We start from the raw sequence: 57,671 nt of genomic DNA, 5'->3' as shown, positions 1-57,671 counted from the left end.
AATAATTAAAGTGCTATAAGATAGTGTTTTTGTTGCCTGAGTCACAATCTCTTTAATACCTTTTTTACGGCCCCTTGTCTTGGCAAATGGTACTAATTTACCCTCACTATCTAACTTAAGTAATGGTTTAATCTTAGCAACACTTCCAATGATAGCTGCACCTTTTGATAAGCGACCACTACGCATTAAATGGTTGAGATCGTCAACTAAAAAGTATGTGTTTAATTTAGGGAGAAGTGATTCAATTTTTTGTTTCACTTCTTCTAAAGACTTACCTTCTTGTCGCTCTTTAGTTGCTAACATCGCTAAGACACCCTCACCACATGAAGCTGCCATTGTATCCACAATCTCAATTTGAGCATCAGGATATTTGTCTAAGACCATCTCACGCGCAATAGTTGCACTCTGGTAAGTCCCTGATAAATGTGAAGATAGCGCTAAATATAACAAGGCATGGTCATTTTCTGCATAGGTTGAAAAAACTTCTTCAAACTGACCAACGTTAATTTGGCTTGTTGTAGGCTTTGCTCCCTCTTGCATACGCTCCAACAAGAAGTCACTAGTAATTTTTTCGTCTCCGACTGTCTCATAAGTCTTTCCATCAAGTTCAATGGTTAAACCTATAATATCGACATTGTGCTCTTGAGCCCACTTTTCATCTAAATCCGATGTCGAATCCGTTAGTATTTTAAAAGTCATTGTTACCTCAATCTATTATTTTTATTTGATAATCAAAGTAGTTCCAATATTATATCAAAAAAATTGTTGGCTGGCTAATAAAGTGTTAGTTTTTACATACCATCTAAAAAATCCTTGAGTTTTCCTAGTTGTTCATCATTCCACGGCCTTAACTTTGGCGTACTCAAATCGATTTGACTGGACATCTTATCCAAATCTGATTTTACTGTCGCTACACGCTGTTCCAATTCTCTAGCTGAGACACGTAAAGCACCCTGAGAAAATATAGTCCATTGTTCATTTAAATCACTGGTAGCAACGGAGACTAAATTTAACACAGATTGATTAAGTTCTGCCGCTGCTCGTTCAATATAGCTATCCGCAGTTTCGTCCTCCTCAGTAAAGATAACGGATATTTTGTATTGGTCATAACGTTGACGTACACCAGGAACATACTGGGCATCAAATACACAAATAATATCAATGTGTTCGAAATGTGCGTAATGATTTAGCTTTCTAAGTAATACTTCCCTTGCCTCTTCTAAACGATTGCTTTTAAAAAGCTGTCGAGTATCTTTCCAAAAAGCAATCATATTGTAGCCATCAACGAGTAAAATAGAATGTTTTTTCATAGGCGGTTTCTAAATACTTCATACATCAAAATAGCAGCTGCGACACTGGCATTTAAACTCTGAACATGACCATTCATGGGAATTGTAATCATTTCATCTACTTGCTTTTTGATATTATGAGAAATACCTTTTCCTTCATTACCAATAACTAGGGCTAATTTACCTTTGGTATTCCACTTATGCGATGGTGTCCCATTCATATCAGTGCCAAATATCCAGAAGTCCTTATCTTTTAAAGTATCCAAAGTTTGACTGAGATTAGTTACCCTTGCGATAGGAACATGTTCAACAGCTCCTGTAGATGTCTTTGAAACCACCGGGGTCACTCCAACAGAACGATGTTTGGGGATGATAATGCCTGTTACATTGGTTGCATCAGCTGTGCGTAGAATAGAACCTAGGTTATGAGGGTCGGTCAGACCATCAAGGATTAAAATTAGAGGATTTTCTTCATTCTCTGCCTTTGTCATTATCTCTGATAAATCCGCATAGGCAAATTCCGAAACTTTTAGAACGAATCCTTGGTGAACTCCACCATTTGTCATGTCTGATAAGATTTTTTTAGGAGTCCAGGAAATGGATACTTTTTTTTCAGTCGCTAGTGCTTTGACTTTATCAACGTTCTTTCCTCTTAAGTCATCTTGCAAGTATAATTTATTACCAGTATTAGCTCTTAAACTCTCTGTCACAGCATGTAAGCCATAGACAAGGTCACTTGATTCTTCTTTAAATTGTTTATCTTTCATAGTCATATTATATCATGAATGCTATAGCATAAAGCTTTTTATAGCAATATTTTACCAACAAATCCTAATGTCTCTATAAAAAAGAGAGGATATAGCCTCTCTTTTTGTTTATTTTTCAATGGTTTCAATACACCACTGTATTAGAGTTTCCAAGCGCTTTATCTGACCAGTCATATCCAAGTACCCCATAAGAGCCTCAAAACCTGTAGACATACGATAGGTAATAATATCAGCATTTTTAGCTTTTGTATGACTATTCGCATTACGTCCTCGTTTATAAATTAACTGCTCTTCATCAGTTAAAATATTTTCTTCTAACATGGCATTAATTAACAATGCTTGGGCATTAGCAGAAACATATTGGGTTGCTTTCCGATGTAACTGATTAGGTTTGGTAAAACCCTGCATAATTAAATGGCGTCGGATATACAAAGAATAAACTGCATCTCCTTCAAAAGCTAAAGCAATACCATTAATCAAACGAACATCAATCACGAGTCCACCTCACGCCATCCTTAGTATCTAACAATTTAATTCCTTGTTTTGCTAATTCATCTCTAATACGATCAGCAGTTGCAAAATCACGATTAGCTCGTGCTTCTTGACGTTGTTCTATTAAAGATTCAATATCAGCATCAAGAACTTCCTCTTGGAATACAATACCAAAAATTTCTAATAATTCAGCAAGGGTTTCCTTAACTTTTGAAGTATAGTGTCCTGAATTAATCCATTTTGCCATTTCAAAGATAACAGTAATACCGTTTGCTGTATTAAAATCATCATCCATCGCTTCTTGAAATGCTTTCACAAATTGTTCTAATTCTTCATCATTAGCATTCTCTTGGATTGGTAAGTTGAAAGTATTTTTTAAATATTTAAGGTTAACTTCCGCATCATGAACGGCCTTTTCAGTGAAATTCACGGGTTTACGATACTGTTGTGTCGCTAAGAAAAAACGTATTACTTGTCCGTCAACGCTCTTCAACATATCGTGAACAGTAATAAAGTTACCAAGAGATTTAGACATTTTCTCGTTATCAACGTTAACAAAACCATTATGCATCCAGTAATTTGCAAAGGTCTTACCTGTTTTAGCTTCAGATTGTGCAATCTCATTCGTGTGATGTGGAAATTCTAAATCAGCTCCTCCACCATGGATATCAATAGTATCACCAAGGATCTCAGTTGCCATAACAGAACATTCAATATGCCACCCTGGGCGCCCTTTCCCCCAAGGACTTTCCCATGAGACTTCCCCAGATTTAGCTGATTTCCAAAGTGCAAAATCTAAAGGATTCTCTTTAATCTCTCCTTCCCCATCAACACGACCACTTGCACCAATCTCTAAATCTTCCAAAGTTTTATTGGCTAATTTTGCATAATGATGTGATTTACTTACTCTAAAATAAACATCTCCATTAGCTTCATAGGCAAATTCCTTATCAACTAAAACTTTAACAAAATCAATAATCTCATCCATATAGTCAATAACTCGAGGATTTTTTGTAGCAGGTTTGACACCTAATGCAGCAACATCTTCCATAAATGCTGAAATAAACTTATCTGAAAAGGATTTTGTATCCATACCTGCTTCAGCTGCACCTTTTATAATTTTATCATCAACATCAGTAAAGTTAGAAATATAATTGACTTGGTAACCACAATACTCAAAATAACGACGAATAGTATCAAAAGCTACTACACTGCGGGCATTCCCGATGTGTATATAGTTATAAACTGTTGGCCCACAGACGTACATGTTGACTTTACCTTCATTGAGAGGTATAAAATCTTGTAAACTGCGAGTCATAGTGTCGTAAATTTTTATCATGGTTTTTCCTTTTTCTGTTTTTGATAAGCTTTATACAAACGAACAATATACATTAAAGCAAAGGCAGCCCAAATAATTCCTAAGAGAGAGTTACCTTGTGCAAACTTTAAATAGCTTAAACAAGCTCCTGCTAGTATACCTAAAATTGATAATATTTGAGTTGTTACATAATCCTTCACAAATACCTCCTAAAGTTTGGACGAATAATAACTTTCTTCTCGATCATGTTCAATACTTCGGATTTGAAGATCATCCTTTTGACCATGGACACGGACAACTTTAGCTGGAACACCAACTACTGTTACGTCTGCTGGCACATCTGCAAGGACAACTGCTGCAGCACCGACTTTAGCATTTTCTCCAACCTCAATTGGACCGATGATTTGAGAATGTGCTGAAATTAGCGCACCTTTACGTATGGTTGGGTGTCGTTTGCCTTTGTCTTTACCTGTGCCACCCAATGTAACCCCATGGTATAGCATAGCACCTTTCTCTACAATGGCAGTTTCTCCAATGACCAATCCTGAACCGTGGTCAATAAAAACCCCTTCCGAAATCGTCGCTCCGGGATGAATTTCAATTTGTGTCCAGAAACGCCAAAATTGACTGTGCATACGTGCTAACAATTTAAAATTATGATTCCATAAAAAATGAGATAGCCTATGAGCTGCAAGAGCTTTTATTCCTGGATAAGTTAAAATAACTTCTAGAGAACTACGAGCAGCTGGATCTTGTTCTTTGACAATAGCTATACTTTCTTTCCACCACCCCATAGTTTTCCTCAATCGTTTTCTACATCAGACCAATCAACTAAAACTTGTTGTTCATCAAATGGATTGATGGCTACTCCAAAGGTATCATCAATCTCATTTTCTCCATTACGCGGTTTATAAATATCGTCAATCGTCCAGGCTAAAATTACTCCTTGTGCTTTCCTAAAAGCACCACCAAAATCATTATGGTTATACCATTTTTCAAAACTTAAAAGGTTTGAGAATACTGGAACATAACTTTTTCCTTCGGGGGTAGACATTGTAGGGAAAAAACGGTCAAAACTACCTTCTTCACGTGGATGGACAAAGGCAGGTACCAAGTAGGTTTTATCCATGATATCGGCAACAATGTTATCTTCATTTAACAACTGATTCAAGATTGTGGTGTAATTGTTCATAAATTGCACCATATCTTCACAGTAGAAAATAGTCGAGTTCCCAAAATCGCCTTCTTTTTTTAAATTATAGACCAATCCTGCTAAGCCATGTGAAATAGCTTCATCAAGAACGTCTAAACTACGACGACTCTCCCAAAACATATCTCGAGCACTTTCTTGCTCCTCTTTGAAATGATTAAGGTCAGTAATATCCGTAAAAACAGGAACAACTTCTTGACCATCTACTTGAATAGCATAGGGTTCCTTGCTTGCCCAAACCGTAGAGTGGTGCAAGGCATTCACAAGACCTATACTATCTAAAAAATTATCCGGTGCATTGATAAAAGCACGCAATCTAATGTCTAACTCGTTTGTACTTGTCATATTAAGATTCCTTTTTAGGATTGTCAGCTTTTGGAGGACGTGGTAATAATGCTTTCATAGAGGCATCAACTCGCCCTTTATCATCAATTTTGATGACTTTCACATCAACTTCTTCACCAATTTCAAGAACATCAGCTACATTTGCTGTACGTGTCCATGCAATTTCTGAAATATGTACCAATGCATCTGTTTTATCAAAGAGGTTGACAAAGGCACCGAATTTCTCGATACGAACTACTTTAGCATGGTAAACTTCTCCCACTTTTGCTTCACGTACTAAACTTGCAATAATGTCTTTCGTACGATCAATAGCAGCCTGATCACTAGAGAAGATAGATACATTTCCTTCTTCATCAATATCAATCTTAACACCTGTTTCAGCGATGATTTTATCGATAGTTTCGCCGCCTTTACCGATGACAACTTTAATCTTATCAACATCGATTTTTATCATATCAATCTTAGGTGCCGTTGGTGCTAATTGTGGACGTGACTCTGCGATAGCTCCATGAAGGACATCAAGAATTTCAAAGCGTGCTTTTTTAGCTTGCGCAAGAGCTTCTTCCAAAATTTGAGGGGTAATACCTTCAATTTTAATATCCATTTGAAGTGCTGTAATCCCTTCACGTGTACCCGCAACCTTAAAGTCCATATCGCCAAAATGGTCTTCTAATCCTTGAATATCAGTAAGGACTGTGTAGTTTGTTCCATCTGATATGAGTCCCATGGCAATACCAGCAACCGGAGCTTTTATAGGCACACCACCTGCCATAAGAGCAAGCGTTCCAGCACATATAGAAGCCTGAGATGATGAACCGTTTGATTCTAAAACTTCTGCAACTAGTCGGATAGCATACGGAAACTCCTCCAAGCTTGGAAGGACTTGTTCTAATGCACGCTCTCCTAAAGCACCGTGACCAATTTCACGACGCCCTGCAGCTCCATAACGTCCCGTCTCACCAACTGAATATTGTGGGAAGTTATAGTGGTGCATAAAGCGTTTCTTATACTCTGGTGTTAGCCCATCAATGATTTGTGCTTCACCCATAGGTGCTAACGTTAATACTGATAATGCTTGGGTTTGTCCTCGTGTAAAGAGACCTGATCCATGAACTTGTGGTAAAAAATCAATCACTGCATCTAATGGACGAATCTCATCCACACGACGTCCATCAGGACGAACCTTATCTTCTGTAATGAGGCGACGAACTTCTGCATGTTCCATTTGTTCTAAAATTTCAGCAACATCACGCATAATGCGATCATATTCTTCATGTTCAGCGTAACGCGCCTCATATTCACCTATAACTACTTCTTTAACTGCTTCTGTAGCTGCTTCTCTAGCCTTTTTCTCTTCAACTTGTACTGCAGCCTGTAAAGCTATGTTATGAGTAGCAATAATTTCTGCTTGAAGTTCTGGATCAACTTGAAGAAGTTCTACTTCGGCTTTTTCTTTACCAATAGCAGTTACAATCTCTTCTTGAAAGGCGATTAATTCACAGACAGCCTCATGTCCTTTAAGAAGAGCCTCTAGCATGATTTCTTCTGAAAGTTCTTTCGCTCCAGATTCAACCATGTTAATCGCTTCTTTAGTACCTGCAACCGTTAATTCTAACGCAGAAGCCTCTTGTTCTTGTGCTGTCGGATTAATAATAAAATTGCCATCAACATAAGCAACTTGAACTCCAGCAATTGGCCCATTGAAAGGAATATCGGAAATCGATAATGCTAATGATGAACCAAACATAGCAGCCATTGGTGCGCTAGCATTTTCATCAAATGAAAGAACAGTATTGATGACCTGGACTTCGTTACGAAATCCCTCAGCAAACATCGGACGGATTGGTCTATCAATAAGACGTGCTGTTAAGGTAGCATCCGTACTTGGACGCCCTTCACGTTTGTTAAAACCACCCGGAAATTTCCCAGCAGCATACATTTTTTCTTCGTAATTGACTTGAAGTGGGAAAAAATCACCTGTTGACATTTTCTTAGACATAACTGCTGCTGTAAGTACAGTAGAATCTCCATAACGAACGACAACTGATCCATTTGCTTGTTTAGCCACTTGGCCAGTTTCAACAACTAATTTTTTACCAGCAAAAATCATTTCAAAGACTTGTTTTGACATATTATTCTCCATATTTTTTGTTTACGCGTTTCCTACAAAGTTCAATCTAGCTGTTCTAAACTCAACTTTGCATAAAACCACGTATAAGCTTTATTCTAACATAATTCTATAAAATTGAGTAGCGAAAATCCGTGGGGGAAGCTGTATTATCATTCATTAATGTAAACGTAAAAAGTCTGATTATTAATACTAGCAATCAGACCTTGTTACAATGATTAAAATAAATTTCTAGGGTTAATCTTAGCTTGCTTAATAACCCTCTTCATAGGTTAAAACACTTTCTTACTGTTGGCCCCCTCAAAGTACTTACGTTCATAGTACGTTTAAAACAAAAAACACTAGAAAATTTTCTAGCGTTTTTACTTGACTCTGTTGTCTATTAACGACGAAGTCCAAGTGATTGAATCAATTCACGGTAACGGTTAACATCTGTACGACGTAGGTATGCTAATAAGTTACGACGGTGACCAATTTTTTTCATCAATCCACGGTAAGTAGCGTGGTCTTTTTTGTGTTGTTTGATGTGGTCATTAAGGTGGTTGATTTCCCAAGTAAGAACTGCTACTTGAACTTCAACTGATCCTGTATCACCTTCGTGACGTGCATATTGAGCAATGATTTCATTTTTTTTCTCTTTTGAGATTGCCATAATATATTCTCCTTTTATTGCTTCATCCGAGTCTTAGGATTGGCACTCCTAAAACCAAGAAAAAGTTGGTTTGTCTTATAGACCCTCTTATTTTATCAAATTAGAATAAACTTTGTCAAAAGTTTTTAATAGAAATATGGATAACCAACTGTCTCTAAAGGAAAATCCTTCATAGACTAAACGAGACTTTGCATCTTTTTGCCGAAAGACCTTAGCATAAGTAGATGTCATACTAGTTGGCCCACACATAAATATCGTTGGTTGTCCTTCAAAAACAGACTGACTAAAATCAAGTCTTCCTTGGAGGCTACTATTATTTAAGTGAAGTTTAAAATTAGGATTGGCTTTAGCATAGGATTCTAACATATCTTGATAAATCAAATTGTCTTGATTTGAAAATGTATAAAAGAAGTCAACTCTCTTAGTCAAAATACTATTTTCTCTAATAAATGAAATGAAGGGAGTGATGCCGATACCTCCTGCAATCCAAACCTGTTCTTTCTTGTCTTTATCAAATAACATATGACCATAAGCTCTATCTAAGGCTATTTTTGTCCCAACTTTTAGCTGTTTGTAAATGGATTTCGTATAATCTCCTGAAGCTTTAACAGTTAAAAATATCACTCTATCATGACCACCCGATATCGAGAAAGGATGAGCTGCTGATTCAAAGCCGGCTTGATAAATTTTTAAAAAAGTAAATTGTCCATAGTCATATCGATAAGGACGCTTCATTGCTATTTCAATCTCAGTTGTATCATGGTTAAGATGAGTAACCTTTTGAACGTACCCTACACGACGAAAACGCATTCTAGAATATAGGAAAATAATATAAAATCCAGATATAACCCCAATGACAGCATAACCTAATACGATTAAACTGAGTAAAGTATTCCCTAGTATCCTATCTCCTAAAATCAGAAAAGTATGTACCAATCCCAAAATATAGACTAAATAAACAAAGCGATGAATAAAACGCCAAATTTCATACTTTAAAAAATTTCCGAAATAAGCTACAAAAACAATACTTAGAAAAAGATATAATCCCGCACTGCCAATAGTCTTTGCAAACTCACTTCCATGTCCGCCTTGTACAAGACCAATTTTGTGCAATAGAAGCAAAATCATTGAAAATACAGCCATTACCTTGTGGTAAAAATACATATTTTCAATACCTTGAAAGTAACTTTCAAGTATCCTAAATTTGGTTGATAAGAGGAATGTTAGCGATAAACTTGTCAAAGCTAATCCTGGTACAACAAATTCACTTAATCCTGCATTTTGCCATGCTACTAGTGTCACCACTATGCTAGATAAAATTAAAACAATACCTTTCCAAGCTCGCATAACGACCACCCCTTTATTTTTAGTAAGGATAAAATACCACAAGATACTTATACAAAACTTAAAAATTTCAGAAAATAACAAAAAGGCAACTCCAATGTTGCCTTTTTGTTATGATTTATAAATTGATTTGCAATGCTCTACTATATCTTTAACAGCGAGTCCATACTCCTCTAATAAATATTCCATCTGACCTACCTGACCAAATCGCTCATCAATACCCATACGACTAACAGTAGTGTCTTTCTCCATACTAAGCCATTCGCATAATGCACTTCCGATACCGCCAATACGGTTATGATTCTCAATAGTTACAATGGATTGATCTATCAGTAATGGTTTCAGTTCTTCTGGAAGGGGCTTAATTTTAAAAAGGTCGATAACTGAGGCCTCAATCCCTAGTTCTTTGAGGTAGTCGGCTGCTTCTATCGCTCTAGAAACCATAATACCACTTGCTACAAGAGCAATATCTTTTCCCTGGCGTAATTGTATAAAACCTTTTGAAAAATCTTCGCATCCCTCATAAACTGCAGTGGGGGCCTTACGAATAGTTCTAATGTATTTTAGACCATCAATACTTAATGTTTGTTTTAAAATTGCTTCAAACTGAATATCATCACTAACCTCAAAAATAGTCGCCTTTGGAATTAACCTTAGTAGACCTAACTCTTCAAAAGGCATATGAGTTCCGCCATTCATTTCTGCGCTAACTCCTGCATCTGAGCCAATAATCGTAGCTGATAATTGTGAGTAACCTAACGATAAAAATACTTGATCAAAGACACGCCTTGACGCGAAAGGACCAAAAGTATGAAGGTATGGCTTGTAACCTTTAATGGCGAGCCCTGCTGCAAGACCTACCATCTCAGCCTCCATAATACCTAGATTAATATAACGTTTTCCAAATTCTGATGCCAGTACATTTGTTGACATTGAACTCGACAAATCGGCTTCTAAAACGGTAATTTGTTTATTTTCTTGATTAGCTTGAAGGAGGAAATCACGATAGACAAGCCTCATTTCTTTGGTTGAACATCTCATTCTACCACCTCCAAACTTTCTCTCAAGCTTATCACCGCTCGCTCTAACATTGTTTTTTGTTGTAAATCTGGTCGTAAATGATGATTAGAAGCTAACTCCTCCAACTCTTTCACACCTTGTCCCTTGATACTATCTAAAACAATGCATTTTGGTTTGACACTATTTGAATCTTGAAAAGTTTTAATAGCTTTGTCAATTGCCTCAATGTCATCTCCTTTTACACGTACTGCATCAAATCCAAAAGCTTCAAATTTAGCAACAAAGTCTCCAGGATTACAAATATCAGCTGTCAAACCATCTAATTGTTTTTTATTATCATCTACAAAAACAATTAAATGGTGCAGTTGATGATGCGCAGCAAATTGTATAGCCTCCCAACATTGTCCTTCATTTAATTCACCATCACCTACAATAGTATAAGTATAATAGCTTGAATTCTCAATCTTTTGAGCATAAGCAATTCCCGTTGCAATACTAATGCCTTGACCTAATGAGCCTGTCGTTACATCTATACCAGGAGTTAAATTGCGGTCAGGATGCGAAGGTAGTTTGGTACCGTTTGTATTGAGCGAATGAAGGAATGTTTTATCAAAAAAACCTTTTAAATAGAGTGTACTATACAAGGCTGGACCAGCATGTCCTTTTGATAAGACCATATAATTCCGATCACTTTCTTTGAATTTTTCAGGGTTTATATCCATAATATCACCGTACAGAATAGCCAAAGTCTCAACAATTGATAAACTACCCCCATAGTGACCGAATCCTAAATGGTTTAGCGTTTCTAGTGTATTTAAACGAATCTCCGTTGCAAATCGTCTTAGAGATGAATATCTTTCTTCTGGTGATGTCATTATTAACCTTCCTTATGGGTTGATTTTCCAACAAATGAAATGCCAAAAAGTCCAATTAAGATAACTACAATACCAATAACAATAGCTATCGCACCGCCGACATGATTAAGAGCGCCAAGAATGATACCGGTCAAACCAAAATCAGCATCTGAGAATGTTGAACCTTTGAAACCAAGTCCACCTAGTACAGGCATCAAGAAAATCGGCAAGAAACTGATGAGGATACCTTGAACAAATGCACCAATAGTCGCTCCTCTCACACCACCAGAAGCATTACCGATAACACCTGCCGTTGCCCCACAGAAGAAATGAGGAACGACCCCTGGTAAAATGACAGTAGTGCCAGTCACAATCATAACTATCATACTAACCAATCCACCAACAAAACTTGAGATAAAACCAATCAATACTGCATTAGGTGCATAAGGGTAAACAATTGGACAATCCAAGGCTGGTTTTGAATTTGGAACCAATTTTTCTGAGATTCCCTTAAAGGCTGGTACAATTTCACCTAGGATAAGGCGTACACCTGCTAAAATAACGAATACACCTGCTGCAAATTGCCCAGCTAGTTGGAGGGCATAAACAAGACCATTGACACCGTTACTTATTTCTTTTGCAATATAAGCCTCACCAGCAAACACTGCAACGATAAGGTAAATAATTGCCATTGAGATAGTAATACTTACGGTACTGTCACGTAAAAATGATAAACTCTTTGGAAATTTAATATCTTCTGTTGATTTTGATTTATCTCCAACAATTCCACCAATAAATCCACTCAACCAATAGCCTAAAGAACCAAAGTGCCCAAGTGCCACCTTATCATTACCTGTCAGTTGAATCATGTATTTTTGCACAAATGCAGGAGATACGCTCATAATAATCCCTAACGCTAGACTTCCAAAAAGGATGAGCGAGAACGAAGTAAAGCCTGCTACGGCAAAAATAACAGCAATCATACAAGCCATATACAATGTATGATGTCCTGTCAGAAAAATATATTTAAATTTTGTAAAACGAGCAATTAAAATATTAAAAATCATTCCCGCTAACATAATCAAAGCAGTTGCTGAGCCATACTTCGTAAGAGCTACTGCTACAATGGCTTCATTATTAGGAACTACCCCCACCAAATGAAAAGCATGTTCAAACATTTTTCCAAATGGATTCAAGGAATTTTGGACTATCCCTGCACCTCCAGAAACCACTAAGAAGCCAACAAATGTTTTTATTCCACCTTTTACAATATCAGGAACACCTTTTTTCTGCAGTACTAAACCGATAATGGCTATCAAGGCGACTAAAATAGCTGGCGTTCTGGCAATATTAACTAAAAAATCCAATAGACCTTTCATGGCATCAACCTCCTAGATTAAGCCTTTTTCTTGGCAAATACCTGTCACTAATTCTCTCAATTCATCCATATCAATGATACTGTTTAAAATACGAACATCCCCCAGGTGACCAGCTGAATCCTCCAAATCACGACCAACAATCCAAACATCTGCTGCGCTTGGATCTGCTCCACCTAAATCATAATGTTCAACTTCAACATCAGAAACCCCCAAATCCTTCAAAATAGACTCAATATTCATTTGTACCATAAAACTTGAACCTAGACCTGATCCACATGCTGTTCCAATTCTTAACATCTTTAATCCTCCTGTTTTATAATCATTTCAATATCTTGATACCCACGTGAAGCTAACAAAGCTTTAACATTATTATTATCACGAAGTATTGTTGTCAAATGCGATAGAGCTTTCAAATGCGTTTCATTATCAATAGCTGCTATGCATAATAAGAGATAAATTTCCTGTTTGGGGTCATCCAATAAATAAATAGGCTGTTCCAAAACAAGCATTGACATACCGACAGAGTTTACCCCATCTTCTGGTCTGGCATGTGGAATAGCAATACCTTTACCAAGATTGATAAAAGGACCAAACTCTTCGACCTTTTCAATCATAGCTTCTGGGTAACTTTCCGTAATTTTTCCAGAAGCTAACAAGGGTTTTGCCGCTAAACGAATTGCCTCTTTCCAATTCATTTGTTCAGAACTTGTCTGATAAGTTTCCTCTGTTATAAGTTGGTGCAACAAGGGCCTCACATCCTTTCTAAATATATCTTGTTTTACCATTGTCCTCAAAGCCAATTTTAATTCCTCTTCACAATGAACATGAGCGTATTTTTTTATAGTTGCTATTAATTGATCAAGTTGGAAATCGTCAAGGCAAGCTTTGGGAAAATCTGAAATAACCAGTTCTTTGAGCTGTTGTACTTGCTCTGCTGTCATCATCAGCGAAACTAGATAATTAGGTTTTTTTGTTTCTACAAATATAGTAGAAAAGACCATATCGTAAGTTTGATTGTCAATCAGTTTCAGCTGCTCAATTTTAGAGACACGATGAAAATGAATTTGAGGAAATAATCCACGCAATTTTTCCTTAATCACTAAGGATGAACTAACGCCGTTTGGACAGAGTATCAAAGCTTTATAAGACATTGATTGTGTATCACCTGATTGTCTAAGATAGCCTCCAAAGTGAATCACGAAGTAAGAAATTTCACTATCGGGTATTAATCCTACTTGCTCTTCCAAAGGACGTAGTGCCTTTTTAACCAATAGAAATAAATCACTGTAATGCTCTTTAATATTTTGTGTATAACCACTATCGCCAGTTAAACCATATTTCAATCGGAAATAAGCTGGAATAATATGACGCTTCAGACCTTGTAATAACTCTTCTTTATTGGAAAAATTAAGAAGTGAAATAGTTTCCATCTCATCAACGATTGCTTTTGCCAATGCTTCAAAGAAATCATCATCTTTAGTTCCCTCACCTTCAAAACAGCCAGATAAGATCAAGGTAATATAATCTTTTTCTTTCTGATCTAATGGTTTAGATAAGGAAATATCCTGACTTAAATTAGTCACAATAATAGTCGTTAACTCTTTTAATTGTTCAGAAACAATAGGAGAACCCTGCAAAACACGATCTACTGACCTTTGATAACGACACAGTATTAAAATGATAAAATATAAAGATTTCTCAAGCCTATCTTGTATTGGAGAAAGTTGAAAAGATTCATAGAAATATTCTACCGTCTTTTCTAACTTCTCATATGAGAGAGCGAATTTCCAAGAAGACAAGATATAATTCAAAGACCAAAAACCAATGGGAGATTCTAGTAGTTGAGTTATCATCTGAAAAGCAACTTGATGCTTATCCATCTCATCTCCTACTAGACTATATCCCTTTGCTCTTGTATAAGTGAGTGAGATACCTCTTTTTGCTAATTTAGAACGTAGCATCTTGATATCTGATAAAGTAGTATTCTTACTTACTTTCAAAAAATCTTGATAATGCACATTGGAGACAAACTCTCTTCGGCAAAAGCTATAAAGGTAAATCAGACATACCCTTTCTTCCTGAGTTAGGTAAAATTGCTCAGCTTCTAATAAGGAGACAATTTTATCATGCTCTTTTTCATCTCCTAATAACTGATAACGTCCAGCAGAGTGAGCAATAGCTGTTAGGTGATTTTTTGCTAAAAAACTATTGAGATAGTTAATTTGCTCTATGATAACTTTTATTGAAAACTTTGTTTGCACTGTTAACTCATACAAGGAAAGATTTTTCCGAGCTAAAAATACCAACATTATCACAACAGTCTTATTATCAACCATTTGTTTTCCTTTCTATTTTTATTTTATAGTAACCGTTTACATTTTTCTAGGTCATTTGAGCCCAATCTGGCACTACTATCAATTGAATGAATTTGGGCTATTGTTATAGAGTAAAGAAAAAAGAAAGAAATTGCAAAATCTAGAGCAAGATTCCTTCCCACAAGCAGCACTTAAAAAACCTTTACTTAATTGAATAAGTAAAGGTTTTTTAAATGTTATGACACTAAGATAGCTAAAGTTTGATAAGGTTGCAAAGTAACCGTTTCATCAAGAGTAACATCCTTATAATTTGATAGAAGAACTTGTCCTTGGAGATAATTCTCCGGTAATTTTATCTTAACTTTCTCAGCAAAGAAATTATTTAAAACAAGAAGTTTTTCCTTATCAAGATGGCGTTCAAAAGCATATACTTTTTCGTTATCTTTGAAAGCTGCTTTATAATTCCCGTCAGCTATTATTGGCAGTTGTTTACGTAGCCTTATCAACTCTTGATAGAAAGTAAATATCAGCCCTGTTTTCTCCTTTGCGACATTGATTTCTTTATATGATTTTCCTACTTTCAACCATGGAGCGCCTTCAGAAAAACCTGCATTCGTACTATCATCCCATTGCATTGGTACTCGAGAATTGTCTCGAGATTTCGCTCGAATAATGCTAAATGCCTCTTCTTGTGACTTGCCTTCATCAAGCATTATTTGGTAGGCATTCAAACTCTCAATATCCACATAATCATCCATAGAACTGTAATCGGGATCAAGCATTCCGATTTCTTCACCCATATATATATAAGGAGTACCACGCGATAAGTGGATAGATGCTGCTAACATGGTTGCTCCTTCATTTCGAAAACGTTTCACGTCTACAAAACGATTTAATGCTCGCGGTTGGTCATGATTATTATAGAATAAAGCATTCCAACCATTTCCTTCGCTCATTCCTTCGCCCCAACTATGGAAAAGGTCACGTAATGCAGGAAAATCAAAAGCCATAATGGTCCACTTTTGCCCATCTTTATAATCTACTTTGAGGTGGTGAAAATTAAAAGCCATGGATAACTCTTCACGTTCTGGTGCAGTGTAAAGAATGCAATTTGCAATTGTCGTTGAAGACATTTCACCAACTGTCATGAAGGAATCAGCTTGTCCAAAACTAGCATTATTCAACATCTTGAGATAATCATGTGTTATTGGACGATCAGTATAAGCTGGTTTTCCATCATTAATTGGGCAGTTCTCAAGTATCTCATCTTTCCCAATTAAATTAATCACATCAAATCGAAAACCTTTAACCCCTTTATCACGCCAAAAATTGACAACTTTAAAAAGTTCCTTGCGAACATCGGCATTGCGCCAATTAAGGTCAGCTTGAGTGATATCAAAAAGATGAAGATAATACTTCCCTGTATCACCAAATGGTGACCAAGCATTTCCACCAAATTTAGATACCCAATCTGTTGGATTATCACGTAAGATAAAGAAATCTTGATAGTAGCGATCTCCTGCAAGTGCTTTTTTAAACCACTCATGTTCTATTGAACAATGATTAAGCACCATATCAAGCATAAAATCTATACGGTATTGACGTCCCACCTCAATCATTTCTTCAAAATCGTCCATCGTTCCAAAATCAGGGTTAATGGCTGTATAATCAGAGATATCATATCCATTATCTCGTTGTGGACTTGGATAAAATGGGTTGAGCCAAACCATATCAATACCAAGTTCTGCTAAATAGGGTAATTTTTCGATAATACCACGAAGATCACCAACCCCATTACCAGTTGTGTCTTTGTATGATTTTGGATAAATTTGATAGACAACTTTACGTTTATCAATCGTCATATTCTGCTCCTTTCCCAAAATGCTGCTGTATTTAGCAGTCTAACTATAACATCAACTATCATCAAAAATATAACATTTTTACAGCGATATTTGTTCCCATGAGTTTTTTCTTATGTTCAAAATAATTCAAGGAGCTAATGTATTAAGCCCCTCAAACAATTCCTCAAATTACCTCTCATTTTATAAGAGTGCTCTTTTTTAAAAAGGATACCTAATTACTTTTAAATTTTCTTGGCAACCATTAATGCTTGTCCACGTTTTATCTGTTTGGGTAAATCTATCAATTCTTCTGGTCGGAATTCTTCTTGATTAGTAATCAGAATAGGAGTTTCCACAATGTATCCTTCTTCTTTTATCATTGGAATATCGAAAGTAATGAGTTTATCTCCTACTTTTACATTGTCACCTTGGGCAACATGAGAGGTAAACCCTTTTCCTTCTAAATTAACAGTATCCATACCAATATGAATAAGAAACTCAACACCCTCTGATGTTAATAATCCAATAGCATGTTTCGTAGGGAAAAGAACTGAAACTGTCGCATCGACCGGTGAAACTAGTTCTCCATCACTTGGATCGATAACCACTCCCTTCCCCATAATTCCTTGTGAAAAGACAGGATCACTAGCTTGATCCAGTGGTTTAGCTAAACCTGATAAAGGGCTTACTACACTAAGCTTTGTACCTGAGACGACAGCTTTTTCTTTTGCTGATTTTGTTTCTGTTGTTGAAGCAATGACAGCATCAGATACTAATTTTTCCTCTTCAGTTTTTGTCAAAATACCTGATTTTTTAAAGAATAGTGTCAAAAATAAAGGAATAAAGATAGCCACTGCCATACAGATAAAGAAATATCCCATATATTTAACATTAATTGACAGGAAGCCTGGAAGACCGCCTACACCAATAGAGTTAGCTTGGACATTAAAAGTTGTCGCCAAAAGACCTGCCACACTTGAACCAATCATACCAGCAACAAATGGATAAATGTATTTAACGTTTACACCAAAAAGCGCCGGCTCTGTAACACCAAGGTAGGCTGAGATAGCAGCTGGAAGTGATATTTGAGCCTCTTTTTCATCATGACGATGCATAAAATAATAAGCTAGTACAGCTGAACCCTGAGCAATATTTGAAAGAGCAATCATCGGCCAAAGGCCAGTTGTATGTGTTTTTGTATCTGCTATGAGTTGAGTATCGATAGCATTTGTCATGTGGTGCAAACCAGTAATAACAAATGGGGCATACAGGGCACCAAAAATAGCACCAAAGAGCCATTTTACAGGACCAGTCAATCCAATAAGAACGATAGCAGAAATCCATTTACCTAGTGTCCAACCAATAGGTCCAAGGACAGTATGAGCCAAGATAATAGCTGGAACTAAGGATAGAAATGGCACAAAAATCATTGAAACAACTTCAGGAATATGTTTTCTCCAGAAGATTTCTAAGTAAGACAGGCTCAAACCAGCTAACAGAGCTGGAATAACTTGAGCTTGATAACCAATTTTTTGTACTGTAAAGTAACCAAAATTCCAAGACCAATTTTTAGCAATGTCTGCTGCTGAAGTACTAGCTACAGAATAAGCATTAAGTAATTGTGGCGACACTAGACAGATACCTAGAACAATACCGAGGATTTGAGTAGTCCCCATCTTACGAGTCACAGACCATACAATACCAACTGGTAAGAAATGAAATATAGCTTCACCTGGTAACCATAAAAAAGAGTCTACTCCGCTCCAAAACGTTGAAACATCTACTAGAGTATTCCAAATTGGATGCCCAGAAGAGTCTACTTGCCTGACACCATCAACAACTTTTTGACCTAAAAATTCAAATGGAACGGCATCTAAAATATTACGAAAACCAAGGATCAGACCACCAACAATAATGGCTGGAATAATCGGTGTAAATATTTCAGCCAGCATTGTCAACACACGCTGTAAAGGGTTTTGATTTTTTTGGGCAGCCGATTTTGCCGCCTCTTTAGACACACCCTCAATACCAGAAACGGCTACAAAAGCATTATAAAAAATAGGGACATCATTACCAATAATGACTTGAAATTGCCCAGCATTGGTAAAGGTACCCTTGACTGATGGTAACTCCTCAATTACCTTTACCTTAGCTTTACTACTGTCATTCAAAACAAATCTCATGCGTGTGGCACAATGTGTCACTGCACTAATATTTTCTTTACCCCCAATTGCCTCTAACAAGGCTTTGGCATCATGTTTAAATTGTTCCATCTGTTTATCCTTATCTATTTAACGGAGAGTCTGTGACTCCAAGGCAGAAACTTAAAGAAGACTAGCTTACAATATAATTGTAAACGATTACATATCCCTATGCAAATCCTTAGCTTATCTTTTTAAAAAATCTATAAATTATAAAATAATTAGTCAATAATACCCAAAACATTAGAATTTCTCACCAACGTTACCAAAATGTTAGAGTCATGAGTAGGTCAGTCACCCCCAATACTCTCTTAATAAAAAACACCTACTAATTGATATAGTAGGTGAGTTTTTTAATCTCCATTGAAAGATACGATACGATTCTCTTCAATCATATAGCATTGGTTACAAAGTTTCTCTAACATAGCGAAATCATGACTAATAACGATGAGACCTAAATTTCTATCCTTTACAATCTCCAACAGGCTTTTCCATACACTAGCTTGTGTAATACTATCCAACATAGTAGTCATTTCATCTGCAATAAGGTATTTAGTCTCTGGATGTAATGAACGCACAATCGAAAAGCGTTGTAATTCCCCTCCCGAGAGTTCACTAGGGCGACGATTTAGCCATTTTTCTTGAATTCCAAAAGCATCTAGTAAATCTCGACTTGGGTAATAAGCTTCTTCTAAACTTTTTTTCATAGGCCATAAAGGATTCATCGTTTTTTCAGGATGTTGTTGAATAAGTTGTACAGGTCTAAATGCTTTGTTAGGCAAATTACTGCCATCAACTAATACTTCACCAGATCTAGGATGTAAAAAACCTGCAAGCACTTTGGATAAACTAGTTTTTCCACAACCACTTTGTCCAAATATACCTAAAACTTGACCAGGTGCTACCTCTAAATTAATCTCCTTAAAAAGCCATTGATCTTTTTTATGATAAAAGCCAAGCTTTTTAGCCTCTAAGGTCATGAGTAACTCCTTTCAAAAATTCTTGCTGTGGGAGAGAGCGCCATAAACTTCTAGCAAATTCTGTTTGTAACTGCTCTCCATTTCCGCTAAAGAAACTAGCTGGAGCTGTTTCAATAGCTTTTCCCTCTTTAAAAATAGTAATACGATCAGCAATTTGACTAGCTGCTACAATATCATGAGTGATAAATATAACGCTTATTCCTTTATCTGCAAAGGAGCGTAGTTGGTCTAAAACCATTTGCAGAGCATCTGGATGTAATCCAGGGGTGGGCTCATCCGCAATAATCAAAGAAACCTTATCACTAATACACGTTGTAAACAAAACACGTCGGAGCATTCCGCCAGAAAGTTGGAAAGGATACAAGTCACCATCACTTTCTTTTAAACCAAACTGTTGAAACAATCCTTCTTGAGTAGCCTTTGAATTTTCTGAGATACCTAAGCGCACCTGATGTTTGACTTTCATAGATGGATCTAAATAATTAACTGATTGTGGAATCAACGTAATATCTTTTCCTCGCAACTGTTTAATGCGTTTAGAATTTAGTGATTGACCACGATAAATCATATCTCCTGTTACAGATGCATTTTTAGGAAGAATATCCATAATAGCATGTGCTAATAAACTCTTCCCCGAACCACTAGCACCTATAATAGCTAATAACTCACCTTTTTTAATTTCTAAATTCAGCGCTTGTATCGGTGTTGATTGAAATGGTTTTAAAAATCTTCCGTATTGAGTGAAGGTGATGGAGAGGTCTTTAATGCTTAATAATGTTTCTGTCATATCTCTACCTCCTAAAAATGATCAGTTTGAGGGTAAAAGAGTTTCTTTAAAGATTCTCCGATAGTATCAAATGCATTGACAACCAAAATAAGATAAAGTCCTGGAAAGATAACCAACCACCAATTTCCAAGAGAGATATGCTTAGCTGCCTCTGACAGAATGATACCAACCGAAGGTTGTTCGGCAGAGAGCCCAAATCCTAAGAAAGTCATTGATGCTTCATGTAGGATGACATGTGGAAATAAGAGGATAAAACCAATGAAAATTTGAGAAGCAATCAAAGGCAGGATATGATGCCTCACAATATAATAAGGCGTTTTTCCCATACTTTTAGAAAGTTGGACAAATTCTTTATTCTTTAGATGATAGACTTCATTGCGGATAAGCCTTGCTAAAGAAGGCCAATGTGTAACAGCCGTTGCAATGATGACCCCTTGAGCACCTTTCCCAACAACAAAAGAAATGAGAATCATAAAAATCAAATGAGGCATACCAATAAACAAATCAACTAACCATGCTATTATTTTATCAATAATGCTATTTCCTAAACCTGCAAGCACTCCAAAAACTGTCGCCAGAATGACCCCCATAAGGGCACCTAATAAGCCGACTTGTAGAGAGAAATAAAGTCCTTTAATCGTTCTGACAAACATATCCCTACCTAAACCATCTGTCCCAAAAAGATGGTTTAATGAAGGAGCAAGGTTCCGTAAAGCTGCATTGGTTTGCAAGGGAGTACTATGGAAATAAAGATTTAAGGCTAGAATACTAAGAATGAGAGAAATGGCGATACCCAGTTGCCATAAAACAATAGTTCGACGTCTCAATATCATACTTTTCTCCTTAACTGTGGATTGATTATGCTATTTAAAATATCCGCAATAAGATTGCCCGCAAAAACAAATAATGTCCCTATCATCACAATAGCTAGAAGTAGCGGTGTATCACTTTTAAGTCCTGCTTCAGTTAGGGTAGACCCTAGTCCTGGATATGAGAAAACTTGCTCAGCAAGAACGGATCCTCCAAACAATTCTCCAAAATAGGAAAAATGCAGTGTAATAGCTGGTACGATAGCATTTCTAAGACAATGATTTTTAAAAATTTGCCATTCCGTTTCCCCACGCGCTCTGGCAAATAAGACATATTCACTAGAAAGTACCGACATCATTTTAGTTCTAGTATGAAGAGTTACATTGGCAATGCCTAGAATACTTAGCGTGAAAACAGGTAAAATAAGGTGCTTAATACGATCAGCTAACGTAATATCTTGACTCAAAGTACCTATCGGAGAAGAAATACCAATCGGGAACCACCCCAGCTGGACAGAAAAGATTAATAAAAAAATGAGCCCAATCCAAAAAGTTGGTACTGATATCTGAAGGTAAGAAAACCACCTTACAATTCGATCAAGCAATTTCCCTTGATGGAAAGCTGATAAAGTTCCTAAGATAAATCCAATAAGACCCGATAAGACCCAGGAGAGTCCCATAAGTATGAAAGAGGCACCTGCCCGTGATCTAATAATATCAATAACAGGTTGCCGATAAACTAGTGAAGTCCCTAAATGTCCCTGTATAAAATTTTTTAACCAAATAAAATACTGGACCGGAGCTGGCTTATCCAAGCCATAGTGGTGAGCAATCGCTTTGTACTGAACAGGGGTTAGTGACGTGTCATAATTGACACTTGCCATGACTGGATCAACCGGTGATTGTTTTAGTAAAATAAAGGTCAAAATTGATACTCCAAAAACGAGTGACAAACACCTAAGTATCTTCCAGATAACTACAGTGGTAATATGTTTCACAGATAAATCTCCTTAATTGTTAAAAAAGGAGTCGAGGAAACCATTCACACCATAAGGTGTACATTGTTTTCTCTGACTCCAAACTTAAAGTAGCCTACATTAACTAAATTAGTTACTTAGCAGATTCATCCCAAGTCCATTCAGCAATGTTAGTCAATAATGACCAATCATGACCATGACTATGGACACCTTGTTTACCTACATTGATACGTTTATCACCAATATAAGTATGGTTAAGACTCACCAACCATACATTTGGTAAATCTCCAAGAGTGGAAGCACCTGTTTTGCCATCCCACTGAGCTAACTTCCAATATTTGTTAGCTTTATCAAGGTCGGGAGATGTCATTGCTTTGTCAAGGTACTTAGTCACAGTAGGATTGTTATAAAAAGTAATATTGGTCCAACCTTTACCAGCTAAACTTGGGTAATGTGATTCATAAAATTGCTGCGCATGATGACGTCCTCCCGCATAAAGTAAGGCTGAATCATGTGACTTAGTTGCCATTTCATCCCAGTTACTAGCCTTGAGTTTAATAGTAATACCTAAGGCTTTAGCTTGCTCCGCTACTTCAACGGCTAAGTTTGCTCGTAATTGATCATTAGTAGGGTAGTAAAGGTCAAATTCCGCTTTAAGATTTCCTTTTTTGCGGCTACCGTCTGCTTGTTCTTTCCATCCAGCTTTTGTCAAAAGTTGCTTAGCTTTAGCTACTTTATTATCTTTAATTGCTGTTTTTGGATTCCAGAATGGTGTTCTATCAATAATTGAATAAGCTGGTTTACCATAACCATTTAAAACAGTATCCAGAACTTTTTGTCTATTTAAACCAATAGTCAAGGCTTTTCTGATTGCTGGATCACTAGTGACATCATTTCCTACTGGATAACCGTCTGGTGAATTTTTCACAACACCTTTCTTCACATAAGGTAGCGATAACCCACGAACATCATTTGAAGCAATATCTAGAAGACGTGTTCCTTTGACTTTCTTGCTAGCAAGCTCTGGCGTTGCGTAAATCATGTCAACATCACCAGATTCTAAAGCAGCTAGTGCTGTATTTTCATCAAGTAATACCCAAGTCCACTTTTTAAAATAAGGCTTTTTACCGTGCCAATATGGATTTCGAACGAAGATTGCTTGTTCTCCAGCCTTATATTCTTTTACCATGTAAGGTCCTGAACCGATAGGATTGCTCTTATACTTATCATTGTAATGTTTTTTAGGGACGATTGGGATTTCTGTCAACTGTGCTGTAAATGTCGAATGCGCCTCAGTCAAATGAATATTTACCTGGTTTTTCCCAACTACTTCAACATTCTTAATAAAGGTCAAATCCCAAGCTTTTCCATCTGCTTTCAACATATCATAAGTAAACTTAACATCGTCAGCAGTAACAGGCTCACCATTGGAGAATTTAAAATCATCATTTAAGTCGAACGACCACGTTAAGCCATCCTTAGAGATTTTATATTTTTTAGCAAGCTCTCCTTTTATATCTAGTTCAGGAGAACGTTTCAATAGGGTACTATGAGTAATATTACCTTCATTATGGATTCCATAACGGTCCTTTGGATCGAATTCATGAGGAAGCTTTGCCCCCATAGAGACAACCAATTCATCTTTGGGTCGTTGTTTTCGTGTTCGCTCCTTTGTTTGTGAATTTTGATTTTGACAAGCTACTAAAAAGATACTCGCCAGAAACAAAGCAACAAAAGAGATGTACTTCAAATATTTAGTCACTATTAAACCTCCTTTTTTAATTGATAAATAATATTTTTGACAACTTTTTTCATTATAACAAGAAAAAAGTAGGAGAACAATTACTTAACTGGTTAATTAGAAAATTTGTTATTTTATCATTAATAACTTAAAGTTAGGTAAAACACAATTCTAGACTCTAGCTCATAAACCATGTTAATCCAATGTATTTTAATAGACATCATAAAAAGGCTGAATAAATTCAGCCTTAACCACGCTATTAGTTATAGCAAACCAATCAAATGACTAAAGATAGGAATAACCAAATCAACTACCAAACCGATAACCACCACCGCTATAGCTGCCATCGCACCTTGCAGTTCTCCCAATTCCAATGCAAAGGCTGCTCCGACTGTATGACCAGAGGTCCCTAGACCTAATCCTGCACCAATCTTACTATCATTCAAATGGAAAAATGACACTAATTTTTTACCTAATGCATAAATAATAACTGCATTTAAGATACACGCCATTGCTGTCACAGCTGTGTTCCCTCCAATTGCTGCTGTTATTGGAAGAGCAATTGCTGTTGTTGCTGCTTGTGGCAACATTGAAGCAATTCCGACTTGACTAAGCCCAACCATTTTAGAAATAGCGACGATAAGCATAAGGGAAACAATCATACCGATTACTAAACTGCTGAGAATTTCTACCCAATATTTTTTAACAACGTCATTTTTCTTATAGAGAGGAACTGCAAAAGCAATTGTTGCTGGATTTAAAAACCAAAATATTAAATCGCCACCTGGTTTATAAGCTTGTGTATAAAATGTCTTAACATCGGTTCCTAAACCTTTTGACATAAGCCAAAGAATGACAATACCACTAACCATTGCAAAGAAAAGAGGCTGCAAAAGGAAGAAACCTTTACTCTTCTTAAATAAATGTTGTCCTATCGTATAGAGTATTAAAGAAAAGCAAATACCAAAGATGGGTGTTTTTAAGAGTTCCATATTATTTTTCCTCTACTTTCTTACTATAGTGGTTAGGTAATATCTTTTTAAATAAATCTGTGACACTGAGTTCTCTGATAGCAAGTATTAATCGTGCAACGTATGCTACCACTACTAACATAACAACAGTTGAGATTGTAATAACAGCAACTAGTTGCAAGCCTTCAGCTTTTAGGATATCAAGGTTCGCTGCTACTGATATTCCTGAGGGGACAAACATAAAACCAATCATGCTTATCATCAAAGCCCCAAAAGAGTCAACCCACTCTACCTTGATAATTTTAGCAGTTAGCAATACGTACATTAGCACCAAACCAATAACCGTCGTTGGGATTGGTAGTGATTTCGGTAATAACATTGAAATCATTTGTGAAACTAATAGAATAGCTGCATATATTGACATTTGAATAAACATTGGAGCTTCTTTTGTTTTGGTTTCTTTACTGGTGTGTTTCATAGTCACTACCCCTTCCTTTTATTACAATGTTTTAACTTGTTTTATTGATAGCTATATTGTACTTCAAAATAAATAAAACGTTTTCATTTTCAGCCTCAGTTACCAAAAAAAGAAGCCGAATTGCAAATTCAAGCTTCTAAACAACAAAGGGAAGTTCGCAAAAGCACTTTTACATGGTTAAATGCTCATTTAGGTCTTTTAAATACGATCGACCTACTGGAAATTTCTCTCCATTAGACATAATTAGTAACAAAGTATGATTAAACCAAGGTTGAATTTCCTCAATCATCTCTAGATTAATCACTGTGTTTCGATGAATCTGGAGAAAATATGGTGCTACGGCGCGTGACTTAAACCAATTGAGTGTTTTCCGAATAGTGTAAGTTTTCTGAACTGTACTAACAGTTAATTCGCCATCTTCAACACTAGCTGCAACGATATCTTGCATTTTAACAACAACACTGCGATCTGATAATGTCAAGGTTAACAATTCAGCACTGGCTTTTTTAGGTATTGCTTGCTCTACATCTGAAGCAGTGGTGAGTTGGCTCAATTTCTTCACTTTTGATAGAGCCATATCAACGCGCTGTTGTTCAAACGGTTTCATGATATAATCAACAGCATTACTTTCAAAAGCTTTCACAGCGTAGTTATCATAAGCTGTCGCAAAAACAACAAGTGGGGGATGTGCAAGTTGGCTCAACTGATTAGCCAAAGTAAAGCCATTTTCTTCACTAAGCGAAATATCTAAAAAAATTAAATCAATTTGCTGTCTAAATAAGATTTTTTCGGCTTCACTGATATCCTCAGCCTGAAAAATCTCAGGGTTGTCAACCTCCTGGCTATGTTCAACTAAAAACGATAATTCTTGTCTGGCAAACATTTCATCATCAAGAATTAAAATTTTCATGCTCATCCTCCCTTATTCTATTAGGTATTCGATACCAAACTTTTGTACCATTCTTGTCGCTCGAAAAATGAAGGCAACTTACACTACCATATAATAAATTCAGCCTGTTATTTAGATTAACTAGAGCAGTACCTGTCCCCTTACTCTCTGCAACTGTTTCTTGACCTAATTTATCAATGATAGTATCTGAGATTCCTTGTCCATTGTCACTAACAGAAACACAATAATAATGACCATCTGGCTTTATTTGAACCAATATATGGTTGTCCGTCTTACGTTCTTTGAAAGCATGTCGAACTGCATTCTCTACCAGTACCTGTAAACCAAAAGGCGGTAACTTCATTTTTTCTGGTGCACTAATATCATAAGATAACTGATATTTATCAGGGAAACGTAATTTTTCAACATTCATATAAGCATCCACATGTGATTTTTCTTGCTCAAGCGTTACCTCACGATCCTGACCACCTTGCAAACTTGTTCTAAAAAAAGTACTTAACTGCATCAGTGCATAACGTGCTTTATCAGAATCAATACGGATTAATGCACTAATTGTGTTAATGGCATTAAAGAAGAAATGAGGGTTGATTTGTGCTTGTAAAGCCTTTATCTCTGCCATACTGGCTAACTTATTTTGTTCCTCTGTTATCCCCATTGCCAGTTGTCCTGAAAATATTTGCGCTAAACCAAGGACTAGGTTTTCCTCCACCTCAGACATTGTCTTATCTCCTGCAAAGTACATTTTTAAGGCACACACAGTTTTATCATTTATTTTTAGAGGAACTACAATAGCAGAATTTAACTGACAGTTGTGATCTGGACAAGAAATCGCCGCTTTATCTTGCGCAATTCTTGGTTCGCCATCAAAAATAACACTTTTAGATAAGTCTGTTTTGACCGGTTGTCCTGCAATATGGTGATCATGGCCAACACCAATATGAGCTAATACGTTTGACCGATCTGTTAATCCCACAGCATCAAAGTTAGTATGCCTCTTTATAATTTCGCAAACGCTCCTAGCAGATTGCGGTGTCAAACCTTGTCTAAGGTAGGGCAGAGTCTGTCGAGTCAATTCAAGAACATCTCTCGTTTGAACTGCGCGTAACTGACTTTCATTTGACAAATAAGTTTTCAAAATCGCAAGGAAAAGTGTGGAACCTAAACTATTTAAAATCATCATTGGAATGACAATCATTTTGACAAGTTCCCATCCTGTAAAAATGCCAACAAATAGCATCTGGATACTTTCGGCAATAATACTAATTAAAATAACTTGGCTTGTTGAAGGGTAGAGATGGTTTTCCTTAAGCTTATCACCAATCTTTCCGCTAACAATGCCGACTAGAACTGAACTGACAATATAGAAAGAACCTGAAAAGCTTCCTTGAAAAAAGCGATGAACTCCTCCAATAAAACCAACAATTGATCCAACCAGAGGTCCACCAACCAAACTTGCCGTTGTAATAACTAAAGTCCTTGTATTAGCAAGTGAGTCAGAATGGGAAATCGTTGTTAGAAAAGGGCGCTCGACCAAACTTCGATCCCCTTTTATTTCAATTCCTGTTATATTAGATATAATAACAAACAAGCCGAAAATGATGACAAGGACTACCGTTTCACGTTTAGACCGCTCTTCAATTAACTGTCTGAAATAACTATTATTTACCAATAAAAAGGCTAAAATCATAATAATTCCTAGCCTTTGGAATAACAACACCATCAACATATGCTTATCCTCCTCAAGATACCATTTTACTCCGGAAGATAAATATAGATATCTTGATAATCTGAAATAACCTTGTCTGCCATTGATAAATCTTGCGGTGGATAATCAGGATTGGCAAAGCCAAAGCAATACATTCCTGCTGCCTTAGCAGCTAAACTCCCATTTCTTGTATCTTCTATAACTATACAAACTTTAGGGTCTACATCTAAAAGCTCTGCAGCTCTAAGAAAAACATCTGGTGCTGGTTTAGAAGACGATACATCTTCTCCTGTAACCATGTATTCAAAGCATTCTGTCACACCCAACTCTTTTAGATTACGCTTAATATCTACCATTGGAGATGAGGACGCAACTGCTAAGCGATAGCCATGTTGGTGTAACCAATGAATCAGTTGCTGAGCTCCTTTAATGGGCCTAACACCATCACGCGTCACAATCGCTTGTCGACGTCTGTTCATCTCAGCAATATACTCTTTTACTGTTTTCGGTAAGCCAAACTCCTCTTTCATAGCTTGCCACATGAATTCAAAAGTAGTCCCCATGTACTGGTATTGATACGAGACGTCCGTATCAATACCCTCCTCACGTAACATTTCTGTCTTATTATCTAAAAACGTGTACTCGGAATCAACAATAACGCCGTCCATATCAAAAATAATGACTTTTTCCATCTTAAACCTGCTTTCTATCCCCTTTATTGTAATCGTTTGCCTTTCTATTTTCAATAAAAAAAGGTTGCTTTCTGTGGAAAGCAACCAGTATATTTAGAAATGATATTTTGAGAGTGATTTTATTTAAAAGGGGAGCTCCTCTTCTTCCAATACTAAATCTGACAAATCACCAGAAACATTATTTTCACGCATAGCACGTTGGGCACGGCTTTCTAACAACTGAAATGATGATGCTAATACTTCAGTGATATAGTGCGTTTGACCATCCTTTTCGTACTTGCGCGTACGCAATTCACCATCTATTGAAATTAAAGAGCCCTTTGTCCCATAGCTCGCAAGGGTTTCCGCTAGACGACCCCACATAACCACATTAATAAAATCTGCTTCACGCTCACCATTACTTCCTTTAAAGCGTCTATTAACAGCAACAGTTGCACGCGTTACTGACTTGTCAGTTGGTGTTTTTACCATCTCAGGCTTTGCTGTTAGACGCCCAATCATAATAACTTTATTATACATTGATTACCTCCTCACTATTATTATTCGAAAATAAGGAAGAAAAATGCTAAAATATATGAAATTGTTCTGGGAGAATTAAGATGACAAATGTAACTAGTTATAAAGAAATGCTGGCTAAACCTTGGGGAAAAATACAATATGAAATAACTTTTGCTCAATTAAGCCATATCAAAAATCAGAACGTTTTAGATTTTGGAGCTGGTTTTTGTCTCACCGCACAACATCTAGCAAAAGAAAACAATGTAACTGCTATTGAACCCAATCCTAAACTGCTTTACGATAATCAAAGTGACAATATTTATAAAATCCTAGGTTCCTACGAAGCATTAAGAGCTTTGCCTGATCAAAGTTTTGATACTATTATTTGTCATAATGTTCTTGAATATATAGACAAACATAATCATCCTGCTTATTTTGACGAATTTTCTCGACTTCTAAAACCTAATGGAGAACTATCTCTCATCAAACATAATATAATTGGTAAAATATTACAATCAGTTATTTTTAGCAATGATACCTCCACTGCGATGGAACTCTTAACAGGAGAAGCAAACTTTAAAAGTGCCAGTTTTGACCAGGGAAATATTTATACCTTAGAAGAACTAAAACAAAATACAAATTTATTAGTTGAACGTTATCAGGGTATTCGTACCTTCTATTCATTACAACCAAACCATTTTAAAACTGAAACTGATTGGCTAAACAAAATGCTTGCTATCGAGCTAAGTGTTGCTGACAAAGCTCCTTATAAAGATATTGCTTTTTTGCAACACATCACACTTAAAAAGTCATTGTAACTTCTTAAGTTTACAACTAAAAATCAACTTAGCTGAAGCTAAGTTGATTTTTACTAATTTTTCCAATGTTTATTGGCGTCGAAAGACTCTCCAACAATTACCTGATCAGATAATTCAATGATACCTCTGACTTGAGGAGCATTTGGAAGAGCTAACTCGCGAGCACTACATAACATTCCAAAGCTATCTTCTCCACGAAGTTTTCCTGGGAAAATAAGGCTACCATTTGGCATCATAGCTCCTGGAAGAGCTGCAACTGTTTTAAGGCCTACTGAAGCATTAGGTGCCCCACAAACGATTTGAACCGTCTTCCCATCGTTGATTTCTACTTGACAGATGTGTAAATGGTCACTATCTGGATGATCAATCATTTCTTTAATTTGCGCCACAACAAATGTAGGTTCAATATTATTAACAAGAGAGTCTTCGAATCCTTCTTTCAGTAGTTCTGCATTAAGGATTTTAATAACTTGATCAGATAAAGTTACTTGACCTACTCCCTCAATAGCAATTAAACTTGACACTTCAAAGATATTCCAAGCAACTGTTTCTTTACTATCTTGCAGATAGACGCGTGCTACTTGTCCGCGACGATCAACATCTAGCTTAGCTCCTTGACTATCCTTAACAATAACCATTAAGGTATCACCAACATGCTCTCTATTATAAGTAAAAATCATTTATTCTCCTTTAAATTTTGCTATTTTTTGTCTTATTTATGGTTAATTTCAGCGAGAAATTTAGTAATTTCAGCCTTTGTTTTGCGATTCTTATTAACCAAACGACCCAGTTCCTGACCATTTTCCACAACAACGAAACTCGGAATCCCAAAAATATTCCACTGCTGAGCTAATTCTATATAGTCATCACGATTAACACGTACAAAGACAAAATCTGAGAAATCTTTTTCAATTGATGGCATTACTGGATATATAAATTGACAATCTGGACACCAATCTGCTGTAAAAAAGAAAACAACTTTCTTAGTGCTATCAATATAAGCTGCTATTTCTTCATAAGATTCTGGTAAAATCATTTGCTCACCTCCACATAATCAAGAACACCTTGACGATAAATGAATTCGAAAATTCTGCCATCTTCCAAGACAAGACCACCACTGGTCATTTTAATATCAGATTCAAATTCATTAAAATAAAATACCTGAATATCACCCATCTGACTAAAAAGTTCTCTTAAGGTCTGAGTGATTTGCTGACGTTTATAATCTGTTACTTTTTTAGTTAGGGTATAACCAGCAGCTGCCAGTAAACCCACACCAGCAAGGCCAGTCCCAAATAAGATTTTTTTATTTTTCATAACTGTTATTATACCATACCCCCCGGAATTAGACACAGGAATTGATGGAAGAAATCCACATAACAGTTATGAAAAAAAACAACTTATTCCTTGTGGTATAATAGGATGACATTGTCTTAAGATACCATTATGGTTAATCATTCAAACAGAAAGAAAAAACATGAAAGAAAAATTATTAGTACCTGCTTTAAATTGTTTGCTAGGTCTACTCTTCCTAGGTGATCACTGGTTTTTATTTCGTCTTCAAAATGGAGAACTTTTTGCTATTGTGACGCTAATACTGCTTTGCACAGCTTCATTTTTAATCAATAAGAATCACCCCAAAAATTTGACTTTAATTGCTATGGTTATCACTTTTTTAGCCGTATTATCTTTCCTATCTACCTTTTTATTAGCTTAAGCCGATAAACATTATCTCCGTTGTATTCAACCCAGTTTTCACTATAACAGGCTTTGTCAGTCATAACAGTCTTCTGGTAGTACTTGATATTCTTTTTGAAAGTCTTTATATTGACTGAAACCTGTTCTGTTCTTTATTTTTAATTAAAAGGTGCTAAAATAGTATTTGTAGAATTGAGGTAATTATGTCAGATTTATTTAACAAAATTAAAACCGTAACTGAGCTTGATGGGATTGCTGGCTATGAACACAATATCCGCAACTTCCTTCGTCAAGAAATAACTCCTTTAGTTGATCAAGTTGAGACAGACGGACTTGGTGGAATTTTTGGAGTAAAAAATACTCATGAGACTAATGCTCCTAAAGTCATGGTTGCTGCCCATATGGATGAAGTCGGCTTTATGGTTAGTCATATTCAGCCAGATGGAACATTTCGTGTACTTGAGGTTGGAGGATGGAATCCCCTAGTAGTCAGCTCACAACGCTTTACCCTCTACACACGTTCTGGTGATGCCATTCCTGTTATATCAGGCTCAGTTCCTCCTCACTTTCTTCGTGGACAAAGCGGTGGAACAACATTACCCAAAATTAGTGACATTGTTTTTGATGGAGGATTCACAGATAAAAATGAAGCTGAAAGCTTTGGCATTGCTCCTGGCGATATCATTGTTCCTAAATCTGAAACCATTTTAACTGCAAATCAAAAACATATTATGTCAAAAGCTTGGGATAATCGCTATGGTGTGCTTATGGTGACCGAATTGCTAAAAAGCTTAAAAGATCAAAGTCTTAGCAACACACTTATTGCTGGGGCTAATGTTCAAGAAGAAGTCGGACTTCGTGGCGCACATGTTTCAACAACTAAATTCAACCCAGATATCTTCTTAGCTGTCGATTGTTCCCCAGCTGGAGATATTTATGGGGAACAAGGCAAAATAGGAGAGGGAACCTTAATCCGTTTTTATGATCCCGGACATATCATGCTTAAAGATATGAGAGATTTCTTGCTTACAACAGCTGAAGAAGCAGGTATAAAATACCAATATTATGCTGCAAAAGGTGGTACCGATGCTGGGGCTGCTCACCTAAAAAATAGTGGTATTCCTTCTACAACTATCGGTGTCTGTGCACGCTACATTCATTCTCATCAAACACTCTACGCTATGGATGATTTTCTACAAGCACAAGCTTACCTTCAGGCCATCGTTAACAAATTAGACCGCTCGACGGTGGATATTATTAAAGGTTATTAAGATAGAAAGGATGGGAGTTTCATAAGGTAGACACATTTTAGTATCTCCTTTCATCCCCATATCAACATTATGAAAATTGGAATTATCGGCGTTGGAAAAATGGCCAGTGCAATTATTCAAGGCCTCAAACAAACCCAACATGACATTGTCATATCCGGATCTTGCTTAGAGCGTTCAAAAGAAATTGCAGAAAGACTTGATGTTACTTACGCCGAATCTCATCAGTCATTAATCAATCAAGCTGATATTATCATGTTAGGTATTAAACCTCAACTATTTGAAAAGGTTCTTCTTCCACTTGATATCACAAAACCAATCATCTCAATGGCAGCAGGAATCTCCTTAGCGCGTTTAAGCCAATTAACTCGTTCTGATTTACCATTGATTCGTATTATGCCAAATATTAACGCACAAATACTTCAAAGTTGCACAGCTATTTGTTACAACAATCATGTATCAGATGAGTTACGACAATTAGCCAAAGAAATTACGGATAGTTTTGGAAGTAGCTTTGATATAGCAGAAATCAATTTTGATACCTTCACTGCTCTAGCAGGTTCTAGTCCTGCCTATATCTATCTATTTATAGAAGCCTTAGCTAAAGCAGGTGTAAAATATGGATTTCCAAAAGAACAAGCACTCTCTATTGTAGGACAGACTGTCTTAGCTTCTAGTCAAAACCTATTACAAGGACAAAATAGCACCTCTGACTTAATCGACAACATTTGTAGCCCAGGCGGAACTACTATTGCTGGCCTTTTAGACTTAGAAAAAAATGGTCTGACGCATAGTGTTATTTCTGCCATTGATGCTACTATTGAGAAAGCAAAAAAACTTTGAGCAAATTGCTCAAAGTTTTTTTAGTTATTCATCATTGTACTGATTAACACGCTATAAGCAAGAGCATTGTTAATAAAATGAATCATTATACTATATTCTAAGTGCTCAGTTTTATAATAAACAAAAGATAAAATAGCACCCATCCCAGCATAAATAATAAAACTACCTATATCAGAAGGGGAATGAATAAGAGCAAAAGCTAAAGTACCGATGACAAAACCCCATTTTTGATGTTTCGCAAAAAGTTCTTTAGGGATAATATAGCGAAATATAATTTCTTCCATAATTGGTGCCCCTATTATGGCAAAAATTAACATCAAAGCTAGTGGAAGTTGCTTTGTTAATTCCATAATTACTGTTTGATTTGCTGTATCTTTAACCCCTTGCATAGTCATAATGAGGTAACCAATAATTTGTGGAACCCTCAATGATAACCAACCTAAGAGAATAGTAACTAATGCTTTCCTTGTCAATAATACTTTCCATCTGATTATTTGTTTAACCTTGGCATAATAAAGGAAAAGAGCAATAATAAGTAATTCTAAGCCAATTAACAATATACTAGTAAAAGGCGTTTGATAGTGATTCTTTAGGAGCCACACAGCCAATATAGGAACAAGTTGATTAATAACTAAAAATGCTATTAGCAAAGCTAAAATTTTGCCTTTTTTAATAATAAATGACACAAAAACCTCCAAAATAAATTATTAACTTTTTTCTATCATAACATATTTTCAAATCTTATAGATTTATCTCACAATAACTTCTGTAAAATAAAGTAAATTAATAAATAACCGTATAAAACAAAAGAGAGTATCAATAGCAAGAACTTTGCATAGGAAAAAGTTATACCAAACCAGACATTAATCAGACACAATACCACTAAAACAAGGACAGATAAAAGGAAAAGGAGTCGACAAGACATATTAGCAATAAATTGATTACGCTCATCAAAAACTTTGGTATAGTAATGTTGAAATCGCTTTTCACTAAATGTTATCACCAAAAAATAAAAACTTCCTGCAAATAAGGCAATACCTGAACCAAAGGAAAAACCTTTAGTAAAATTAGATTCAAAGGTATGTAGAAATGATGATACTATCATAATCAAACTACATACACTAAAAACAAAAGACAAAAATCTCATATATACTTTGTAATCCTTCGGAGATACTTTACTATTGGGTGACAATAATCCTTTTATTAACATAGAATACTACTTTCTAAAACTTCAATTTAATCATCAGCTATTATATCGTTTTCTTCAATGAAGCATAGCGATAAATAGCAAAAATAGACATCGCAATGCTAATACTAATAGTACTGATAAAAACATATTGCTGGTAAACGATTGGTGGACAAAAATCAATAGTCCACATCCTTGACATATTACAGATTAACTTTTAACCTTTTGTCTTTTGTGGACTGTATTTTTCCATTAAAATTCTATCCTCCTTCACTTTCTGTATAAATAAAAACTTCCTCAATTTGTTTATCAAAATAACGCGCTATCTTAAATGCTAGCTCCAAAGATGCTGTGTATTTCTCTTTTTCTAGAGAAATAATAGTTTGCCTAGTAACTCCAAGTGCAACTGCAAGTTCTGCTTGACTTAATTTCCTAGATTTTCGTAACTTTTGTAGAGAATTTTTCATATCTTACACCTTTTTGTATAGTTAGCTTTACATTTATAGTATAGTTAACTATACATTTTTTGTCAAGTACATTTTACATACCTGTTCAAAAAACAAAAAAGTTGATAGTTAAACTATCAACTTTTCTGGTCTTATCAATTTTTTGATAACTTATTTAGCTTTAAGGCGCTCAACGTCACGCGCAATCATTAATTCTTCATCAGTAGGAATAACTAAAACCTTCACTTTTGAATCTGGTTTTGTGATATCTCCAAAATAACCAAAAACATTTTTTTCTGGATCAAGTTCAATGCCAAACCATGATAATCCTGCGATAACATCTTGACGCATTAATGGCGCATTTTCTCCCATACCTGCAGTAAAAATAATAGCATCCGCGCCATTTAATACTGCCAAGTATTGTCCAATAAATTTCTTAATACGGTCAATAAAGACATTATAGGCTAACACTGCATTTGGATCTTTACTTTGAAGACCTGCTTCAATATCTCGCATATCACTTGAAGTGCCTGATACTCCAAGCAATCCTGATTGTTTGTTAAGCATATTAACAACAGCAGCTGCATCTTCCAATTCTGGATCATTAGCTACAAGATAAGGGATAATCGCAGGATCAATGTCTCCTGAACGTGTTCCCATCATTGGTCCTGCAAGTGGTGTGAATCCCATCGATGTATCAATAGACTGTCCATGATAATTTGCTGTAATAGAAACACCATTACCCACATGTGCTGTGATTAATTTTAATTCTTCTAAAGGACGTCCTAATTGCTTAGCTGCTTCTTGTGCAACGTATTGGTGGCTTGTCCCGTGTGCACCGTATTTACGTACTTTATAATCAGTATAGTACTTTTGTGGGATTGGATATAAGTAGGTATGAGGTTGCATTGTTGTATGGAAGGCTGTATCAAATACACATACACTCGTGATATCTGGTAAGATTTCTCTAAACGCACGAATCCCTGCTGCAGCTGCTGGGTTGTGGAGTGGAGCTAAAGCTGATAATTCTTCAACCTGTTCTACAACTTTATCATCTACTAAAGCAGACTCTTTAAAATATTCACCACCAGCAACGACACGATGACCAACACCTGTAATTTCATTAAAGTCTTTGATAATACCATGTTTTGTTAGATCTTCTAAAAGAATTTTAACAGCTTGGGTATGATCTACGATATCTAAAATTTGTTCATCTTTTTTATCGTCAAATTTTACAGTCGAAATAGAATCTTTCAAACCAATACGTTCGATAATCCCTTTGGCAACTACTTTCTCCTCTGGCATTTCATATAATTGCCATTTCAAACTTGAACTTCCAGCATTAATTGCTATTGTTTTTGACATAATTTACCTCTCTAAAGCGTTTTCACAATCTCTATTCTATCATATTTTTTGAGTAATGACTATTTTCTCTGCTCCATTTTTGAAAATTTTCAATGAAGTTTGCCATATTCTCACGATTTTGCAAATCTGTCAGCGGATATACAAAGGTTTCTGGTTTTTGTTCTGCTTGCTTCTTGAGAACAAATATAGATTTCGCATTTTGACGACTTCCAAAAATAGTTTCTGGTAGAGTTAAAACGGCAATGACATCTGCATATCCTTTTAACCACTCCTTCAGCAAATCACTTTGTGGACTTGTTAAAAGGTTTTCGGGTGCTAAAAATATAGCGATTCCATCTTTTTTCAAATATTTAAGAGATTGCTCCATCAATAGATGGTGAGCATAGGTGTGCTCTTTAGAACTTGATACAGCATATCGTTTAGCAATATCATCATTAGGATAATAGCCAACTGGTAAATCACTAATGATTACATCGCTTTCTTTCAAAATTTGTGGTCTAACGGCATCCTCTTGGATAAATTGGGCACTAGAACCTATAATTTCAGCAATGCTTGCTGATAGATCAATCAAAAGATCATCAACTTCAATGCCCATATAATTTAACTCTTTCGAGCTGTTATTGAGGAGAGTCTGAGCTAAATTCCCAGTTCCACTTCCAATTTCCAAGACATCCACTGTCTCTTGACTCGTTAATTCTTCCAAAAGAAATAACAAGATAAAACCAATACTATCTGGCGTAAACTGATGATTAGCTTGTAATTGCTCTGTTTGCGCAGATTTGATAAAAATGAACTGGAAAGTGCGACGCCATTCTTCTTGACTTAAGTCAAGTTGACGTAATTTTTGGTTATTCACCACAACAATATCTAAATCACAACTTGAACCAAGGTAATAAGAGTTCTGTTCAATTAAGGCATCATAAATATGAGTTTTTAATTGGTTCTCAATCGTTTGGATATTTTCTAAAATCAGCTCATAGGCTGTCTCAATTTTTTCAAAATTCATGATTTCCTCCAGAATTTATCATAACAAAAAAGACAGCATCTGAAAAGAGAAGCAAACAAAAATCCTGTTTTTAAGCAAAACCTTGTCTTACTAATATTTCATCACTGTATATTTTTAATGTTTATGGCTTGCTTTATTATCATTAGACTTGAGAGGTACTTGGAGAGTGTCTATTTTACGATAAAACTTATGGTTATAGTTTCCTCCCTTATCCTATGATACTGTCTTTCTGTTGCCAATATTCTTGCTAGATAAAACTGTAAGACGAGTGTAAATACAGCAGCCAATACAATAGCTTGCAAAAGGATGCCAGCTTTAAGTTTCTTCTTTAAAATCATAGTAAAATGTCCTTTTTAACCCGTCCTTAAAATAAAAAACAAGTTTTACCATACTTTTGGTCTGACTCATTTGACAATTGTCTAACCCATAAACCATTGGTTGATAACCTCGACCATTATAACCTGTCTTACGGAAATCATCTTTATTAGATTTGCCAAAGGTTACAATCTTATCTTGCTTACGTAAATAAAGTTTGTTCTGTCTTAAATATTCCAAGTGAGCGCCTTCGAATTCTGCATTTAGTTGCTGAGTTAATAACACCCATTCAGACTGACTGGAAGAAGACATCACTACTATCTGTTGAGCCAACAATTTTGTTAGTCCTTGATAAACTAGCAAAGCTCCTGTGATTGTAACCAATGCTACCAAACATTCTAAAATGTGTAAATGCTTTAACCTTCTTATCCTTACATTTTAACAATAAATTTTTCATGATAATATCTCCATATTTTGATACATTGGTAACAGCATTGCTGCATAAATCATAACAATGATAAGAGCTACAAAAATAAAAATAACGGGTTGGATTAATTGGGTCGCTCTAGCTAATTTTGTAAAAAAATCCTCCCACTTCTCATCAGCATATATATCTAACTCTGTTCCTAATTTCGCCTTAACTTGACCATATTCAATCATTAAACTAAGCTCAGTTAAGAAAAACGGATAGTCTAATACTTTTTGGTGAAATGCTTTACCTGATAGAAAACCTTCTTCCATGTCATATCCTATTTCCCTAAAAAGTTTGGATTTCTGATTTTGCATTACTTTAACAATTTGGTCCAATTCAACACCTTGACTTAATAAATTTCCCCACTCACGGGCATAGTAAGCAGTTAAATAAAGCTTAACATATGATCCAACTAAGGGAATTGTTGTTAAAAAACAAGCTACTTTAATGCGCGACAATCGCTTTTGAATAATATAAAATATTAAACTAAAAATAAGTACAACTGCTAAAAGTAATAAGAAAATATTCGGCACATTTGTAATCAGTCTAGTTGCAAAATTATTTTCTCCTAATTGGGGCATTAAATAATGCCTAAGGCCAATCATAATTAGCACCAGAAAAGACAATAATATCAATGGGTAAGTAGCTACTTCTATTACTTTTTTTCTAACTAACAAAAGATTAGCTAAATAAGACTCAATCTTTAGTAGGCTCCTTGAAATGTTACCATGCAAATCAGCTAATGCAACCTGTGTGATAACAGTGTCAGAAAAACCTAACTCTCCTAACATTTTTGATAAATCTTTTCCCTCTAATAATGCCTTATTCATCCTATCTGTATAACAATCAGACAATAACTTACTCCTCTTTAAGAAGGTGACCATATCAGTTAAAGAAAAACCACTAGCAAAAAGATTATTAAAAAGTTGGACTACTTTCCGTTGTTTCTTGAGGGATAATTTTTTCGACTTGTGCCTGTTTCTTACTGATATGTCCTTCTTCAGCCAAGATATCCACTTGTCTATTCCACTTGTCTGATGAGTGTTTTTTAAAGTTACTTGTCTCAAAGTCAATTAGGCTTCCTCCTCCAATTAAACGTTGATATGCTATTAATTTTAGACTATTTTCTAACTCTTGATAGTTAACCCCTAATTCTATAAGCCTATCATAGACTCCGGGAATACTTTTAGCATGAATAGTAGAAAAAACCATTACTCCCGTTAAACTTGCACGAATAACAGCACGGGCCGTCGCTTGATCTCTAATCTCTCCGATAATTAAAATATCTGGACGATGCCGTAAAGACAGTTTGATTAAAGCATCATAAGTCATTCCAATATCCTCATTCAATTGGAGTTGTAACATCTTGTCATTCTTGATTTCTACCGGATCTTCAATCGTGATAATTTGCTTATTTTTAAATACTTCTGAAGCTAATTGATACATGAGAGTTGTTTTACCACTCCCCACAGGGCCGGAAAAAAGATATAGCCCTCTTGCACACAGTACTTCCTTCATTTGCTTTATATTATCAAACCAATATTTTAAGTCCTGATGACCTGAATACAAAGTACGAATAACTAAAGATTCTTGACCACGATAATCTCCCACACTTGATAGTCGTAATGAAACCAGTCTTCCCTCTGACAGTTCATAGTCACAAGAACCTAATTGACTTCGTCTTTTTTCTCCAACGTTCATGCCTGCCACAAATTTAAAGTGACTAATAAGACTAGCCATCCTATTAAACTCAAAAACATCAATAAACCGCCTTTCATCATCAATACGCATATAGAATTCATAACAATCACCTTTGGGAATGATATAAATATCTTGAGCATTTACTTCTACTGCCTGATGAATGACGTGCTTTGCTAATGATTGAACCATCCCGTACCTCCTTAACCATATATTCGAAAATAAAATAAAAAAATCTCACCAATTGGTGAGATTTTTTCAATGATTTCTTGAGGGGTAGTAACATAAATATTATGAAGCAGAGGCTGAACAAACCTATTATATCCCCATAAAAACTATCTAACTTTTTTAAACTACTTTTAATTACAAATTTAAAGAACATGCCGATGGCAACTCAGCTATCTTATTAAATACTTCAAATCGCTCAATAGATTCTTCCTTAGGAATTTCTTGCCATTCTTTCAATAACATTAAGGAATGATACTGTTGGAGGTACTCATCACATTCTTCACACCAACGTTTTTCTTTTATACTCCAAAACGTTGCCAACAAACTAGACTTACTTTGAAAATAAGGCCACTTTTCCTGTCCCCTATCCCACTCCTCTTGAAAATAGAGCAAAGCTTCTGATAAGGTATCATACTCAGCAATTTCAGTAATATCTTCCTCCCAACCTTCAATAAACCACCATGGTTCCCAATCACCAAACATTTTTACAACTTGATACATAATACACTTCCTTTAGAGAGTATTATATAAAAAATAAGAATAAAATAAAAAATATCTGCTCATTCCAAATTCTTGTAAAAAAAGAACCTGAGTTAAACTCAAGTTCTTTTTGATTAATCTTCTGTTGTAGGTGTTGATACTTCCGTAACTTCTGCATCAACAGGAGTTCCTTCAATAATCTCAACTTCATTAACAGCAAGTGGTTCAATATTACGGTAACGAGCCATACCAGTACCCGCTGGAATGATTTTACCGATAATAACATTTTCTTTAAGACCAAGTAAGTGATCTTTCTTACCACGAATAGCAGCATCTGTAAGAACACGTGTTGTTTCTTGGAAGGATGCAGCTGATAAGAATGAATTAGTTTCAAGGGAAGCCTTAGTAATACCCATAAGGACAGGACGGCTTGTCGCAGGGATTCCACCAGAAATAACAATATCTTTGTTAGCATCTGTAAAGTCTGAAATATCCATAAGTGTACCTGGAAGAAGATCTGTATCTCCTGGATCCATGACACGAACTTTACGGAGCATTTGACGAACCATTACCTCAACGTGTTTATCTCCGATTTCTACCCCTTGGCTACGGTAAACTTTTTGTACTTCAGCAAGTAGGTACGTTTCAACAGATAAAGTATCACGAACTTCAAGAAGACGTTTTGGTTGGATAGATCCTTCAGTTAAGGCCGCACCACGAGCTACTTCATCACCAACTTCAACTTTCATACGTGCTGTAAATGGAACAACGTATTCTCCCTCACCTGTCTGACCTTTAACGAATACTTTCTTAGTACGTGTTGAAGAGTCTTCTTCAATTGCAACGACTTCACCCTTAACTTCAGTAATGACTGCCTCACCTTTAGGGTTACGTGCTTCAAAGATTTCTTGGATACGTGGAAGACCTTGTGTAATATCAGTATTTGAAGCAACACCACCGGTATGGAAGGTACGCATTGTAAGCTGTGTCCCTGGTTCACCGATAGATTGAGCTGCAATAGTACCAACTGCTTCACCAACCTCAACAGCATCACCTGTTGCCAAGTTAATACCGTAACAGTGACGACAAACACCATGGCGAGTGTTACATGTAAATACTGATCGGATAGTTACTTCCTCAACGCCCGCTTTAACAACTTTAGCAGCCATATCTTCAGTAATTAAGGTATCCGCACCAACGAGAATTTCACCTGTCTCAGGATGTTTGATTGACTTCTTAGTATAACGTCCTATCAAACGCTCTTCAAGTGTCTCAGTAACCTCTTTACCATCTGTAATTGCTGTGATTGTCAAACCGCGGTCTGTTCCACAGTCATCTTCACGAATAATAACATCTTGGGCAACGTCAACCAAACGACGAGTAAGGTAACCTGAGTCGGCTGTCTTAAGGGCCGTATCAGTCATACCTTTACGCGCACCGTGAGTTGAGAAGAACATTTCCAAAACACTAAGACCTTCACGGAAGTTTGATAAGATTGGCAATTCCATGATACGTCCGTTAGGAGCAGCCATCAAACCACGCATACCGGCAAGTTGTGAGAAGTTTGAGATGTTACCACGAGCTCCTGAGTCCATCATCATAACGATAGGGTTCTTTGGATCTTGTGTCTCAATAAGACGTTTTTCAAGTGCTTCTTTAGCTTCACGCCATGTTGTTGTAACAGCAACATAACGATCTTCTTCAGTCATCAAACCTCGACGGAAGGCTTTATTGATATCTTCAACTCTGTGGTGAGCTGCATCAATAATCTCAGCTTTATTGTCAATAACTGGGATATCAGCAATACCCACAGTTAAACCAGCAAGTGTTGAATGATAATATCCAAGGTCCTTCAAACGGTCAAGGAAAGCAGAAGTTTCTGTTGTACGGAAACGTTTGAAAGTTTCTGCGATAATATTACCAAGATTTTTCTTCTTAAAGGGAATATTAATCTCTAAGTTATCAATAACTGCTTGAATATCCTGACCTGGCTCTAAGAAGTATTTATCTGGAGTTTTTTCTGTCAAGTTTGCATTATTAGGTTCAATTAAGTACGGTAAATCTTCAGGCATGATATCGTTGAAGAGAATCTTACCAACTGTTGTAACCATGATTTTATGTTTTTGCTCTTCTGTCCAAGGCTTATTCGGCATTGAATCAACAGCGATACCAACACGTGTATGTAAATGAACATAACCATTTTGATATGCCATAACTGCTTCGTCATGATCTTTGAAAATCATGCCTTCACCTTCACGACCAGCATCTTCCATAGTCAGGTAGTAATTTCCTAAAACCATGTCCTGAGATGGTGTTACGACTGGCTTACCATCTTTAGGGTTAAGGATGTGCTCTGCAGCAAGCATCAAAAGACGAGCTTCTGCTTGGGCTTCTTCAGACAATGGAACGTGGATGGCCATTTGGTCTCCATCAAAGTCAGCATTGTAGGCCTCACATACAAGTGGATGAAGACGAAGCGCCTTACCATCAATAAGGACAGGTTCAAACGCTTGGATACCTAATCTGTGAAGAGTAGGTGCACGGTTTAGAAGTACTGGGTGCTCTTTAATAACTTCTTCTAAGATGTCCCAAATACGCTCGTCCCCACGTTCAACCATACGTTTAGCTGCTTTAACGTTCCCTGCGAGGTCACGAGCAACGATTTCACGCATTACAAAAGGTTTGAAGAGCTCAATAGCCATTTCACGTGGTACACCACATTGGTACATTTTAAGTGTTGGACCAACAGCAATAACGGAACGTCCAGAGAAGTCAACACGTTTACCAAGCAAGTTTTGGCGGAAACGACCTTGTTTACCTTTAAGCATATGGCTTAATGATTTCAAAGGACGACTACCTGGTCCGGTAATTGGACGACCACGACGACCATTGTCGATAAGCGCATCAACAGCTTCTTGTAACATACGTTTTTCATTTTGAACGATGATGCCAGGAGCATTTAATTCCAACAAACGTGCCAAACGATTGTTACGGTTAATAACACGGCGGTAAAGGTCATTCAAGTCTGATGCCGCAAAACGACCACCATCTAATTGAACCATCGGACGAAGATCCGGTGGGATAACCGGTAAAATGTTAAGAACCATCCATTCTGGTTTATTTCCAGATTTTTTAAAGGCATCTAACACATCCAGACGACGAACTGCTTTCACACGTTTTTGACCTGTCGCTGATTTCAACTCCTCTTTAAGAACTGCGATTTCTGCATCTAAATCAACGCGTTTAAGAAGATCTTGAATGGCTTCAGCACCCATTTTAGCAACAAACGAACCGTAACCGTACTCTTGAAGTTTTTCACGGTATTCACGCTCAGTAAGGAGTGACTTCGGTTCTAATGGTGTGTCCATTGGATCGATAACAACATAAGCCGCAAAATAAATAACTTCTTCAAGTGCACGAGGACTCATATCCAATGTGAGTCCCATACGCGATGGGATACCTTTGAAATACCAGATATGAGATACTGGTGCTTTTAACTCGATATGTCCCATACGTTCGCGACGAACTTTTGCACGAGTTACTTCAACGCCACAACGGTCACAAATGATTCCTTTGTAACGAATACGTTTGTATTTTCCACACGCACATTCCCAATCTTTTGTTGGACCAAAAATAACTTCATCAAAAAGTCCTTCACGTTCTGGTTTCAATGTGCGGTAGTTGATTGTTTCAGGTTTTTTAACTTCACCATAAGACCATGAACGGACCTTACTTGGTGATGCTAATGTGATTTGCATACTTTTAAAACGATTTACGTCAACCACTAGTTTTACCTTTCTTCGATTTATCATCATACTAGCCCAGCTAGGATTTCAATAAATCCTAGGACTAGCATTGCATATCAATTCTATATTCGCTTCTAGTTATAAACTAGATAAATTTAATCTTCTTGAACGACTTCAGATACTTGTTCAGCTTGTTTTTCTTCAGCTTCTTGTTTCACACGCGCTTTTTCAAGGTCATCAACGTGCATCACATCATCATCTTCACCTTCATCAAGATCACGGAGTTCAACTTCGTTGTCATCTTCATCAAGGACACGCATATCAAGACCAAGTGATTGCAATTCTTTTACAAGAACACGGAATGATTCTGGAACACCTGGTTTTGGAATTGGCTTACCTTTTGTGATAGCTTCATAAGCTTTAAGACGTCCTGTAACATCATCAGATTTGTATGTTAAAATTTCTTGAAGAACATTTGAAGCTCCATAAGCTTCAAGCGCCCAAACCTCCATCTCACCAAAACGTTGTCCACCAAATTGAGCTTTACCTCCAAGTGGTTGTTGAGTAACAAGTGAGTATGGTCCTACTGAACGGGCATGAAGTTTATCATCAACCATGTGGTGAAGTTTGATCATGTACATGACACCAACCGACACACGGTTATCGAATGGTTCACCAGTACGACCATCATAAAGAACAGTCTTAGCATCTGAATCCATACCTGCTTCTTGAACAGTTTCCCAAAGGTCTTCTGAAGAAGCCCCATCAAAGACTGGTGTTGCAATATGAATACCTAAATTACGAGCAGCCATACCTAAATGAAGCTCCATAACTTGTCCGATATTCATACGTGATGGCACCCCAAGTGGGTTCAACATGATATCAACTGGCGTTCCATCTGGTAAATAAGGCATATCTTCAACAGGAACAATACGTGAGACGACACCTTTGTTTCCGTGACGACCGGCCATCTTATCACCGACTTTGATTTTACGTTTTTGAGCGATATAAACGCGGACAAGCATATTAACACCTGATTGCAATTCATCACCATTTGCACGAGTAAAGATTTTAACGTCACGAACTACTCCATCGCCACCGTGAGGTACACGTAGTGAAGTATCACGAACTTCACGTGATTTATCACCAAAAATGGCATGCAAGAGACGTTCTTCAGCAGATAAGTCCTTTTCACCCTTAGGCGTTACCTTACCAACAAGAATGTCACCTTCTTTTACCTCAGCACCAATGCGGATAATTCCCATTTCATCGAGATCACGTAGTGAATCTTCACCAACATTTGGAATTTCACGAGTAATTTCTTCAGGCCCAAGCTTTGTATCACGCGTTTCAGATTCGAATTCTTCCAAGTGAACAGATGTATAGACGTCTTCTTTCACAAGGCGCTCACTCATGATAACGGCATCCTCGAAGTTATAACCTTCCCAAGTCATATAAGCAACAACTGGGTTTTGTCCAAGAGCCATTTCACCATTTTCCATAGATGGTCCGTCGGCGATAAAATCACCTTTTTCAACGAGATCACCAACTTTAACTAAGGTACGTTGGTTATAAGCAGTACCTGAGTTTGAACGGCGGAATTTTTGAACATGATAAACATCAAGAGAACCATCTTCGCGACGCACTTCAACTTTTTCAGCATCTGAAAAAATAACACGACCGTCATGTTTAGCAATCACAGCTGCACCTGAATCGTGGGCTGCTTGATACTCCATACCAGTACCAACATATGGTGCTTTTGGATCAATCAATGGCACAGCCTGACGTTGCATGTTGGCACCCATCAAGGCACGGTTAGAGTCATCATTTTCCAAGAAAGGAATACATGCTGTTGCGACAGCAACTACTTGCTTAGGTGACACGTCAACAAAGTCAACAATGCTTGAAGGAAACTCTTGGTTATTACCTTGATGACGACCCATAACGATTTCTTCTGCAAATGTACCGTCTTCGTTAAGCTTAGAGTTGGCTTGTGCAACTGTAAATTCATCTTCTTCATCAGCAGTCAACCAAACAATTTCGTTCGTTACCGCACCAGTAGAACGATCTACTTTACGATATGGTGTTTGAATAAATCCATATTTATTGAGGTGTCCAAATGAAGATAAGTTATTAATCAAACCAATGTTTGGACCTTCAGGTGTTTCAATTGGACACATGCGCCCATAGTGGGTATAGTGCACGTCACGAACTTCATATCCAGCACGGTCACGTGTCAAACCACCAGGTCCTAAGGCAGAGAGACGGCGTTTGTGCGACAATTCTGATAGAGGGTTGTGTTGGTCCATGAATTGTGACAGCTGTGATGAACCAAAGAATTCTTTAACAGCGGCAGTCACTGGACGAATGTTAATGATTTGTTGAGGTGTCAAGACTTCATTGTCTTGTACAGACATACGTTCGCGGACATTGCGTTCCATACGAGCAAGTCCGATACGGAATTGGTTCGCAAGTAATTCACCAACTGCACGAATACGACGGTTACCTAAATGGTCAATGTCATCTACCTTACCGATACCCTCTGCAAGGTTTAAGAAGTATGACATCTCTGCTAAAATATCTGCAGGAGTTAAGGCACGAACTTTATCTTCAGGATTTGAGTTTCCAACAATAGTAACAACACGGTCTGGATCAGTTGGAGCAACAACTTTGAATTTTTGAAGAATAACTGGTTCAGTAACTACAGCATAATCATTTGGTGTGTAGACAAACTTGTTTAAGTCTCCATCGATATGCTCTGCAATTGAATCAATGACATCTCGTGTCATAACGGTTCCAGCTTCAACAAGAATCTCTCCTGTTTCACCATCAACTAAATTTTCAGCGATTGTTTGGTTCAATAGGCGTGTTTTAAGATTCAGTTTTTTATTAATCTTATAACGACCAACAGCCGCTAAGTCATAACGACGTGGATCAAAGAAACGTGCAACTAAAAGACTACGTGAGCTGTCTGCAGTTTTTGGTTCACCTGGACGAAGACGTTCATAGATTTCTTTAAGTGCTTCATCTGTACGAGAATCACTTGGATTTTTATGAATGTCTTTTTCAATAGTATTGCGAACAAGTTCACTGTCACCAAAGATGTCAACAATTTCATCGTCTCCAGAGAAACCAAGTGCACGGACTAGTGTTGTAAATGGAATTTTACGTGTGCGGTCGATACGTGTATAAGCAATATCTTTTGCGTCTGTCTCAAGTTCCAACCAAGCTCCACGGTTAGGGATAACAGTTGACCCATAACCAACTTTTCCATTTTTATCTACCTTATCATTAAAGTAAACACCAGGAGAACGGACTAATTGTGAAACAATGATACGTTCACCACCATTGATGATGAAAGTACCCATTTCAGTCATAATTGGAAAATCACCAAAGAAAACTTCTTGAGTTTTAATTTCACCAGTTTCTTTATTAACTAAACGGAAAGTAACAAAAATAGGTGCTGAGTAGCTAGCATCATGGATACGAGCTTCTTCCAAAGTATATTTAGGTTCTTTTAATTCATAACCAACAAATTCAAGATCCATAGTATCTGTAAAGTTTGAAATTGGAAGTACATCCTCAAATACTTCTTTCAAGCCAGCATCAAGAAAATCTTGGAATGAATCAGTTTGAATTTCAATTAAGTTTGGTAAATCAAGAACTTCCTTAATTCTTGAAAAGCTACGACGTGTACGGTGTTTTCCGTACTGAACTTCATGTCCTGCCAAGTTTTTAGCTCCTTTTTAAAGATAGAGTGACTAAGTTTTTATCTCATAAAACTTAGTGAGTTTATTTCATTTGCTCGCCTAACAAGAACAAGCTTATAGATGTCGTTTGTGGTAATTTTCAGAAAGTTTAAATATATATTACAATAACCTTTTTTCTTAAAATTAGGCACAAAAAGAGCAGCTAAATCTCACTTTATCAAGTTGATTTAACTGCTGTATATCTAGGTCGGACAATATTTCAACCTAAACAGACGACAAATAGTTACGTACATTATAACTTATTTTCACCAATAAATCAAGTTTTATTCTCTTGACTTCAAGGAAGCTTCTAGAATTTCAATTTGTTCATCAACACCCTTGAGTTTTAGCATAACACGATGATTTTTAAACATAGCATACTGGTGTTTTTCTAATTCTTTGAAAGAAGACTATACAAGAATTAAATCATATTATCTTGGAAAAAATAAAAGGAGAACAGATCACTCTATTCTCCTCAAATAAAACTATCAGTATCGTAAACCTGTTATCGTTTTCCACCCAAAGTAGACCAAGCTTTTTGATAATCACTATCAGTTCCCCCAATAGCAAAACGATAGGTCATCGTTCCAGGTCCATTTTTTGCCCAATAACTTGTTGTGCTTTCACCTCCAACAGTGATTCGACGACCGTTTACTGTTACTACACCTGGCTGTAAACCTGTAGACTTAAGAACTTTAGCTTTTATAACGCTATCATCAAGTCTAAACCTTTCTGACTTACCAAAAGTATTGCCATCTGCATTATTAATAGCATTAACCAAGTGAGCCATATAATTAGCATTATTATTGTAACCTGTCAATTTCGCTAAAGAGGCATTATTATCATGTCCTGCCCATCCACCTAAAGTCACTTTAGGTGTAGAAAGCATCAACCAAACATCAGAAGTTGAGTTAGTAGTACCCGTTTTTCCAATCCAATCTACCCCAGCTAAACCACTATTTAAACCTTGTAAGCGATTTTTAAAGGTTGTAGTCTTTCCGGAGTTAATTGGTCCATGTAATAGCTGCTGTAAGATAGTAGCTGTTGCTTTCGAAAAGACACGGACAGGTTTACTTTCGTGATTATAAATCACTTTCCCATTACTATCCTCTATACTTTCTATCATATACTGCTTATGATAAACACCACCATTTGCAATCATTTGATAAAGGTTTGTTTGCTGAGCAACTGACGTATCAATACCACCACCAAGTGGTAAACTTTCTATACCAAAGTTTTCAATTGGATAGTCTAATTTCTCCATATAGTTTTTTACATCAACGCCTCGATCTCGTAGCATCTTGTAAGTCCAGAAAGCTGGAATGTTCCAAGAAATGTCCAATGACTCTTGAAGGTTAACCATAGCAGTACCTTCTTCATCCGCATGCATAATCTTTTCGCCACTTGAATATGTCGTTGGATAATTTGAAAGAACACTACCACTTCCTAACATCCCTTGATCAATAGCAATTCCGTAAGGTAATATCGGTTTAATACTTGACCCTGGAGAGCGTGCCGTATCAAAAGCATGGTTATTTTGATTCTCACTATAGTTACGACCACCAATAAATCCTATAATAGCACCACTAGAATTGTCCGTTAGTACATTTCCCATTTGAACCTTGCCAGTACCATCATCTAACAACCCTCCGTATTGAGCTGCAGCATCCTGCATGGCTTGATAAACAGATTTATTGATAGTAGTTTTAATAGTATACCCTCCCTGTTGAATCTCTTCAATAGCGCGGTGTCTGTACGTCGCTCTAGTCTCATCATTTTTTAAATCATGCTCTGAAACATTATCCTTTTTAATGAGGTAATTGTACATCACTTTTTGAGCTTCAGATAATGCCGAGTAGTAAAGATAATCATGATGATTTGTTGTCGCCACTGCAGGTTTGATAAAATCTTTTTTGATGTCATAATCTTTGTAGGATTTGTACTCATCTTTGGTTAAAGCTCTCGTTCTATACATATTGTATAACACATTTTTTTGGCGCTTTATACCAAAACTAAGATCTTTATCTGATTTCAACTGGGCATCTGCAGTATAAGGAGAATATACAATAGGACTTTGCGGTAAACCTGCAAGGAAAGCTGCCTGAGGAATTGTTAAATCTTTTGCGGAAACTCCAAAAATCCCTTGTGCTGCTTCTTCAATACCTGCAATATTCTGTCCTTTGTTATTGCGACCAAACGGTGATACATTTAAATAATCTGATAAAATCGAATCCTTATCCATGTAACGCTCTAATGCTAGAGCATAAATAATTTCTTTTGATTTGCGTTTAAATGACGGATCATCTCCCAAAATTTGCTGCTTTAATAATTGTTGTGTCAGCGTTGAACCACCGCTACTCTCTCCAAACCCCAGAACAGATCCCGCTGCAGCACGTAGTACGGCTTTGGGAACTACACCTTTATGGTCATTGAAATTTTCGTCCTCTGTTGCAATGATAGCCTTTTTAATATTATCAGATATAGCATCCTTTGCCACTGGTGTACGTTGTAAATCAGTGGCAATCTCTGAAATTTGTGATTTATCAGAATAAGTTAACCTAGACACCCTAGTAAGTGTATTAACTTGTGTCACTAAACTATTTTTACTTGGTACTTTAACAGAGTCAACTTGACTAGCAAGATACCCTACTGCAAGTCCTACTCCGAGCATAACAAATAGTAAAATAATAACATAGATGAAATCTGATAAAAGCTTTACAATTCTTAAAAAAATAGAACCAAATTCAAGTGGTGTGTAATCACCTAATTTAGAACTATTCAACTTCTTATTACCTTTAAACATGAATAATACCTCATCCTACATTATATCAGATTTAATATAACTTGCATATCCTAAAGAGTTTTGATATAGTTGACATTAATACACAACAAGTTAATAATTAGGAGAAAAAGATGAATATTTTTGATGAACTCAAAGAACGTGGACTCGTTTTTCAGACAACTGACGAAGATGCTTTACGCAAAGCTCTTGAAGAAGGTTCTGTCTCTTACTATACTGGCTACGATCCTACGGCTGACAGCCTTCATCTTGGACATTTAGTTGCTATTTTAACCTCTCGTCGCTTACAACTTGCTGGTCACAAGCCTTATGCACTTGTGGGAGGCGCAACTGGACTTATTGGGGACCCTTCATTTAAAGATGTTGAGCGCAGTTTACAAACAAAGAAAACTGTAGTTAGTTGGGGTAATAAAATCCGCGGTCAATTATCTAATTTTCTAGAGTTTGAAACAGGTGATAACAAAGCTGTATTGGTAAATAATTATGATTGGTTCAGCAATATTAGTTTCATTGATTTCTTACGAGATGTTGGTAAATATTTTACTGTCAATTATATGATGAGTAAAGAATCTGTTAAAAAACGTATCGAAACAGGGATTTCCTATACTGAATTTGCTTATCAAATTATGCAAGGATATGACTTTTACGAATTAAATAAGAACTATAATGTCACTTTGCAAATTGGTGGTTCTGACCAATGGGGCAACATGACTGCTGGAACCGAACTTATTAGACGAAAATCAAATGGTGTATCTCATGTTATGACTGTTCCATTGATAACAGATTCTACAGGAAAAAAATTCGGAAAATCTGAAGGAAATGCTGTTTGGCTTGATGCTGACAAAACCTCTCCTTATGAAATGTACCAATTTTGGCTCAATGTTATGGATGCTGATGCCGTTCGCTTCCTTAAGATTTTTACATTCCTAAGCCTTAAAGAAATAGAAGATATACGTATTCAATTCGAGGAAGCACCTCACCAACGCTTAGCACAAAAAACACTAGCACGTGAAGTTGTAACTCTTGTTCATGGTGAAAAAGCTTATAAGGAGGCCGTTAATATCACGGAACAGCTATTTGCTGGCAATATAAAAGGATTGTCTGTTAAAGAGCTCAAACAAGGTTTACGTGGAGTACCAAATTATCACGTTCAGACGGAAGATAACCTCAATATCATAGACCTTCTAGTCACTTCAGGAGTTGTCAATTCTAAACGTCAAGCTCGAGAAGATGTCTCCAATGGAGCTATTTATATCAATGGAGATCGTATTCAAGATTTAGAATATACTATCTCAGAAAATGATAAGCTTGAAAATGAAATTACAGTCATTCGTCGTGGAAAGAAAAAATACTTTGTATTAAACTTTAAATAGACTTGAAGTGTAATCGATACTCTGATAATAATATTTCAAGACAATAAAAAGTGTAGTCAATTGACTACACTTTTTATTAATGAACAACATTCCTGAAGAGACAACTTTTAAATTATAGTTATTATACATGACTACCTTATTTTTATTAAGAAATAACACCAAACAAACAGCTTAGAATTTTTACCATAGAGTAAATAGTTATCGAAAAAATATACATATCTAATACCCACAATTTTTTCATAAAAACAACAAATATCGTCTGTCTAACACCAACGAATTTATTCTAACCTTTACATGTTATAAATCAAGAAAATATGATTAGAATACCTTAACTTTGTAATCAAAATCAGCTAAAGAAATAATCCATTAAAAAATCTAATAAAATAACAAATCATATAAAAATTATTATGTAATAACAGTATATCTATAACATTTAACTTTAATAACTATCTAGTTAAATAACATAATCTCCAAAAAAATTAACTAGTTATGTTTTTTTATTACTTTTTCCCAATAAAATGATAAAATTATACTTGTGAAAGGCCTTCACAAATATCATTTAGAAGGGTTTAGGTTTATGAAATTATCTAAACAATTATACAAATCACTCCCACTATTAACTGTCGTACTATGCGTTGGGGCATTACAACAGAATGTTGAAGCTAAGGCTAAACATTATAAGACGACATCCCATGTTGAGACACAGTATGTAAGTACTTCTTCAAAAAAATCTTACCGTTTACTCATAATAAGCAAATCAAGGTAGGTTCATTAGATAACTTAGAAAGAGCAACATATTCTCACATACAATTAAGGGATGCAGATGAGCCTAAGATAAAAAGAGAAAGACTGACGTATAATCCAACCGGTTGGCACAACTACAAATTTACTACTGAAAAGGGTAAAACAACTTGGCTTATAGACCGAGGTCACCTCGTTGGTTATCAATTTTCAGGAATGAACAATGTTCCTGAGAACCTAGTTACTATGACCAAATATCTAAATACAGGATTTAGCGAAAATAATCCTGATGGTATGTTATACTACGAAAATAGATTAGATAGTTGGTTGGCAAATCATAAAAATTTCTAGCTTGATTACAAAGTGACTCCAATATACGAAGGAAATAATTTAGTACCTAGCCGAGTTGAACTTCAGTATGTTGGAATTGATAAACAAGGAAAACTTCTAGAAATCAAATTAGGCGGCGGCAAAGAACAAGTTGATGAATACGGCGTCACAACTGTTACATTAGAAAATACGTCTCCACTCGCAAAAATTGATTACAAAACTGGTATGCTAATCAAAGAAGATGGGAAACAGGCAGAAGAAGGTGAAGATCCAAATAGCGATGCTGATGAAAACGAAGCAGCTATTGAAGGTGCATCTGATATAGAAGAAAATGCTAACACTAATACTTCTGAATCAGATACAAATAATGTAGCTCCCAAAAATAGAATCGTCTACGTTGCAAATAAGGGTCGTTCAAATACTTATTGGTATAGTTTAGAAAACATAAAAAATGCAAATACCGCTAATATCGTTCAAATGACTGAACAAGAAGCGTTAAATCAACACAAATATCACAGCACTACTGAAGCACAATAATTACAATTTACTGCCGGCAAAATTGCCGGTAGTATTTTTTATCCTAAAACGCAAAAATAGATTCACATTGCCCCTTCTATCAACTTAAGCCAGAAAACTTAGTAGATACCTCATCGAGATAATTTCTCAACTGATCCCTCATAAAATATATTCGAAAAAAACAGGGAGATAAATAAAAAATCTATCCTAGAATAAGATAGATTTTTTTATTTAACGTTTGCGAAGCAAGCCTACTAAGCTAACTAATAGGAAAATGCCAATAAAAATCATCGTTATTGTTGCACTAGCAGGTGTCTCCCAATAATAAGAAAGGAAAATACCAGCTACCATTCCCACAAATCCAATTAACATCCCAAGAAAAATAACAGTTTTAAAATTTCGACCTAACCGCATAGCAATACTAGCTGGTAAAACCATAATAGTTGACACCAATAGAGCACCTGCGGCAGGAATTGTTAACGCAATAGCAATACCTGTAACAACATTGAACAAAATAGACATTGTACGCACAGGCAATCCATCTACAAAAGCTGTATCCTCATCAAACATTAATATATACATTGGTCTAATAAATAGGATGGTTAAAATAAAAGTGATTAATGCAATAACAAACAAAGCAATCACTTGTTCCTTCCCAATAGTGATAATAGAACCAAATAAATACTGTTCAAGACTGACATTACCAACATTATGAGCTTTACTCATAACGATTAAAGATATAGCCAACCCCATCGACATCAGGATAGCAGTTGATATTTCCATATAATGTTTGTATACAGTACGCAAATACTCTAATACAACTGCCGCCAAAGTAACAACGAAAATAGTTGACCACGTAGGCGAGATACCTAAAACAACGCCTAATGCAACACCGGCTAAGGAAACGTGGCTCAAAGTATCACTCATCAAACTCTGACGACGTAAAATTAGGAAGATGCCTAAAATTGGAGCAAAAATACTAATAGCCACAACTGCTAAGAGCGCTCGTTGCATAAAATCATAGGAAAGCATATCAAGTAGCATCTGATTCAACCTCCATTTCGTTTGTATGGACATTGAAACAACGCCATGGTAAAGATTGGTTCCTAACAAGATGAATATTTCGGTCAGCATACCCCTTTACTTCATCAGGATCGTGAGTAATCATCAAAACAGACTTACCATGCTTATGAGCATTATGATGCATTAACTCATAAAATTTCTCAGTAGTCCCTGCGTCCATACCAGTTGTTGGCTCATCCAATACAAAAATATCTGGATCAGAAGCAAACATCCTAGCAATGACAGCCCTCTGCTTTTGACCGCCAGATAAACTTCCTATCTTTTTATGGCGATTATCCCACATACCAACAGCTTCTAAACTAACCCTAATATGTTCTTCATCATGTTTAGTCAGTCTTCTAAACCAACCATTTCTAGGGTATCGTCCAGATTTCACAAATTCATAAACTGACGATGGAAAGCCAGCGTTAAAACTTGCAATCTGTTGAGGTAAATAGGCAATACGTAATTTTTTTCCTTCTTTGTTTTCTTTAGAGATATTAACTGTACCCACTTTGGGCGTTAAAATACCTAAAGTAGCCTTTATTAAAGTTGATTTAGCAGCCCCATTTTCACCTGTTAAGGTAACAAACTCCCCACTGTCTAAATGGTAATTAACCCCTTCCAGCACAGGATCGCTATCATACTGAAAAGTAAGACCACTAACTGTAATATATCGCATGATTACCCTTCTAATTCTCTAGAGAAAAGATCAAGAAAACGTTCTAAAACGACCTTTTCGTCCTTTGAAAAATGATTTACTAATCTTCCGTAAACCCCTAACGTATTGTCATGATGATGTGTGTGTTCATCTGCAATGGGTTTAGCAAGTTCAGATAACTCAAAATAAGTAATACGAGCATCTTTAGAATCTTTATTCGCTTTCAACATATCCTGAGAAATTAAACTTTTTACTGCTTTAGTTACAGCTGCCTGACTAATATTTAACTTCTTAGCTAAATCAGAATTTGTCAACTGCTCTTGTGATAAAAGCATCAGAATGTGTTCTTGCGTATTAGTCAATTTTACATCACTTTGACAAGTACCAAACAATAATTCATGTTGATTTTCTGCCTTAAGCAAGATTTGACTCACTAAATGGTCTAATTTTTGTTCTAAAACTGTCATATATACCTCTTTTTTTGTTAACCAGTAAATTATATCACGAAGATATAGAAGAATCAATCATAGATAGGTGAAGAAGATAAAACCTTTTATCTCAACAACCTAACTTTATAAACTTCTTTGCAAAAACCTTTCATACTATTAAAAACACGATCAGCTTTTTTCTCTGTAGAACACATTGAAAAAACAGTTGGTCCACTTCCTGTCATTAATGCAACATCGGCTCCAGAATTTAACATACGTTCTTTTATTGTACTTATAACTGGATTTTTAGTAATTGTAATATCCTCGAGTGAATTTCCCATAGATTTGACCATTAACTGATAATCTGATGACAAAATAGCAGACTTTAATAAATCAATATCAACTCTGCTTATAGACTTACAATCAATATCTCTAAAAATGGATTTAGTTGAAATACCAAAATCCGGCTTAACCAGAACTATCCAACATGGTCTCAATGTCGGTAAGGGTTTAACAATTTCACCTTTACCTAATACTAACGAACATCCCCCACCAAGGCAATAAGGAACATCACTACCAATTTTAAAACCAATAGCAACCATTTCGTCATGGCCCATTTGAAGATTCCATAATCGATTAAGAGCTCTTATTGTAGCAGCAGCATCAGTAGACCCCCCCCCCAGTCCTGCACAGATAGGAATGGATTTTTCTAATCTAATATGAACACCTTTATTAATAC

At 36.2% G+C, this 57,671-nt stretch carries 54 protein-coding genes and 2 pseudogenes (2 of these 56 running past the window's edge); 6 read left to right on the top strand and 50 right to left on the bottom strand.

The annotated features are described in order from the left end of the window. From A6J68_RS02390 to A6J68_RS02245, 29 genes are all read right to left on the bottom strand, one after another. Positions 1 to 699: the 5' portion of a DegV family protein gene (locus tag A6J68_RS02390; protein ID WP_000143135.1), read on the bottom strand. It extends 162 nt beyond the left edge of the window; the window shows 699 of its 861 coding nt (coding positions 1-699); its start codon is at positions 697 to 699; the stop codon falls past the left edge of the window. Positions 700 to 791: 92 nt separating this feature from the next. Further along, positions 792 to 1,310 (bottom strand): NYN domain-containing protein, encoded by a 519-nt coding sequence (locus A6J68_RS02385; RefSeq protein ID WP_000716636.1) that lies wholly within the window; start codon positions 1,308 to 1,310, stop codon positions 792 to 794. Beyond that, a complete protein-coding gene (gene rlmB / locus A6J68_RS02380) occupies positions 1,307 to 2,062 on the bottom strand; it encodes a 23S rRNA (guanosine(2251)-2'-O)-methyltransferase RlmB (RefSeq protein ID WP_000178019.1) in 756 nt (251 codons plus the stop codon). Before rlmB ends, A6J68_RS02385 begins: the two co-directional genes overlap by 4 nt. A 102-nt stretch (positions 2,063 to 2,164) precedes the next feature. Beyond that, on the bottom strand, positions 2,165 to 2,551 hold the full coding sequence (locus tag A6J68_RS02375) for a Mini-ribonuclease 3 (RefSeq protein ID WP_000568029.1): 387 nt from the start codon (positions 2,549 to 2,551) through the stop codon (positions 2,165 to 2,167). Continuing rightward, positions 2,544 to 3,887: a cysteine--tRNA ligase gene (gene cysS / locus A6J68_RS02370; protein WP_000591129.1), complete on the bottom strand. Its 1,344-nt coding sequence runs from the start codon at positions 3,885 to 3,887 to the stop codon at positions 2,544 to 2,546. Before cysS ends, A6J68_RS02375 begins: the two co-directional genes overlap by 8 nt. Beyond that, complete coding sequence (locus A6J68_RS02365; RefSeq protein ID WP_000656477.1) at positions 3,884 to 4,066, bottom strand: hypothetical protein; 183 nt, start codon at positions 4,064 to 4,066, stop codon at positions 3,884 to 3,886. The genes cysS and A6J68_RS02365 overlap by 4 nt, the downstream gene beginning before the upstream one ends. A 9-nt stretch (positions 4,067 to 4,075) precedes the next feature. Continuing rightward, positions 4,076 to 4,660 carry a serine O-acetyltransferase gene (gene cysE / locus A6J68_RS02360; protein WP_000539954.1) on the bottom strand — a complete coding sequence of 195 codons (585 nt, stop codon included), beginning with the start codon at positions 4,658 to 4,660 and terminating at the stop codon, positions 4,076 to 4,078. An 8-nt stretch (positions 4,661 to 4,668) separates the two neighbouring features. Continuing rightward, positions 4,669 to 5,421, bottom strand: coding sequence for an SseB family protein (locus tag A6J68_RS02355; protein WP_000204780.1), 753 nt, complete (start codon positions 5,419 to 5,421; stop codon positions 4,669 to 4,671). A gap of 1 nt (position 5,422) precedes the next feature. Beyond that, on the bottom strand, positions 5,423 to 7,552 hold the full coding sequence (gene pnp / locus A6J68_RS02350) for a polyribonucleotide nucleotidyltransferase (protein WP_000043858.1): 2,130 nt from the start codon (positions 7,550 to 7,552) through the stop codon (positions 5,423 to 5,425). A 379-nt stretch (positions 7,553 to 7,931) separates the two neighbouring features. Beyond that, a complete protein-coding gene (gene rpsO / locus A6J68_RS02345) occupies positions 7,932 to 8,201 on the bottom strand; it encodes a 30S ribosomal protein S15 (protein ID WP_001018249.1) in 270 nt (89 codons plus the stop codon). An 87-nt stretch (positions 8,202 to 8,288) separates the two neighbouring features. Beyond that, positions 8,289 to 9,548: a ferric reductase-like transmembrane domain-containing protein gene (locus A6J68_RS02340; protein WP_001203077.1), complete on the bottom strand. Its 1,260-nt coding sequence runs from the start codon at positions 9,546 to 9,548 to the stop codon at positions 8,289 to 8,291. Positions 9,549 to 9,656: 108 nt separating this feature from the next. Then, entirely contained in the window at positions 9,657 to 10,586 is a 930-nt protein-coding gene (locus tag A6J68_RS02335; RefSeq protein ID WP_001203826.1) for a transketolase family protein, read from the bottom strand. Next, positions 10,583 to 11,440: a transketolase gene (locus A6J68_RS02330; protein ID WP_000203492.1), complete on the bottom strand. Its 858-nt coding sequence runs from the start codon at positions 11,438 to 11,440 to the stop codon at positions 10,583 to 10,585. The genes A6J68_RS02335 and A6J68_RS02330 overlap by 4 nt, the downstream gene beginning before the upstream one ends. A gap of 2 nt (positions 11,441 to 11,442) precedes the next feature. Then, positions 11,443 to 12,798 carry a PTS ascorbate transporter subunit IIC gene (locus A6J68_RS02325; protein ID WP_000677346.1) on the bottom strand — a complete coding sequence of 452 codons (1,356 nt, stop codon included), beginning with the start codon at positions 12,796 to 12,798 and terminating at the stop codon, positions 11,443 to 11,445. Positions 12,799 to 12,810: 12 nt separating this feature from the next. Further along, positions 12,811 to 13,095 (bottom strand): PTS sugar transporter subunit IIB, encoded by a 285-nt coding sequence (locus tag A6J68_RS02320; RefSeq protein ID WP_000944235.1) that lies wholly within the window; start codon positions 13,093 to 13,095, stop codon positions 12,811 to 12,813. A 2-nt stretch (positions 13,096 to 13,097) separates the two neighbouring features. Continuing rightward, entirely contained in the window at positions 13,098 to 15,134 is a 2,037-nt protein-coding gene (locus A6J68_RS02315) for a BglG family transcription antiterminator (RefSeq protein WP_000228190.1), read from the bottom strand. A gap of 215 nt (positions 15,135 to 15,349) precedes the next feature. Next, entirely contained in the window at positions 15,350 to 16,975 is a 1,626-nt protein-coding gene (gene treC, locus A6J68_RS02310; protein ID WP_000151022.1) for an alpha,alpha-phosphotrehalase, read from the bottom strand. A gap of 221 nt (positions 16,976 to 17,196) precedes the next feature. Beyond that, positions 17,197 to 19,227 carry a PTS system trehalose-specific EIIBC component gene (treP, locus tag A6J68_RS02305; RefSeq protein ID WP_000434617.1) on the bottom strand — a complete coding sequence of 677 codons (2,031 nt, stop codon included), beginning with the start codon at positions 19,225 to 19,227 and terminating at the stop codon, positions 17,197 to 17,199. Between the two features lie 281 nt (positions 19,228 to 19,508). Then, positions 19,509 to 20,135, bottom strand: coding sequence for an ABC transporter ATP-binding protein (locus A6J68_RS02300; protein ID WP_000171304.1), 627 nt, complete (start codon positions 20,133 to 20,135; stop codon positions 19,509 to 19,511). Beyond that, positions 20,119 to 20,922 carry an ABC transporter ATP-binding protein gene (locus tag A6J68_RS02295; protein WP_000140980.1) on the bottom strand — a complete coding sequence of 268 codons (804 nt, stop codon included), beginning with the start codon at positions 20,920 to 20,922 and terminating at the stop codon, positions 20,119 to 20,121. The genes A6J68_RS02300 and A6J68_RS02295 overlap by 17 nt, the downstream gene beginning before the upstream one ends. Positions 20,923 to 20,933: 11 nt before the next feature. Continuing rightward, positions 20,934 to 21,755 carry an ABC transporter permease gene (locus A6J68_RS02290; RefSeq protein WP_000603397.1) on the bottom strand — a complete coding sequence of 274 codons (822 nt, stop codon included), beginning with the start codon at positions 21,753 to 21,755 and terminating at the stop codon, positions 20,934 to 20,936. Continuing rightward, the gene (locus A6J68_RS02285; RefSeq protein WP_000680645.1) at positions 21,752 to 22,729 is read right to left on the bottom strand and encodes an ABC transporter permease; all 978 of its coding nucleotides are present in this window, start codon (positions 22,727 to 22,729) and stop codon (positions 21,752 to 21,754) included. The genes A6J68_RS02290 and A6J68_RS02285 overlap by 4 nt, the downstream gene beginning before the upstream one ends. A gap of 112 nt (positions 22,730 to 22,841) precedes the next feature. After that, the gene (locus A6J68_RS02280; protein WP_000170504.1) at positions 22,842 to 24,470 is read right to left on the bottom strand and encodes an ABC transporter substrate-binding protein; all 1,629 of its coding nucleotides are present in this window, start codon (positions 24,468 to 24,470) and stop codon (positions 22,842 to 22,844) included. Positions 24,471 to 24,712: 242 nt separating this feature from the next. Next, positions 24,713 to 25,441: an antiholin-like protein LrgB gene (lrgB, locus tag A6J68_RS02270; RefSeq protein WP_000421727.1), complete on the bottom strand. Its 729-nt coding sequence runs from the start codon at positions 25,439 to 25,441 to the stop codon at positions 24,713 to 24,715. A 1-nt stretch (position 25,442) separates the two neighbouring features. Then, positions 25,443 to 25,898: a CidA/LrgA family protein gene (locus A6J68_RS02265; protein ID WP_000683316.1), complete on the bottom strand. Its 456-nt coding sequence runs from the start codon at positions 25,896 to 25,898 to the stop codon at positions 25,443 to 25,445. A 169-nt stretch (positions 25,899 to 26,067) separates the two neighbouring features. Further along, entirely contained in the window at positions 26,068 to 26,808 is a 741-nt protein-coding gene (locus A6J68_RS02260; protein ID WP_000697627.1) for a LytR/AlgR family response regulator transcription factor, read from the bottom strand. Continuing rightward, complete coding sequence (locus A6J68_RS02255; RefSeq protein WP_000930332.1) at positions 26,789 to 28,534, bottom strand: LytS/YhcK type 5TM receptor domain-containing protein; 1,746 nt, start codon at positions 28,532 to 28,534, stop codon at positions 26,789 to 26,791. The genes A6J68_RS02260 and A6J68_RS02255 overlap by 20 nt, the downstream gene beginning before the upstream one ends. Before the next feature lie 26 nt (positions 28,535 to 28,560). After that, entirely contained in the window at positions 28,561 to 29,205 is a 645-nt protein-coding gene (locus tag A6J68_RS02250) for an HAD family hydrolase (protein ID WP_000416617.1), read from the bottom strand. Between the two features lie 123 nt (positions 29,206 to 29,328). Next, positions 29,329 to 29,724, bottom strand: a complete 396-nt coding sequence (locus A6J68_RS02245; protein WP_000282447.1) for a single-stranded DNA-binding protein — start codon at positions 29,722 to 29,724, stop codon at positions 29,329 to 29,331. An 80-nt stretch (positions 29,725 to 29,804) separates the two neighbouring features. Here A6J68_RS02245 and A6J68_RS02240 point away from each other — a divergent pair, with 80 nt between their 5' ends. Next, a complete protein-coding gene (locus A6J68_RS02240; protein ID WP_000186176.1) occupies positions 29,805 to 30,521 on the top strand; it encodes a class I SAM-dependent methyltransferase in 717 nt (238 codons plus the stop codon). Positions 30,522 to 30,574: 53 nt separating this feature from the next. Here the strand turns inward: A6J68_RS02240 and ytpR are convergent, their stop codons facing one another. Genes ytpR through A6J68_RS02225 form a run of 3 tightly spaced genes read right to left on the bottom strand, consistent with a single transcriptional unit; the run spans position 30,575 to position 31,838 of the window. After that, positions 30,575 to 31,201 (bottom strand): YtpR family tRNA-binding protein, encoded by a 627-nt coding sequence (ytpR, locus tag A6J68_RS02235; protein WP_000578325.1) that lies wholly within the window; start codon positions 31,199 to 31,201, stop codon positions 30,575 to 30,577. A gap of 32 nt (positions 31,202 to 31,233) precedes the next feature. Continuing rightward, positions 31,234 to 31,557, bottom strand: a complete 324-nt coding sequence (locus tag A6J68_RS02230) for a thioredoxin family protein (protein ID WP_000602780.1) — start codon at positions 31,555 to 31,557, stop codon at positions 31,234 to 31,236. Next, complete coding sequence (locus tag A6J68_RS02225) at positions 31,554 to 31,838, bottom strand: DUF4651 domain-containing protein (protein ID WP_000791273.1); 285 nt, start codon at positions 31,836 to 31,838, stop codon at positions 31,554 to 31,556. The genes A6J68_RS02230 and A6J68_RS02225 overlap by 4 nt, the downstream gene beginning before the upstream one ends. Before the next feature lie 160 nt (positions 31,839 to 31,998). Here A6J68_RS02225 and A6J68_RS02220 point away from each other — a divergent pair, with 160 nt between their 5' ends. The 3 genes from A6J68_RS02220 (at position 31,999) to proC (ending at position 34,330) form a co-directional block, all read left to right on the top strand. Then, complete coding sequence (locus tag A6J68_RS02220) at positions 31,999 to 32,238, top strand: hypothetical protein (RefSeq protein ID WP_000660177.1); 240 nt, start codon at positions 31,999 to 32,001, stop codon at positions 32,236 to 32,238. 184 nt (positions 32,239 to 32,422) lie between these two features. Beyond that, entirely contained in the window at positions 32,423 to 33,490 is a 1,068-nt protein-coding gene (gene pepA / locus A6J68_RS02215) for a glutamyl aminopeptidase (protein ID WP_001281321.1), read from the top strand. Positions 33,491 to 33,559: 69 nt separating this feature from the next. Next, positions 33,560 to 34,330, top strand: a complete 771-nt coding sequence (proC, locus tag A6J68_RS02210) for a pyrroline-5-carboxylate reductase (RefSeq protein ID WP_001869147.1) — start codon at positions 33,560 to 33,562, stop codon at positions 34,328 to 34,330. Positions 34,331 to 34,350: 20 nt separating this feature from the next. On the opposite strand, the gene A6J68_RS02205 is transcribed toward proC, so the two are convergent. The 14 genes and pseudogenes from A6J68_RS02205 to pbp1b all read right to left on the bottom strand — a co-directional run bounded on the left by A6J68_RS02205 (position 34,351) and on the right by pbp1b (position 51,824). Beyond that, positions 34,351 to 35,016: a CPBP family intramembrane glutamic endopeptidase gene (locus tag A6J68_RS02205; protein ID WP_000008107.1), complete on the bottom strand. Its 666-nt coding sequence runs from the start codon at positions 35,014 to 35,016 to the stop codon at positions 34,351 to 34,353. Between the two features lie 68 nt (positions 35,017 to 35,084). After that, positions 35,085 to 35,540, bottom strand: coding sequence for a hypothetical protein (locus A6J68_RS02200; RefSeq protein ID WP_000905672.1), 456 nt, complete (start codon positions 35,538 to 35,540; stop codon positions 35,085 to 35,087). A gap of 40 nt (positions 35,541 to 35,580) precedes the next feature. Then, entirely contained in the window at positions 35,581 to 35,718 is a 138-nt protein-coding gene (locus tag A6J68_RS02195) for a hypothetical protein (protein WP_001869149.1), read from the bottom strand. Between the two features lie 58 nt (positions 35,719 to 35,776). Further along, positions 35,777 to 35,983, bottom strand: a complete 207-nt coding sequence (locus A6J68_RS02190; RefSeq protein ID WP_000798241.1) for a helix-turn-helix transcriptional regulator — start codon at positions 35,981 to 35,983, stop codon at positions 35,777 to 35,779. Positions 35,984 to 36,133: 150 nt separating this feature from the next. Then, on the bottom strand, positions 36,134 to 37,327 hold the full coding sequence (locus A6J68_RS02185) for an acetate kinase (protein ID WP_000047534.1): 1,194 nt from the start codon (positions 37,325 to 37,327) through the stop codon (positions 36,134 to 36,136). Between the two features lie 31 nt (positions 37,328 to 37,358). After that, positions 37,359 to 38,333: a class I SAM-dependent methyltransferase gene (locus tag A6J68_RS02180; RefSeq protein ID WP_001008571.1), complete on the bottom strand. Its 975-nt coding sequence runs from the start codon at positions 38,331 to 38,333 to the stop codon at positions 37,359 to 37,361. 114 nt (positions 38,334 to 38,447) lie between these two features. Then, positions 38,448 to 38,671 (bottom strand): annotated as a pseudogene (gene comGG, locus A6J68_RS02175) (competence type IV pilus minor pilin ComGG). Then, the gene (comGF, locus tag A6J68_RS02170) at positions 38,649 to 39,077 is read right to left on the bottom strand and encodes a competence type IV pilus minor pilin ComGF (RefSeq protein WP_223842274.1); all 429 of its coding nucleotides are present in this window, start codon (positions 39,075 to 39,077) and stop codon (positions 38,649 to 38,651) included. Before comGF ends, comGG begins: the two are co-directional and overlap by 23 nt. 24 nt (positions 39,078 to 39,101) lie before the next feature. Continuing rightward, positions 39,102 to 40,145, bottom strand: a complete 1,044-nt coding sequence (gene comGB, locus A6J68_RS02165) for a competence type IV pilus assembly protein ComGB (protein ID WP_223297804.1) — start codon at positions 40,143 to 40,145, stop codon at positions 39,102 to 39,104. Further along, on the bottom strand, positions 40,039 to 41,010 hold the full coding sequence (gene comGA / locus A6J68_RS02160; protein ID WP_000250797.1) for a competence type IV pilus ATPase ComGA: 972 nt from the start codon (positions 41,008 to 41,010) through the stop codon (positions 40,039 to 40,041). Before comGA ends, comGB begins: the two co-directional genes overlap by 107 nt. 171 nt (positions 41,011 to 41,181) lie before the next feature. Then, positions 41,182 to 41,547, bottom strand: a complete 366-nt coding sequence (locus A6J68_RS02150) for a DUF1033 family protein (protein WP_000285373.1) — start codon at positions 41,545 to 41,547, stop codon at positions 41,182 to 41,184. 113 nt (positions 41,548 to 41,660) lie between these two features. Continuing rightward, positions 41,661 to 45,311: a DNA-directed RNA polymerase subunit beta' gene (rpoC, locus tag A6J68_RS02145; protein WP_000228729.1), complete on the bottom strand. Its 3,651-nt coding sequence runs from the start codon at positions 45,309 to 45,311 to the stop codon at positions 41,661 to 41,663. 116 nt (positions 45,312 to 45,427) lie between these two features. Beyond that, positions 45,428 to 49,003 (bottom strand): DNA-directed RNA polymerase subunit beta, encoded by a 3,576-nt coding sequence (gene rpoB / locus A6J68_RS02140; RefSeq protein WP_000907191.1) that lies wholly within the window; start codon positions 49,001 to 49,003, stop codon positions 45,428 to 45,430. Positions 49,004 to 49,526: 523 nt separating this feature from the next. Beyond that, positions 49,527 to 51,824, bottom strand: coding sequence for a penicillin-binding protein PBP1B (gene pbp1b, locus A6J68_RS02135; RefSeq protein ID WP_000472388.1), 2,298 nt, complete (start codon positions 51,822 to 51,824; stop codon positions 49,527 to 49,529). Between the two features lie 110 nt (positions 51,825 to 51,934). Between pbp1b and tyrS the strand changes: the two genes are divergently transcribed. After that, positions 51,935 to 53,194, top strand: a complete 1,260-nt coding sequence (gene tyrS / locus A6J68_RS02130; RefSeq protein ID WP_001019853.1) for a tyrosine--tRNA ligase — start codon at positions 51,935 to 51,937, stop codon at positions 53,192 to 53,194. A gap of 577 nt (positions 53,195 to 53,771) precedes the next feature. Then, positions 53,772 to 54,802, top strand: a pseudogene (locus A6J68_RS02125) (DNA/RNA non-specific endonuclease). Positions 54,803 to 55,012: 210 nt separating this feature from the next. On the opposite strand, the gene A6J68_RS02120 reads toward A6J68_RS02125, so the two are convergent. The 4 genes from A6J68_RS02120 to ispE form a co-directional block, all read right to left on the bottom strand. Then, positions 55,013 to 55,825 (bottom strand): metal ABC transporter permease, encoded by an 813-nt coding sequence (locus tag A6J68_RS02120; RefSeq protein WP_000923268.1) that lies wholly within the window; start codon positions 55,823 to 55,825, stop codon positions 55,013 to 55,015. Continuing rightward, positions 55,815 to 56,525, bottom strand: a complete 711-nt coding sequence (locus tag A6J68_RS02115; RefSeq protein ID WP_001269501.1) for a metal ABC transporter ATP-binding protein — start codon at positions 56,523 to 56,525, stop codon at positions 55,815 to 55,817. The genes A6J68_RS02120 and A6J68_RS02115 overlap by 11 nt, the downstream gene beginning before the upstream one ends. A gap of 2 nt (positions 56,526 to 56,527) precedes the next feature. Further along, positions 56,528 to 56,971 carry a zinc-dependent MarR family transcriptional regulator gene (locus tag A6J68_RS02110; protein WP_000217076.1) on the bottom strand — a complete coding sequence of 148 codons (444 nt, stop codon included), beginning with the start codon at positions 56,969 to 56,971 and terminating at the stop codon, positions 56,528 to 56,530. A gap of 86 nt (positions 56,972 to 57,057) precedes the next feature. Then, a protein-coding gene (ispE, locus tag A6J68_RS02105) for a 4-(cytidine 5'-diphospho)-2-C-methyl-D-erythritol kinase (RefSeq protein ID WP_000688169.1) crosses the window boundary here: on the bottom strand, positions 57,058 to 57,671 show its 3' portion. Its footprint extends 238 nt past the window's final position; the window shows 614 of its 852 coding nt (coding positions 239-852); its start codon lies beyond the right edge, outside the window; it ends in the stop codon at positions 57,058 to 57,060.

This window comes from Streptococcus sp. 'group B' (genome assembly GCF_002073795.1).
Lineage (GTDB): Bacteria > Bacillota > Bacilli > Lactobacillales > Streptococcaceae > Streptococcus > Streptococcus agalactiae.
This window is presented reverse-complemented; position numbering and strand designations above follow the sequence as displayed.

Coding starts and splice junctions, on each gene's coding strand:
- A6J68_RS02355 (WP_000204780.1), bottom strand. CDS start 5,421: ATGACAAGTACAAACGAGTTAGACATTAGATTGCGTGCTTTTATCAAT.
- tyrS (WP_001019853.1), top strand. CDS start 51,935: ATGAATATTTTTGATGAACTCAAAGAACGTGGACTCGTTTTTCAGACA.
- A6J68_RS02180 (WP_001008571.1), bottom strand. CDS start 38,333: ATGAATTTTGAAAAAATTGAGACAGCCTATGAGCTGATTTTAGAAAAT.
- treC (WP_000151022.1), bottom strand. CDS start 16,975: ATGACGATTGATAAACGTAAAGTTGTCTATCAAATTTATCCAAAATCA.
- A6J68_RS02325 (WP_000677346.1), bottom strand. CDS start 12,798: ATGAAAGGTCTATTGGATTTTTTAGTTAATATTGCCAGAACGCCAGCT.
- proC (WP_001869147.1), top strand. CDS start 33,560: ATGAAAATTGGAATTATCGGCGTTGGAAAAATGGCCAGTGCAATTATT.
- A6J68_RS02110 (WP_000217076.1), bottom strand. CDS start 56,971: ATGACAGTTTTAGAACAAAAATTAGACCATTTAGTGAGTCAAATCTTG.
- cysS (WP_000591129.1), bottom strand. CDS start 3,887: ATGATAAAAATTTACGACACTATGACTCGCAGTTTACAAGATTTTATA.
- treP (WP_000434617.1), bottom strand. CDS start 19,227: ATGGAACAATTTAAACATGATGCCAAAGCCTTGTTAGAGGCAATTGGG.
- A6J68_RS02320 (WP_000944235.1), bottom strand. CDS start 13,095: ATGTTAAGAATTGGAACAGCATGTGGATCAGGTCTAGGTTCAAGTTTT.
- A6J68_RS02185 (WP_000047534.1), bottom strand. CDS start 37,327: ATGTCAAAAACAATAGCAATTAATGCTGGAAGTTCAAGTTTGAAATGG.
- A6J68_RS02340 (WP_001203077.1), bottom strand. CDS start 9,548: ATGCGAGCTTGGAAAGGTATTGTTTTAATTTTATCTAGCATAGTGGTG.
- A6J68_RS02385 (WP_000716636.1), bottom strand. CDS start 1,310: ATGAAAAAACATTCTATTTTACTCGTTGATGGCTACAATATGATTGCT.
- A6J68_RS02250 (WP_000416617.1), bottom strand. CDS start 29,205: ATGGAAAAAGTCATTATTTTTGATATGGACGGCGTTATTGTTGATTCC.
- A6J68_RS02195 (WP_001869149.1), bottom strand. CDS start 35,718: ATGTCAAGGATGTGGACTATTGATTTTTGTCCACCAATCGTTTACCAG.
- A6J68_RS02255 (WP_000930332.1), bottom strand. CDS start 28,534: ATGTTGATGGTGTTGTTATTCCAAAGGCTAGGAATTATTATGATTTTA.
- A6J68_RS02240 (WP_000186176.1), top strand. CDS start 29,805: ATGACAAATGTAACTAGTTATAAAGAAATGCTGGCTAAACCTTGGGGA.
- A6J68_RS02220 (WP_000660177.1), top strand. CDS start 31,999: ATGAAAGAAAAATTATTAGTACCTGCTTTAAATTGTTTGCTAGGTCTA.
- A6J68_RS02290 (WP_000603397.1), bottom strand. CDS start 21,755: ATGATATTGAGACGTCGAACTATTGTTTTATGGCAACTGGGTATCGCC.
- A6J68_RS02120 (WP_000923268.1), bottom strand. CDS start 55,825: ATGCTACTTGATATGCTTTCCTATGATTTTATGCAACGAGCGCTCTTA.
- rlmB (WP_000178019.1), bottom strand. CDS start 2,062: ATGACTATGAAAGATAAACAATTTAAAGAAGAATCAAGTGACCTTGTC.
- A6J68_RS02300 (WP_000171304.1), bottom strand. CDS start 20,135: ATGACCTTAGAGGCTAAAAAGCTTGGCTTTTATCATAAAAAAGATCAA.
- A6J68_RS02265 (WP_000683316.1), bottom strand. CDS start 25,898: ATGAAACACACCAGTAAAGAAACCAAAACAAAAGAAGCTCCAATGTTT.
- A6J68_RS02150 (WP_000285373.1), bottom strand. CDS start 41,547: ATGTATCAAGTTGTAAAAATGTTTGGTGATTGGGAACCATGGTGGTTT.
- A6J68_RS02315 (WP_000228190.1), bottom strand. CDS start 15,134: ATGGTTGATAATAAGACTGTTGTGATAATGTTGGTATTTTTAGCTCGG.
- A6J68_RS02190 (WP_000798241.1), bottom strand. CDS start 35,983: ATGAAAAATTCTCTACAAAAGTTACGAAAATCTAGGAAATTAAGTCAA.
- A6J68_RS02330 (WP_000203492.1), bottom strand. CDS start 11,440: ATGACATCACCAGAAGAAAGATATTCATCTCTAAGACGATTTGCAACG.
- rpsO (WP_001018249.1), bottom strand. CDS start 8,201: ATGGCAATCTCAAAAGAGAAAAAAAATGAAATCATTGCTCAATATGCA.
- A6J68_RS02200 (WP_000905672.1), bottom strand. CDS start 35,540: ATGTTAATAAAAGGATTATTGTCACCCAATAGTAAAGTATCTCCGAAG.
- A6J68_RS02335 (WP_001203826.1), bottom strand. CDS start 10,586: ATGAGATGTTCAACCAAAGAAATGAGGCTTGTCTATCGTGATTTCCTC.
- A6J68_RS02225 (WP_000791273.1), bottom strand. CDS start 31,838: ATGAAAAATAAAAAAATCTTATTTGGGACTGGCCTTGCTGGTGTGGGT.
- cysE (WP_000539954.1), bottom strand. CDS start 4,660: ATGGGGTGGTGGAAAGAAAGTATAGCTATTGTCAAAGAACAAGATCCA.
- ytpR (WP_000578325.1), bottom strand. CDS start 31,201: ATGATTTTTACTTATAATAGAGAGCATGTTGGTGATACCTTAATGGTT.
- A6J68_RS02230 (WP_000602780.1), bottom strand. CDS start 31,557: ATGATTTTACCAGAATCTTATGAAGAAATAGCAGCTTATATTGATAGC.
- A6J68_RS02115 (WP_001269501.1), bottom strand. CDS start 56,525: ATGCGATATATTACAGTTAGTGGTCTTACTTTTCAGTATGATAGCGAT.
- pbp1b (WP_000472388.1), bottom strand. CDS start 51,824: ATGTTTAAAGGTAATAAGAAGTTGAATAGTTCTAAATTAGGTGATTAC.
- A6J68_RS02245 (WP_000282447.1), bottom strand. CDS start 29,724: ATGTATAATAAAGTTATTATGATTGGGCGTCTAACAGCAAAGCCTGAG.
- A6J68_RS02295 (WP_000140980.1), bottom strand. CDS start 20,922: ATGACAGAAACATTATTAAGCATTAAAGACCTCTCCATCACCTTCACT.
- lrgB (WP_000421727.1), bottom strand. CDS start 25,441: ATGGAACTCTTAAAAACACCCATCTTTGGTATTTGCTTTTCTTTAATA.
- pepA (WP_001281321.1), top strand. CDS start 32,423: ATGTCAGATTTATTTAACAAAATTAAAACCGTAACTGAGCTTGATGGG.
- pnp (WP_000043858.1), bottom strand. CDS start 7,552: ATGTCAAAACAAGTCTTTGAAATGATTTTTGCTGGTAAAAAATTAGTT.
- A6J68_RS02260 (WP_000697627.1), bottom strand. CDS start 26,808: ATGAAAATTTTAATTCTTGATGATGAAATGTTTGCCAGACAAGAATTA.
- comGA (WP_000250797.1), bottom strand. CDS start 41,010: ATGGTTCAATCATTAGCAAAGCACGTCATTCATCAGGCAGTAGAAGTA.